This window comes from Streptomyces sp. NPDC031064, assembly GCF_055570965.1.
The window spans coordinates 1-57,671 of record NZ_JBVIGF010000004.1; the positions used below are offsets into that span (position 1 = coordinate 1).

Genomic DNA, 57,671 nt, shown 5'->3' on the forward strand with positions numbered 1-57,671 from the left:
TTTCCCTTTCCGGCGGTTCCGACTCTATCAGATCCTTTCGGGCCTGATTCCCGGTCAGAGCGGGTTGTCTTTCCGGCTGTTGGGCCGTTCCGACGTTTCAAACTCTAGCGGATTTCCCGGGCGGCTCATAATCGAGCCTTCGAAACGAATTTCGGCATGCCGAAATATGTCCCGGTCGGGAGTTTCGTGCTGAGTTTGGTTGCCGCGTTCGCGGCGGGATCGGCTGCCGCAGAACCGTTACGGCTCCGTGGCAACCCGAAGAACTTTACGCATCGGGGGAACCGGTGTCAACCCGGCCCCGAGTCCGGCTAGTCGAGGTCCTTGAGCCGGCCGCCCGCGTCCGGCTGGGCGTGCTCCACGCGGCGGAGCAGGCGGATCAGCATCTCGCCCAGGAGCCCTCGTTCCTCCGCCGACAGGTCCTGGAGCAGGTCCTCCTCGAAGGCGGTGGCCATGCGCATCGCCTCCAGCCACTTGGCGCGGCCCTCGTCCGTCAGCTCCACGATGACCCGCACCCGGTTGTTCTCGTCCCGGTCGCGGGTGACCAGGCCGTCGGCCGCCATGCGGTCGATGCGGTGGGTCATGGCCGCCGGAGTGAGGCCGAGGCGCTTGGCGAGGTCGCCGGGGCCGAGGCGGTAGGGCGCGCCGGAGAGGACGAGGTGCTTGAGGACCTCCCACTCGGCGTTACTGATGCCGAGCTCGGCGACCTGGCGGCCGTACGCGACGTTCATACGGCGGTTCAGCCGGCCCAGGGCCGAGACCACCTTCTCGACCTGGGGGTCGAGGTCGCGGAACTCGCGCTGATAGGCGGCGATCTGCTCGTCGAGGCTCGGTTCCTGCGTGTCGGACATGCGGGGAGTATCCCACGGCACTCGTTGGCGTTGAAGTCCTTCAATGTGTACAGTTAAGCATCGAACTTTAGTGTTGAAGTCTTCAGGACTGAGTCCTACAGAGTCGAAGTAGGTGAGTGTGACCAAGGCGATGGGCGCGGCGATGCGCCGGATCCAGGCAGGGAACGTGCTGAGCGCGTTCGGGCTCGGGTTCACCGTTCCGTATCTCTATGTGTATGTGGCTCAGGTGCGGGACCTGGGCGCCGGTACGGCGGGGGCCGTGCTGGCGGTCTTCGCCATGGCCGCTCTGGTCGTCCTCCCCTTCACCGGGCGGGCGATCGACCGCCGGGGGCCGCTGCCCGTGCTGGTGGGGGCCTCTCTGCTGGCCGCCGTCGGCGCCCTGGGCATGGGGCTCGCGGGCAGCGTCCCGGCCGTCGTGGGTGCGGCGGCGCTGCTCGGGGCCGGTACGGCCGTGATGCAGCCGGCGCTCGCCACGATGATCGTCTGGTGCTCGTCCACCTCGACGCGCACCCGCGCGTTCGCCGTGCAGTTCTTCCTCCAGAACCTCGGGCTCGGCATCGGCGGTCTGATCGGCGGGCAGCTCGTGGACGAGAGCCGGCCGGGCAGCTTCCTGCTGCTCTTCTCGATCGAGGCGGCGATGTTCCTGGTGCTGGCGGGGATCGCCGCGACCGTGAGGATGCCGCGTACGCCGTCGATCACCGACCCGCGGCCGGAGAGCCCGGAGAGCATGGGCGGGCTGCGGGCGCTGCTCGGGCACCGGGCGATGGTGCAGCTCTGTGTGCTGGGCTTCGTGCTGTTCTTCGCCTGCTACGGGCAGTTCGAGTCGGGTCTCGCGGCGTACGGCACGGAGGCCGCCGGGATCGAGCCGTCGGCGCTGGGGATGGCCCTGGCGGCGAATACGGCGGTCATCGTGGTCGCCCAGTTCCTGGTGCTGCGGTTCGTGGAGCGGCGCCGGCGGACGCGGGTGATCGCTTGGGTGGGCCTGATCTGGACCGCGGCGTGGCTGTTCGCGGGGTACGCGGGGCTCGGGCACGGCAGCCAGGCGATGGCGACGGCGGCGTTCGTCGCGACGTACGGGCTGTTCGGGCTGGGTGAGGCGATGCTGTCGCCGACCGTGGCACCGCTGGTGGCCGACCTGGCGCCGGAGTCGATGGTCGGGCAGTACAACTCGGCGTTCGCCCTGGTCAAGCAGCTCGCGCTGGCGGTCGGGCCGGCCGTGGGCGGGCCCATGGGGGCCGCGCTGCACGGGCCGTACATCGTCACCTTCGTGCTCTTCTCGCTCGGCATCACCGTGCTGGCACTGCGGCTGGGCAGGAGGCTGACGCCGGCGCAGGACCACCCGTACCTCGTGGCGAAGACGCGGGTGGTCGCCCAGCACAAGCCGGGGCAGCCGGTCGAGGCGGCCGCCTGACCCGGCACCGCCTAACCGGGCAGGGCGAACTCGCACCAGACGGCCTTGCCACCCCCGGGTGTGCGGCGGCTGCCCCAGGACGAGGCGATCGTGGCGATGATCGAGATGCCGCGACCCGCCTCGTCCTCCGTTTCGGCGCGGCGGCGGCGCGGCAGGTGGTCGTCGCCGTCCGTCACCTCGATGATCAGGCGCCGGTCGGTACGGCGGAGTCTGAGGCGCATGGGTGGTGTGCCGTGCTGGAGGGAGTTGGCCACCAGCTCGCTGGTCGCCAGGACGCCCAGGTCGCGCAGTTCGACCGGGAAGCGCCAGCTCGACAGGACACCGGAGGCGAAGGCACGCGCGCGTGGAGCCGCTTCGACGCCGCCGAGCAGGTCGAGGGCGGCGTTGTGGAACAGCTCCGCGTCGGCCCCGGTGCGGGAGGGGTGCTGGAGGACCAGGACGGCGACGTCGTCGTCGTGCTCCGCGGTGACGCCCAGGGAGCGCAGCAGCCGGTCGCAGACCACCTGGGGGCTGCCGGTGGCGCCGGCCAGGGCGCGCTCCAGGGCGGCGACGCCCTCGTCGATGTCCTCCCGGCGCCGCTCGACCAGGCCGTCCGTGTAGAGGACGGCGGTGGAGCCGGGCGGGAGGGCGATGGTCCCGGAGGTGTGCAGCCAGCCGCCGGTGCCGAGCGGGGGGCCGGTCGGCTCCTCGGCGCGGCGCACGCTGCCGTCCTCGTCCCTGACGAGGATCGGGAGGTGGCCGGCGGAGGCGTAGACGAGGCGGCCCTCGTTGGGGTCGTGGACGGCGTAGACGCAGGTGGCGATCTGGCTGGCGTCGATCTCGGCGGCGAGGCCGTCGAGGAGCTGGAGCACCTCGTGGGGCGGCAGGTCGAGCCGGGCGTAGGCCCGTACGGCGGTGCGCAGTTGTCCCATGACGGCCGCCGCCCGGACGCCCCGGCCCATGACGTCGCCGATGACGAGGGCGGTGCGTCCGGCGCCGAGGGTGATGACGTCGTACCAGTCGCCGCCGACCGCCGCGTCCGTACCGCCCGGCTGGTACGTGGCGGCGACGCGGAGGTCGTCGGGCTGCTCCAACTCCTGGGGCAGCAGCGAGCGTTGCAGGGTGACGGCGGTCTCGCGGTGGCGGCGCTCGCTGGCGCGCAGCCGCTCGGCGGCCTCGGCGTGGTCGGTGACGTCGGCGGCGTGGACGAGGACGCCGGACTCGGCGCCACCGCGCGTGTCCACGGGCAGGCAGGTGACCGTGTACGAGCCCCCCGCGTGCGTTCGGCGGGATTTGACCGTACGGGGCTTTCCGCTGCGCAGCACCTGGTCCATGAGCGGCAGCAGGCCCAGTTCGGCGAGCTCGGAGCAGGCGGTGGCGGCGGGGGCGCCGGGCGGGCGGGGCCCGAAGGCGGTGGCGTAGGCGTCGTTGACGTACGCGACGCGGTGGTCGGGGCCGTAGGTGAGGGCGACGAGGCCGGGGAGGCGGCCGAGGATCTCCCGTACGGAGAAGTCCTCCGGGGCGGGGACGTCGTCGGGCAGGGGCTCCAACTGCTGGTCGGACTCACCTCGCGCGGCGGGTACGGAGTCCCCCCGCTGCGCCGGCGAGACCCCATGGCCGGTGCCGCGCGCGGCGGCGCGGCGCTGCGTACCGGGGAGCCGGGCGCTCCAACGCGTGAAGTTCACGGATCTGTATGCCTCATGGTGTCGTTGCCGTGCGTTGCCGTGCTGAGTCACTCTGTGCAGGTGTGAGCCCACCTATGGTCACACGTCCAGTGTGACCGACCGCACTGACAAGAGGCGTCTGTCGGAACTCGGCCTCGTCAGCGGTGCCGTCAGTCGGACTTCGCTCCGCCGTCCGCGGTTCCACCTTTCGACGCCTCGTCGTCCGGTTCGGGCGGCGGGGGCCCCGCGGCGAGTTCGAATTCGGCGCGCGGGTGCTCCAGGGAGCCGAGGGAGACGATTTCCCGTTTGAACAGGCCCGCGAGGGTCCACTCGGCCAGGACGCGCGCCTTGCGGTTGAAGGTGGGCACGCGGCTGAGGTGGTACGCGCGGTGCATGAACCAGGCGGGGTAGCCCTTGAGTTTGCGGCCGTAGACGTGGGCGACGCCCTTGTGCAGGCCGAGGGAGGCGACGGACCCCGCGTACTTGTGGGCGTAGTCCTTGAGCGGCCGGCCCTGGAGGGAGGCGACGAGGTTCTCGGCGAGGACCTTGGTCTGGCGCACGGCGTGCTGGGCGTTGGGCGCGCATTCCCGGCCGGGTTCGTCGGCGGTGATGTCCGGGACGGCGGCGGCGTCCCCGGCGGACCAGGCGTGTTCGACGCCCTCGATGCCGAGGCGGGCGGTGCACTTGAGGCGGCCGCGCTCGGTGAGGGGCAGGTCGGTGCCGGCGAGGACGGGCGCGGGTTTCACGCCGGCGGTCCACACGACCGTACGGGTGGGGAAACGGCTGCCGTCGCTGAGGACGGCGACCCGGTCCTCGCACGATTCCAGGCGCGTTTCGAGGCGTACGTCGATGTTGCGGGCGCGCAGCTCGCGCACGGCGTACCTGCCCATCTCCTCGCCGACCTCGGGCAGGATGCGGTCGCTCGCCTCGACGAGCACCCATTTCAGGTCCTGCGGCTTGATGTTGTGGTAGTACCGCGCGGTGTAGCGGGCCATGTCCTCCAGCTCGCCGAGGGCCTCGACGCCGGCGAATCCGCCGCCGACGAAGACGAAGGTGAGGGCGGCGTCGCGGATGGCGGGGTCGCGGGTGGAGGAGGCGATGTCCATCTGCTCGATGACGTGGTTGCGCAGCCCGATGGCCTCCTCGACGGTCTTGAACCCGATGCCGTAGTCGGCCAGGCCCGGGACCGGGAGGGTGCGGGAGATGGAGCCGGGCGCGATGACCAGTTCGTCGTAGGAGAGCTGGACCGGTCCGGCGCCCTCCTCCTCGGTGGCGAGGGTGGTGATGGTCGCCGTGCGCTTGGCGTGGTCGACGGCCTTGGCCTCGCCGATGACGATCCTGCACTTGTCGAGGACCCGCCGCAGCGGCACCACGACGTGCCGGGGCGAGATGTTGCCGGCCGCCGCCTCGGGGAGGAAGGGCTGGTACGTCATGTACGGGTCGGGTGTGACCACGGTGATCTCGGCCGTGCCGCTTCTGAGCTCGGCCTTGAGGTGCCGTTGGAGGTGCAGGGCGGTGTACATCCCGACGTAGCCACCGCCGACAACGAGAATGCGCACAGGTTCGGTCACCATCCCATGACGCAACGGGCTCCGGGGTTTGTCCACAGGCCCGGCAAATTGTGTGACCGGAGGCCGTGCGGGGCCCGGGGTGGCGCGGGAGGTGCGTGTGGGGGAAGGTGCGCAGGTCAGGGGATGGGTGGGGGGTGGCGTGAGGGGGCAGAATCGGGAGTGTTCCGGTCCTTGCTCCGATCGGGGGGCGCACCGGTCGGAACTGCCCCTTCTGAATTGACCTCGACTCAACTATGTTCGTATGTCGTCGGGGAGTCGGGGCGCTGCGCATGACCTGAGCGCGCGGTCCGGGCCCCGGTTGTCAGGGTGGGGGAGTCTCCGGGGGGAGACACATCATTACCGGGGGAACATTCATGCATATTCAGGATTCCCGTTGGTCGACCGCTGTCGCGTCGGCGTCCACTTCGTCGTCTTCGTCCGCGGAGGGGCTCGGCGGTGGGATGAACGGCAGGATCGGGGCCGGCGGGCCGTCGAGCCGTACGGCGCCGCTGCGGGTGGACGCGCAGCGGAACCTCGAGCACGTGCTGCGCGCCGCTCGGGAGGTGTTCGGCGAGCTCGGGTACGGGGCGCCGATGGAGGACGTGGCGCGCCGGGCGCGGGTCGGGGTCGGCACGGTCTACCGCCGGTTCCCGAGCAAGGACGTGCTGGTGCGGCGCATAGCCGAGGAGGAGACCTCCCGGCTCACCGAGCAGGCGCGTACGGCTCTGGGCCAGGAGGACGAGCCGTGGTCGGCGCTCTCCCGGTTCCTGCGGACGTCGGTGGCCTCGGGCGCGGGACGTCTGCTCCCGCCGCACGTGCTGCGGGTGGGCGTGGACGAGCCGGGCGCGGCCGGTGCGGTGGGCGCGGGGCAGGCGGACGAGGCGCGGGTGCCGCAGCAGCGTGGCGCTTCGGCCGTGTCGGCCGTGCCCACGGTGGCGGGGCAGCCGGAGCTGCGGGTGGTTCCCACGCGCGCGGCGGTGGCGGCCGAGCTGGACGACGCGGGCGCCTCGGAGCTGCTGGAGGTCGTGGGGCAGCTCGTCGACCGGGCCCGGGAGGCGGGTGAGCTGCGCGCGGACGTGACGGTGGCGGACGTGCTGCTGGTCATCGCCACGGCGGCGCCCTCGCTGCCGGACGCGGCCCAGCAGAGCGCGGCGTCGGCACGGCTCCTGGACATCCTGCTGGAGGGGCTCCGGTCCCGCCCGGCGTGAGGTCCCACCCGGCGTGAGTGGCGGGGCGGGGGCGGTTCGGGCCGGCGTTCGGGAGGTTTCCCCGGATGAGTGGTTGACGCGCTCTCGCCCCGACAGGGGCCGTGCTCTGTGGCACTCTTGCCCGGTGTCCGGGTCTGAGCAGGGGTACGGGGGCTTCCGCGATGAGCGGTGAACGTCGCGGTGAGCCGCTCGGGAGCGGGGCACCGGCCGACGGTGCGGCCGCGCCGAAGGTGCCGAGCCAGGGCGGACGGGGCGAGGGGCGCGCGGGTGGCGGCGACGACTCCGTACTGCCGCCGCCCATCGAGCTGCCGCCGTCGGACGCCGAGCTCGTCCAGCGGCTGCGGGACGGTGACGACACCGCCTACGAGGAGCTGTTCGTCCGGCACTCGGGCGCGGTACGGCGCTACGCCCGCACGTGCTGCCGGGACGCGCACACGGCGGACGATCTGACGGCGGAGGTGTTCGCGCGGACGCTCCAGGCGGTGCGCGGCGGCGCGGGGCCCGAACAGGCCGTGCGCGCGTACCTGATGACGACGGTCCGGCGCGTGGCCGCCGCGTGGACGAAGACGTCCAAGCGCGAGCAGCTCGTCGAGGACTTCGCGGTGTTCGCCGCGCAGGCGGTGCGCGCCTCGGAGATGTCCGACGCCGACACGCTGGAACTGGGCGCCGACGTGCGGGCGATGCACGAGGCCGAGCAGTCGCTCGCCGTGCGGGCCTTCCGCTCGCTGCCCGAGCGGTGGCAGGCCGTGCTGTGGCACACCACGGTCGAGGAGGAGTCGCCGAGCGAGGTGGCGCCGCTGTTCGGGCTGACCGCCAACGCCACGGCGGTGCTGGCCAGCCGGGCCCGTGAGGGGCTGAAGCAGGCGTACTTGCAGGCGCATGTGAGCCGGTCGCTCACGGCCGGCGGCGATTGCGCGCGCTACGCGGACCGGCTGGGCGCGTACGCCCGGGGCGGGTTGCGGATGCGGGCCGAACGGGGCCTTCGCAAGCACCTGGAGGAGTGCGCCCGGTGCCGGCTGGCAGTGGGCGAGCTGGAGCAGGTCAACGCCGGGATCCCCGCGCTGCTGCCGGTCGCCGTCATCGGCTGGTTCGCGGCCGGGTACTCGCTCAAGGCCGCCGGGCTGGTGGCCGGTGGGGCGGCGGGAGCGGCGGGCGCCGGTGCGGGTGCGGCGGCCGCGGCGAGCGGCTCCGGGGGTGCGGCGTCCGGGGCGTCGGGCGGGGCCGCCGGTGGAGCCGCGGCCGAAGGGCTCGGCGCCCCGGCGAAGGCGGGCATCGCGGTGACCGTCGCCGTCACCGCCGTAGCGGGCGTGGTGTGGGCGCTGTCCGGAAGCCCGGCGCCCACCCCCGCACCGGAGGCGCGCCCGCCCGCCGCCGAGCCGGTCGTACCGCCGCCTGCCCCGGCCCCCAGCAGGCCGACGCCGCCGCCCACGCCGGAACCGGCCGTTCCCGGGCCCGCCCCGGAGAAACCGACACCGCCCGCCGGCCCCACGCCCGCCCCCGCGCCGCCGGCGCCCGCCGGCCCGAGGCCGAAGCCGACGCCCACACCCACGCCCACCCCGCCGCCGAGCCCGCCGGCACCGGCGCCGAAGCCGACGCCTCCCGCACCCGCCCCACCGCCGCCCCCGCCCACCGTCTACCAGGTCAACCGGCTCGACTACAGCCTCTACGGCGACCACACCGGGCCCGAGGTCCGGCTCGGGGCGTCGAGCTGGATGTGGCAGCGCTGGGGCATGTCGGTCGGCGGCAAGCGGTACGGGCACGGCGTGACCGTGCACGCCCGGTCGTCGCTCACCATCGACCTCAACCGCCGCTGCTCGGCCTACGAGGCGTTCGCCGGCGTGGACGACATGGCGCTGGGGATGGGCGCGGTGCGCTTCTCCGTGTACGGGGACGGGACCCGGCTCTGGCGGTCGCCGGTGCTGCGCGGCGGCGACGCGGCCGTGCCGTTGCGCGTGGGCATCGCGGGACGGAAGACCATCCGCCTGGTCGTCGAACCGGACCCGGCCACGCCGCTGAGCTCCGTGGCGCCCGCCGACTGGGCGGAGTCGCGGATCATCTGCGGCTAGTACCCGGCGGCCTGGAGGGCTACGAGCGCAGCGTGGGGCGCGGGGGCACCCCGGCCGCCACGGCGCGTCGGCGCGGTGCCGCCGTGCCGGTCCAGCAGGTGCCCCGGCGGGCCAGGAGGCGGCGCAGCCACAGCTCCGTGGAGACCAGGTCGGCCAGCCCGTCCAGGGGGACCGGTTCGCCCTCGGTGGCGGCGCGCAGCGCCTTGCGGACGACGCGGGCCTCGATCAGACCCGCGTCGGCGAGGAGCGGCGCGTCGAAGAGGGCCATGAGCTGTGGCAGCGCGGCGCGCAGGCCCGCGCGGTTGGCGGCGGCCGTCGGGGCGTGGGAGGTGGCGCCCCAGCCCGGCGGCAGGTCGTGGATGCCCGCGCCCGCGAGAACGGTGCGCAGTATGGCGGCGCGGGCACCGGGCTGGACGCGCAGCGATTCGGGCAGGTCGCGGCAGGCGCGTACGACCTGGTTGTCGAGGAAGGGCGAGTGCAGCCGCTGGCTGCGGACCTCGGCGGCCTGCTCCAGGATGCGGTGGTCGGCCGCGTAGCGGGCGAGGGCGGCACGCGCGCGTGCCTCGCCGGGGCGCTGGACCGAAGTGGGCCTGGTGGCCGCCTGGTTGAGGCGAACCGATACTTCAGCGAGGGCCTCGCCGGTCAGCCAGCGCGCGGCGGGGCCGGGCCGGGCCCACGCGAGGGCGGCGAGGGAGGCGCCCAGCGGGCCGCCGGGGGCACCCGGGCTGCGGTTGGCCTCCAGCAGCCGGTCGGCGGCCGATTCCAGCCCGGCGCGGTAGGGCGTGCGGGCCAGCTTGCGGGCCGCCCGGTAGACGGTGAGCGGGACGAGCAGCGAACCGGCGGTCGGGCCCGTGGCCTTGGCGAGGGCGGTGACGGGCCGCAGCAGGTGCCGGCGTCTGCGGTCCATCAGGAGGTCGGCCAGGCGCGCGGGGTGGGCGTCGAGCACCTGCCGTGCGCCGTGCCCGGTGAAATGGTCGGCGCTGCCCGCCGCGAGGCGCCGCCGGTGGCGTTCGGCGGTCACCAGGGAGGGCCCCGGTTCGTCGGTGAGGGGCCCCTCCAGTTCGGCGTACGGGAGGGCCTCCTCGGAGGCGGCCACGACGACGTGGTGCAGGCGCGGGTTCTCGGCGATCGCGCGGGCGCGGGCGCGTTCCGCCTCGGCGTCCCGGCCGCCGGTGGCCAGGTCGTTGAAGGTGACGGCGAGCAGCCGTTCGCCCGCGCCCGTGCCGTGGCCGAGGATCGTGCCGGGTACGCCGGGCAGGCCCGCCGCGAGCAGGGCCAGCGTGCCGGACGCGCTGCCGCCGGAGAGGTCGGCGCCGATGCCGGGGGCGGGCGCCCCGCGGGCGGCGCGCCGTTCGGCGGGGCCCATGCCGGGGACGGGCCCGGGGTCGGGCGGCAGTGTCTCGGGCGCGTGGCGGGGCGCGGTGAGGCGTGCCCGTACGGCTTCGACCAGGGCGTCCCGTACGCCGTCCACGGCGCGGTCGGGGTCGATCTGGGGCGCGGCGACGGCGAGCGAGGCGACCGGTTCGTACCCGGTGATCTCCCGCGAGCCCTCGCGCAGCACGAGCGCGTGGCCGGGCGGGACGCGTTTGACGCCGGCGTACGGGGTGGAGTCGCGCAGCGCCTCCGGGGTCTCGGGGCAGGCGAGTAGGGCGGCCAGGTGGCCGATGTCGAGCTGGGCCTCGATGAGGTCGGCGAGGGGCAGGGCGGCGGTGGCGTACGCCGTGCCGTTCGCCCACGGGGTGTGGAAGACGGGCCGCGCGCCCGCCAGGTCACCGGTGACGATGATGCGGCGGCCGACCTGGACGACGGCGGTGTAGCTGCCCGGCCAGGCGGTGAGGTGGCGCATGGCGCCGCCGCGCGCGGCGAACAGCCCGACCCTCAGTTGGTCGTCGCTCGCCGCGCAACAGCCCAGTACGGCGAGGCGGGTGATGGGGTCGACGGTGACGACGCGCACCTCGTCGGGGCGCCAGTCGCCGACCGCCCACAGCGGATCGGGGTCGCCCCACAGGAGTTGGGCGCCGACGGGGTGCACGGTGGCGTTCTCGTCATCGCTCCCGACGGCCCCGGCCGTACCGAAGCTCGCGGCGATACTGCTCCACCCCACCAGCCACCGCATCGCCGCCTCCACAGCCTGTGGACAACTCAGCACTCTTGATGGAGACATGCTGCCACGACAACGGCGCACAGGAGGGGCTACGGGCCGCGCCCCGTGAAATGGGAACGCGCCCCTGGCATTGGCCACTTGGTAACGGTATGAGGGAGGGTTCGCCCGGCCGGGCGACGGGCATCAGATGGGCATCATTCAGCCAATCTCCGGGCCCGCCCTAACCGTACATTTGTTTACACACCTACCCACAAAGCTCAGTCCGGGAGGCGCTGTCCGCCTCCCGGACCGGTCCGCCACCCGCGGGGATTGAGGCGGCGGTGTCCCCCAGCCCGCTGCTTCCAGTACAGCGGGCCGACCCACGCAGCACCCATGGAAGCGCTCCCCCACGGCAGCGGCCAGAGCGCACGGGCGGGCGCACGGCCACACACCCGGAGCACGACGAGGGCACGGCGAGAGCACGGCGGCCGGGCGCGTCCACGTACGGGGCCTCCCGGGCGGCCGGACGAACGCACAACATCTCGCCATACGGAACACCGCCCCTTAACGGTGGGGATGCGGCGAACTACGCTGGGTTTACGAATGCCGCGCGCCTATGCCTGGCGTCGCGGCGGCCGTCTGGGTCGAGGGGTGGCGCATGTCCAGGGAGCAACGCGGGCCGAACGAGAAGCTCGGCACCGTTCTCGCCCTCGCGGGAATCAGCAACGCCGGCCTGGCCCGGCGGGTCAACGACCTCGGAGCACAGCGCGGTCTGACCCTTCGGTACGACAAGACGTCGGTGGCCAGGTGGGTGTCGAAGGGCATGGTGCCGCAGGGCGCCGCACCGCACCTGATCGCGGCCGCGATCGGGCAGAAGCTGGGCCGTCCGGTCCCGCTGCACGAGATCGGCCTCGCCGACGCGGACCCCGCGCCCGAGGTGGGGCTGGCCTTCCCGCGCGACGTGGGCGAGGCGGTGAAGTCGGCGACCGACCTGTACCGGCTGGACCTGGCCGGGCGGCGGGCGGGCGGCGGCGGGATCTGGCAGTCGCTGGCCGGGTCCTTCGCGGTCAGCGCGTACGCGACGCCCGCGTCCCGGTGGCTGATAACCCCCGCGGACTCGTCGGTGGAACGGTCGGTGGCGGCCACGCCCGAGGGCGCCGCCGACGAGGGCGGCGCGGTCCGGGTGGGGCACAGCGACGTGGCGAAGCTGCGGGAGGCGGCGGAGGACGCGCGGCGCTGGGACTCCAAGTACGGCGGCGGGGACTGGCGTTCGTCGATGGTGCCCGAGTGCCTGCGGGTGGACGCGGCGCCGCTGCTGCTGGGCTCGTACTCGGACGAGGTCGGCCGGGCGCTGTTCGGGGCGACCGCCGAGCTGACCCGGCTGGCGGGCTGGATGGCCTTCGACACGGGCCAGCAGGAGGCCGCCCAGCGCTACTACATCCAGGCGCTGCGGCTCGCGCGGGCGGCCGCCGACGTGCCGCTGGGCGGGTACGTGCTGGCGTCGATGTCGCTCCAGGCCACCTACCGGGGCTTCGCCGACGAGGGCGTCGACCTGGCGCAGGCGGCGCTGGAGCGCAACCGGGGCCTGGCCACCGCGCGGACCATGTCCTTCTTCCGGCTGGTGGAGGCGCGGGCGCACGCCAAGGCCGGCGACGGCGCCTCCGCCGGGGCGGCGCTGCGGGCCGCCGAGGGCTGGCTGGAGCGGTCGCGGGAGGGCGACGCGGACCCGTCCTGGCTGGGCTTCTACTCGTACGACCGGTTCTGCGCGGACGCGGCGGAGTGCTACCGGGATCTCAAGGCGCCGCGCCAGGTCCGCCGCTTCACGGAGCAGGCCCTGTCGCGGCCGACGGAGGAGTACGTCCGGTCGCACGGTTTACGGCTGGTCGTGAGCGCCGTCGCCGAACTGGAGTCGGGCAACCTGGACGCGGCCTGCGCGGCCGGCACACGCGCGGTGGAGGTTGCCGGGCGGATCTCCTCGGCGCGCACCACCGAGTACGTACGGGACCTGCTGCACCGGCTGGAGCCGTACGGGGACGAGCCCCGGGTGGCGGAGCTGCGGGAGCGGGCGCGCCCGCTGCTGATGGCTCCGGCGTGACCTTCGCCTCCCCAGGTTTGCGCGCATTGTCAGTGGGCCAGTGCACTATCTGGGGTGGGAGGTGGCACAGGTGTCCGCGTACGGCAGTTCCGGCAGTGAGGGCTTCGGCCGCTTCGACTGCGACGTGCTCGTGATCGGCGGCGGGATCGTCGGGCTGTCGACGGCGTACGCGATCACGCGCGCCGCCCCGGGCACGCGGGTGGTCGTGCTGGAGAAGGAGCAGGGCCCGGCGCGGCACCAGACCGGGCGCAACAGCGGGGTGATCCACAGCGGGATCTACTACCGGCCGGGCTCGCTCAAGGCGCGGTACGCGGTGCGGGGCGCGGCGGAGATGGTGAAGTTCTGCGCGGAGTACGGCCTTCCGTACGAGGTCACGGGGAAGCTGATCGTGGCGACCGAGCGGACCGAGCTGCCCCGGCTGCACGCGCTGGTCCAGCGCGGCCGGGAGAACGGCATTCCGGTCCGTGAGCTGGGCCCGGCGCAGATCACCGAGTACGAGCCCGAGGTGCGGGGCCTGGCCGCGATCCACGTCGGCACGACCGGGGTGTGCGACTACGGGGCGGTGGCGGCGCAGCTCGCGGAGGCGTCCGGCGCTCGGATCCGGTACGGGGCGGAGGTCACCGCCGTGGACCGCCGCCCCTGGGGCGTCGCCGTGCGGACGGCGGCCGGGACGGTCCTCAGGGGCCGGGTGCTGGTGAACTGCGCGGGGCTGCACTGCGACCGCGTGGCGCGCCTCGCGGGCGACGACCCGGGCATGCGGATCGTGCCGTTCCGGGGCGAGTACTACGACCTGGGCCGGCCCGAGCTGGTGCGGGGCCTGGTGTATCCGGTGCCGGACCCGGCGTTCCCCTTCCTGGGCGTGCACCTGACGCGGGGCATCGACGGGGGCGTCCACGTCGGGCCGAACGCGGTGCCCGCGCTGAGCCGCGAGGGGTACGGCTGGTCGGTCGTCCGGCCCGGCGAGCTGGCCGGGACGCTGGCCTGGCCCGGCTCCTGGCGGATCGCCCGCCGCCACTGGCGGTACGGGGCCGGTGAGCTGCACCGGTCGGCCTCGAAGCGGGCGTTCACGGAGGCGGTGCGGCGCCTGCTCCCGGCGGTGACCCCCGAGGACCTGCGCCGCGCCCCGGCGGGCGTCCGGGCGCAGGCCGTGCTGCGGGACGGCACGCTGGTCGACGACTTCCTGATCCGCGAGGCCCGCCGGACGGTCCACGTGCTGAACGCCCCGTCCCCGGCGGCCACGGCGTCCCTCCCGATCGGCCGCGAGGTCGCCCGCCGGGCGCTGGCGCACCTGGGCTGAGCCCCGCCGCGCGGGCCCTGCCGTCCGGGGAGCGCACCTGGGCCGAGCCCGCCGTCCGTGCGGCGCCGTAGACTTTGGGCATTGTGTCTGAGTCCCGTGAAACCGCCTTGCACCGCCGTCCCAAGGGTGAGCCCCGATTCCCCGAGGGGCCCGCGCCCGACCCCGCCGGGTCGCACTTCGAGCGGCGGATCCGCAGCTTCCAGCCCCGGCGCAGCCGCGTCACGCCCGGCCAGGGCGACGCCCTGCGACGGCTGTGGGGCGTATGGGGGCTGGACATCGACGGGCAGCGCACGCTCGACCTGGACGAGATGTTCGGCGGGCTCCCGGTGGTCCTGGAGATCGGGTTCGGGATGGGGGAGGCCACCGCGCAGATGGCCGCCGACGACCCGTCGACCGGCATCCTCGCGGTCGACGTGCACACGCCGGGCCAGGGCAACCTGCTCGCGCTCGCCGAGAAGGCCGGCCTGACGAACGTACGCGTGGCCAACGGTGACGCGATCATCCTGCTGCGCGAAATGCTCACCCCCGACGCGCTCGACGGCGTACGCGTGTACTTCCCCGACCCGTGGCCCAAGAAGCGGCACCACAAGCGCCGGCTGATCCAGCCCGAGTTCCTCAGCCTGGTCGCCACCCGGATGAAGCCCGGTGCCGTACTGCACTGCGCCACGGACTGGGAGCCGTACGCCGAGCAGATGCTGGACGTGCTGACCGCGCACCCGGACTTCGCCAACACCGTGCCCGGCGGCGGCTACGCGCCCCGGCCCGCCTTCCGGCCGCTCACCCGCTTCGAGGGCCAGGGCCTGGACAAGGGGCACGTGGTGCACGACCTGCTGTTCAAGCGGGTGTGACCCCGGGCGTGGCCGTGCGTCCGTAGCAATGCCGTCGCGGAGTGTCAGTGACGGTCGTTAGGGTCGATCACGTGTCCTACTCGTCTGCGCAGCACCAGTCGCCGTATCCGGCCGTCCCGGCGTACGAACCACAGCCGTCGTTCGACGCCGTGCCGGAGCGTGCCCGCTGGCGCTACAAGCCCCGCCGCGCCTTCTGGCGCAGCAAGGCGGTGCGGGCCTCCGCGGTCGTCATCGTGCTCGCCCTGTGCGGGCTGGTGATCCTCGCGCTGGTGCGGGAGCAGACCGGCACGCAGGGCTTCCTGGTGGGGCTCGGCCTCGCCGTGCTGCCGGTCCCGCTGCTGATGGCCGCGTTCCGCTGGCTGGACCGGGTCGAGCCGGGCCCGTGGAAGAACCTGCTGTTCGCCTTCGCGTGGGGCGCGTGCGCCGCCGCGCTGGTCGCGATCGTCGCCAACACCTTCGCGACCCGCTGGATAGCCACCGCCACCGCCGACCCGTCGTCCGCGGACACCCTCGGTGCGACGGTCATAGCGCCGATCGTGGAGGAGAGCGCCAAGGCCGCCGCCGTGCTGCTCATCTTCGTCTTCCGCAGACGGGACTTCACCGGGATCGTGGACGGCGTCGTCATCGCCGGGTTCACCGCGACGGGCTTCGCCTTCACCGAGAACATCCTGTATCTGGGCAACGCCTTCGGGGAGGACCAGCAGATCGGGACGTCGGGGCTCGCGTCCGTCACGGCCGCGACCTTCTTCGTACGGATCGTGATGTCGCCGTTCGCGCACCCGCTGTTCACCGTGCTCACCGGCATCGGTTTCGGCATCGCCGCGATCACCGCGCGCCGCAAGAAGGTCCGCCGGATCGCGCTGCCGGTGCTCGGGCTGGCCCTGGCGATGGGCATGCACGCGCTGTGGAACGGCTCGGCGGCGCTCGGGCCGTGGGGGTTCTACGCCGTGTACGGGGCGTTCATGGTGCCCGCGTTCGGGCTGCTGACGTGGCTGGCGATCTGGTCGCGCCAGCGCGAGCTGCGCACGATATCGGGCGAGCTCCCGGCGTACGCCGCGGCGGGCTGGCTCACCCCGGCCGAGCCGCTGGCGCTGTCCTCGATGCGGGCGCGGGGTCTGGCCCGTGGGTACGCGGCGCGCTGCTTCGGCCCGGCGGCGGCGCGCGCGGTCGGCGAGTACGAGGCGTTCGCGACGTCGCTGGCGTTCCTTCGCCACCGGGCCCGCCGGGGCGTGGTGGGCCACGACTTCATGGCGCGCGAGCAGGAGCTGCTGCACCACCTGTGGCAGCGCAAGGAGATAGCCGGGCCCGCGCTGACGTACGCGGCACAGGCCACCGGCCGGGTGTGGACGCCGCCCCCGCATCTGAACTACGGCGGCTACAACCCGTACCGGTACTAGGCCGGCAGCCCTGGCGTCGGGGGGTGTGCCGCCAGGGCTGCCGGAGTGCGAGGTTCAGGGAACCGGGGCTCAGACGGTGAGGCCCTTGCCGCGCAGCCACGCCAGCGGGTCGATCCCGTCGCCGCCCGGCGTGTGCACCTCCAGGTGCAGGTGCGGCCCGGTCACGTTGCCGGTGGCGCCGACGCGGCCGATGGTCTCGCCGGTGGCGACCGTCTGCCCGGCGCCGACCGTCATGGACGACAGGTGGCAGTACCAGACCTCGGTGCCGTCCTCCAGCTCCAGGACGATGCGGTAGCCGTACGACCCGGACCATCCGGCCGACTTGATGGTGCCGCCGTGGACGGCCTTGGCGGGCGTGCCCGTGGGCGCGGCCAGGTCGAGGCCGGTGTGGTAGCCGGAGGACCACATGTTGCCGGCCTGGCCGTAGGTGGAGGTGATGGTGTACGAGGAGGTCGGCAGGGACCAGCTCCCGGCGAGCTTGGCCAGCCGCTCCTCCTCGGCGGCCTTCGCCTTGGCGGCGGCCTCGGCCTCGGCCTTCGCCTTCTCCTCGGCGGCCTGCTGGGCGGCCTGCTCCTGGGCGGCGGTCTGCTGGGCCTTCGCCTCGGCGGCGGCCTGTTCGGCGGCGGCCGCCTCGGCCGCGGCCTTCGCCTCCGCGTCGGCGGACGCCTGCTGCTGCTCGGCCTGCTGGAGGATGCGGGCGCGCAGGGCCTCGCCCGCGTCGGCGCCGCCGCTCTGCTGCGCGGTGGCGTCGGCCGAGCCGGTGAGGGAGGCGGCGGTGAGCGGCCCGCTGTCCGGGGTGCCGGCCTCGCCGGAGTCCGCGGAGTCCGTCTCGTCGGACATCAGGGAGCCGATGCCGGGCAGGGAGTCGGCGTCGGGCAGGTTGTCCGTGACGACGTCGGGCAGGGATATGGAGACCGCGGGCTTGTCCTGCGCGGTGGCCATGCCACCCGCGCCGACCGCCGCGATCACGCCGACGCCGAGGACGGTGGAGCTACGGGCGAGGCCGCCGCGCTGCTTGGCGATGCGGTGCCGGCCGCGCACGGGGCGGACGGTTTCCTCGGTGGGGTTCCATTCCTCCCACTGCCCGTTTACGGGGGCGGCGTCCGGGACACCCGAAGTGTTGAACGAGGCGATCGAGCCGTACGGAGCTTCGGGGGCAGGCCTGTTGGACGCCACGGAGGCGCACTCCTTTCCTTCCTTCTCGCCTACCGGGTTAGCTGACGGGTTCGGAGCAGGAAGGTCTCCTACGGGCCTGGTTCAGCCCGATTCACCCCAAAAGGTGGTTCCCCGGTTCCCTCACGGGATTCGGCGCACGCGCACGGTGCCGTCTCTTGCGACGGCTGGGACGACCGCGCTGCGTTATCGAACGTTAATAGACGCGGGCTCCGGATTCCAAGCCGTTCCTACTGATCATTAACTGGACGGCCCCGGGATTTACCGGCCCACAATCGGGCACAACGGGGCGACTTGACCGCACATCAGAAAGATTCACCGGCCATAGTGATGCTGACGGTGCGTCAAATGTTATGCGGAGTGACACGCTTCGGCTACGCACCGTACCGACGGCCGGTGACGCGGTGGACGCCGCTACGGCACGACCGGCATCGTCCTGCGCCGCTCCGGCTGCCCCTCCGCCGGCCGGGTGACCGCCAGCAGCGCCAGGTCGTCCGTCGCCCCGCCGCCCGTATGCCGCCGTACGTCGCTCACGAGCGCGTCCAGCATCGCGTCGGGCCCCGGGAAGAGCCGCCCCGACAGCCGCGCGACCGGGTCGTAGAAGACCCCGTCCGCGTCCCGGGCCTCGGACAGCCCGTCCGTGTAGAACAGCAGCGTCGCCCCCGCCGGATACGGCACCTCGTACGCCCGGTCCGGCCACGTCCCCAGGTCCGACATGCCCAGCGGCAGCGCGGGCTCGGCCGGCTCCAGCAGCTCGGTGCGCCCGTCCGCGTACAGCATCAGCGGCTCCGGGTGCCCCCGGTCCACCACCCGCACCACGGCCTCCCCGCGCGGCACCTCCGCCAGCACCGCCGTGGTGAACCCCTCGAAGGCGTCCAGCCCGTCGCGCCGCGTCCCCTCCCGCGCCAGCGCCCGCTCCAACCGCTGCGCCACGCCCTCCAGCGAGCTCTCCTGCTCGGCCGCCTCCCGGAACGCCCCGATGACCACCGCCACCGCCTCGACCGCCCCCATGCCCTTGCCCCGCACGTCCCCGACCACCAGCCGCACCCCGTACGGCGTGTCCTGCACGGCGAAGAGGTCACCCCCGATGAACGCGTCCGCCTGCGCCGCCTCGTACCGCGCCGCCACCTGCAACCCACCGATCCGCTCGGCCGGCGTCGGCAGCACGGCCCGCTGCGCGGTCTCGGCGATCACCCGCGCCGAGGCGAGCTGCTCCCCACTGCGCCGCACCACCCGGTTGATCAGCAGCGCGAGCGCCGCGACCACCGCCACGGTGAGGATCTCGGTCGGCGCCTGCACCTCGTCCAGGGTGCCGTTGCCCAGGTGCAGGAACAGCACGGCCAGCACCGCGCACAGCCCCGACAGCAGCGTCGTCCGGGCGGCGAACAGCGGCGCCGCGACCAGCGGGGCGGCGGCGAACAGCGGCACGGCGGTGAAGCGCGGCGGAGTCGACAGGTCGTACACCACGCCCCCCACGATCAGCAGCGCCGGCAACGCACGGACGAACCGCCGGGCACCCCCGCGCCCGTCGCCACCGTCCCCGCCTCGCTGCCCCACCACTGGCCTCCTGCCCGCTCCGCCCACGGCTGCGGACGGTACCGCGCCCCACCCGGGCTCCCCGGAGCCGCGCCGCACGGCGACCCGCCGTCCACCGACCGAGCGACACGTCCGGAACGCGGACACGACGAAGGCCCGGTGCGCAATGCACCGGGCCTTCGTCATCAGTAGCGGGGACAGGATTTGAACCTGCGACCTCTGGGTTATGAGCCCAGCGAGCTACCGAGCTGCTCCACCCCGCGTCGGTGAACACCACCTTACGCCATCCGGCGCACGATCCCTAACCAATATCCCTGGTAGGCCGTGTGGGACTGTCCAGCCCGCCCCATGTGCCTGACGCGCTGTGCCCCGGCCGGCGAAGGTGACCGGGGCACGAACTCACCGGTCGGAGCCCTGTGGGGCTCGAGACGTGCTGCTCGCCTGCCGGAAGAGGCACACGCCTAAGATCCCTCGATGGAATCGAGGTGGCTGCGCAGTTCTGCTCCGATCTCTTCTTCGCCTCCCTCGGCCGGCAGGGGCCAAGGAAGCTGCTCTCCATTCGCCATGGCGAGACTGCTGGCAAAGCGGATGAGGTGCGGGGCCGGGACGAATGAGTCACGGAGCCATCGGGCAAAGGCCGCGGCTTCGGCGACCGTCACATCGGTGAGGGTGATGTAAGCGTAATCGGCTTCCGGCAACGAGGCGGTTCCGTCGATCCAGACGTCGGGGGCAAGCTCGACCTCGAAATCGAGAACAGTCATGTGGTGAATCCCCGAGACCCTGTATTCCACGGTGGGTTCCGGGAACGCCTGCCTAAGTGCCCGCTCCAGGGATTCGAGGCCGGCCTGCCAAGCGCCCCCCGCATCCTGGGGAGGGTAGAAGGCGAAGTTGGTACGGATATTCCGTTCAGCTGACACAGTCATCCTCTGTCTCACGGCACGTATCGCGTCGAGCCTGGTGTACCCGTCATGGCCATCATGGACTGCCAGTAGGCCGCGTTGTCCTTGCCGTTCGTGACGATCTCCAGCCCCCGGATCTCACTGTTCGCCGGGTTGGCCATGGCCTGCTTGTACCGGACGAGTTCCTTTTCGTCGCCCGCGTACATGGCATCGACGACAGGGTCCCAACTGATCTTTCCCTTGTCGTTCACCTTGACCGGCTTGGCCAAGGTGTCTTCGACGCGGTCGAGGGACCGGAAACTCTTCTTCTTGCAGTCGGGATCCCTGACGTGCTTTGCCTCGACCAGATGGCCGTCCGCAGGTCGGATGCCGTCCACCATCAGCCCACGCTTCTTCCCCACCAGCGGCACCTCACGCTCCGGGTAGCCGGCGATGCGCAACTGATACGCGTTGTCGGGATCGCTGGGGCCACCACCACCTGCCAGTCCGCCGGGCCTCAGAGAGTTCATCCAACTGCGGAACTGCTGTTGCTCGCCGACGTTGAGGAGACGTGTCGTGCCGGGGACCGGGGGAATGGGGTCGGCGAAGGCAATTCCGGGGTCGACGGGATTGACTGTGGGCAGGAGGGCCGGCGCCCGGCCCGTATACGCGGCGAGCCTGATCGGCACGGGGATCGGCACGCGGATCGGCGGGGGAAGAATCGGCACCCAGGGCGCCCCGGGGCTCGCGGGGCCTTCAGGACTGGGCAGCTTCACCCTGGCGGCAGCCGAGTCGAGCGCGTGAGCGATCTCGCCCAAATCGCGTATCCAAGGGTCGCCCAGCACCGCGTCATGCAGTCCACCGTCGTAGCCGTTGGCGCCGAACATGGGCTGATCCCATGGCATGTCGACTTCGAAGGGATCCGTCTGGTGGTAAAGGATCTTCTCCTTGGCCGCCTCCACGTGGTCCGCATACCGGTCGCACGCCTTGCCGAGCTGGATACAGGCGGCGACCAGATTGGTCACCAGGGGTTCATCCGCTTGCGCCTTCGCAGGTGGACAAGTGAGGCCGACACAATGCTTGAAGTACGTCCGGAAAGCGTCGGCGGCCTCTCCGGCGTGCGCCTTGCCGGCGGTCCCCGCGTACGCCTGAGCGTCCTCAAGGAAGCGCTGCATGAGCGAACCGGCATGTCGCCAGGACGTGGCGACAGCTCGGATCTTCTCCGGTGAACCACGGAACCGGTCGCTCTTCCCCATCGGCGCGTACTGGTCGTACCAGGCCGTCTCACCCACCACTTCGGGGAGCTCCTGCCCGAGGCCGAGATAGTTCTCCGTGCAGTCGGTACCCGGGTCTCCCATGCCAACCGTCAGATCGACCTGCTTCCCCAGGAAAGCTGCGACCTGTCGGCTCTCCACGGCCATGAACTCCCGAGCCGTACGCATCAAGCCACGGCTGCTCTCTCCCAGGACGTACGAGCTGAAGCCGATCTTGTCCAAGGTGGCGGCCGCCGCCGACACGTACACCTTGGCAAAGGCACGGCCAGCATCGTCATCTCCAGCCATGCCGTGCTGTTGTGCCAGCTCGTGGCCCAGGGCGATGGCCGTGTCACGGGCGCCGCGCATCGACTCGACCAGACCCATGGAACTGCGGATCATTCCGTCCGCGATGACCTTCACGTCAGGCGCGAGTCCACTCACCGTGCCGCCTCCCCGTGCAGACATGAAGATCAACCTAGAGCAATGCCTGCTGCTCGATCTGCGCGGGATCGCGCCCACATGCCACGCACGCAAGACGGGTCCGGACACGCTTGTGCCCCGGCCAGGGAAAGCGACCGGGGCACAACCTGCTGGTCAGAGCCCTGGAAGGGCTCACGACCCGGTAGGCCGTGTGGGACTCGAACCCACAACCAACGGATTAAAAGTCCGCTGCTCTGCCAATTGAGCTAACGGCCCTCGGCGAGTCACCCCTGAGCATAGCCCCACGGCGCCCGGCATCCGATCGGGTATCGGGTGAACGGGCGCGCCGTGGTGGCATGGCTCGGGCCGTCGGCGGGGGGCGGGGGTCAGAAGAGCGCGCGGTAGTGCTGCCAGCCGGTGGCGATGGTCACCGTGGCGCCGAACGACCCCTTGCCGTCGCCCTTGTTGCGGAGCAGTTTGCCGTTGGCGTCGCGGGAGAGGAGGTCGGGCAGGCCGTCGCCGGTGATGTCGCCGACGCCGAGGATGTCGGTGCGGCCGGCGCCCCAGTCGCGGAAGACCAGCGCCCGGGGCTTCAGCGTGCCGGTGCCCGTGCCGCCGTAGCGCCACAGCTCGCCCGACGGGTCGCGGGCCAGCAGGTCGCCGTGGCCGTCGCGGTCGGTGTCGCCCGCGCCGATCAGGCGGTGGCCCTTCCAGCCGGAGCCGATGACGACGCCCGGGTCGAACCCCGCGCGGGCGTTCGAGCGGTAGAGGTGGAGGTTGCCGGTCGTGGCGTGGCGGGCCAGCAGGTCGGGGCGGCCGTCGCCGCTGAGGTCGCCCGGGGCGGCGAAGGCGTCCATGCTGTTCCAGCCCGTACCGATCTGGACGTGCTCGGAGCCCCCTTGGCCGGGCGGGAAGTGGACGCCCGTGCAGCGGCCGCCCGTGCGCCACAGCTTGCCGTCCACCGTGCGCAGCAGCATGTCCTCGCAGCCATCGCCGTCGATGTCACCGAACGGGATGAACCGGGTCGCCGGGTTCCACGGGCCGCTCGCCCAGTAGCCGCTCGCGCCGATGCGGTGGCCGGACAGTTGCCCGCCCGTCGTCATCGCGTAGTACTCGCCGAGCCCGTCCGCGTTGGCGTCCCGGAAGGCGGACCGCCCGCCCGTCACCCGCAGCGAGCCGGAGCCGAGGGCCCGCGCCCCCGTGCCGTCGCCGGGGTCGGCGGTCAGGCTCCAGGTGTACGGCCCGCTAACCGCCGGGCGCCCGTCGGCCGTGCGCCCGTCCCACCTGATCCGGAGCGCCGCCCCGTCCCGCTCGGGGCTCCGGTCCGTACCCGACAGGACGCGCGCCACCCGCCCGTACGCGTCCTTCAGGATGAACGTCCAGGAGGCGGCGGGACGGCTGAGGCGCCAGTGCCCCCGCCACCGGGCCTCGTCCGTCCCCAGCCGCAGTGCGGGGTCCGTCCGCGTGTCGAGCAGGGTCAGCGGGGAACGCGGCACGGTCACGCGCTTGAGGTGGATGCGGCGCTGTTCGTCGGTGTACGCGAGGTGGCCGCCGTACTTGTCGACCGTCCACTCCCCCACGTGCTCCCGCTCCACGATCACCTGCTCGGTGGCGGGCCGGCCGGCGCCCCGGTGGAAGTCGACCAGGCGCAGTCGCGTCTCGTCGGCGGTGCGGTGGACGAGGAAGCCGTCCGCGAGCTGGGCGCGCTGGAGAACCGGCACCGGGATGCTGCGGCGTGCGGTGTGGTCCCACACGCCCGCCTTCGCCTCGGCGGTGCAGCGCCAGTACAGCCAGCGCCCCACGGCCTGGAGCTCGTCGGGCCGGCAGTCGGAACCGAGCGTGAGCTCCGGCGAGTTGGCCTTGGTGCGGAGGTCGTAGGAGTTGACCGTGCCGCGCCGGGTACCCGGCTTCCACAGCTTGTCGCCCCACACGGCGGACGCCGTGATCGAACGGGTGTGGACCAGGCCCTGGGCGTCCCCCAGCGGGTCGCGGTCGGAGGCGTCGAAGGACCCGATGAGCTGCTTGCCCTGCCGGGTGTTGTTGACGACGAGGTACGAGCCCGCCGCCCCCACCACCAGGTCGGGCGCCTCCCACCAGCCGAGCACGGCATGGCTCTTCGGCACCTGCCCGCCCGACGCCTCCTGGTCGCCGAGCGGGGTGCTGTAGCCGACCCGGCCGTCACCGAGCGCCCACAGCCGGGACTCGAACCCGTCGCACTGCTCCCCGGCCTGCGGCCCGCACGGCCACCGCACCCAGAAGCCGGAGTCGGCCAGCCGGCGGGGCCCGGGCTCGACGGACCCGACGGCCGGCAGGTCGTACTCGTACAGCCCCCGCCACTCCTCCGGGTCCGCCCAGCCGGTCACGGTGAGCCTGCCGCCGCCCAGCGCGATCCCCTCGACCCTGGCCGGGCCGCCCTGCCAGGTGCCGAGCGTGATGACGGCCTCGTCGGCCCCGGCCTCCGCCGGAGCGGCGGAGGCCGGGGGCGCGAGGGCTGCGGCCGTGGCCGCGAGCGCCGTCGCGATGGGGAGTGCGGTACGCCGTGCCGTGCGGGTGATCATGATCAGCCCCCTGGTGGCCGCTTCGACCTCGTGGAGGTTATGACCACCCGCATGGCACGACGGTTGTACCCGGGCTCAGAAAAGGCCCTTGTACCCCTGCCAGCCGGTCCCGATCTTCGCCGTCGAGCCGAACGACCCGGTGCCGTTGCCGCTGTTGCGCAGCAGGTCACCGGCGGCGTTGCGGGAGACGAGGTCCGCCTTGCCGTCCTTGTTCAGGTCGCCGACGCCGACGAAGGCGTTGCGGCCGGTCGCCCAGTTGTTGCCGAACACCAGGGCGCGCGCCTTCAGCGTGCCCGTCGCCGTGCCGTTCATCCGCCACAGCGAGTTGGCGCCGTCCACGGCGAGCAGGTCTCCGGCGCCGTCACCGTTGAGGTCCCCGGCACCGACGACGGCGCGGTACGCCTTCCAGTTGGTGGCGATCCGGCCGCGCGCCTTGAGCTTGCCGGCGCCGTCGTCCGCGTACAGGTAGAGGTCACCCGTGGTCGTCTGACGCGCCACCAGGTCCACCCGGCCGTCACCGGTCAGGTCGCCCGGCGAGGTCAGGACGTTGAACTGCGCCCACGCCGTGCCGAGCGAGGTGTACGGGGTGGACGTCGTCAGCGCCTTGCCGCAACCCGGCCGGTACGCGCGCAGCTCGCCGCCCAGCCGCACCAGCACGTCGTTGCACCGGTCGCCGTTCAGGTCCCCGAAGGGCACCGCGACCGCGGAGGTGGACCAGCCGCTGCCGCTCACCGCGCCGGACAGCGTCCCCGTGCCCGTCCCGTACCGGACCGCGAGGGTGCCGGTCGAGCTCAGCGACACGAGGTCACCGACACGGTCGCCGTTGTGGTCGCGCCGCGCCGGCGGGGTGACCGGGGCGACGGTGGCGCCGGACAGCGTGACCGTGCCGGTCTGCGTCAGGGCGGCGCCCTGCCCGTCCGCCGGGGCCGCCGTCAGCGTCCAGGTGTACGCGCCGTCGGCGACCGCCGCGCCATTCGCGTCCTTGCCGTCCCAGGCGGCGCCCAGCACGCCCCGGGCCTCACCGCCCGTCAGGGTGCGCCGCACGGTGCCGGAGCTGTCCTTGACGGTGAGCTGCCAGGAGGCGGCGGGCTTGGACAGCCACCAGCGGGGCTTCCAGGGCGCGGTGCCGCCCTTGACGTCCTGCGCGGCCGGGACCTCGGCGTCGATGCGGGCGATCGGGGAGGCGGGCACGCCCGCGTCCACGACCCGGACGTCGCCGTCGGTGGTGGCGGTGAGGGCGATCCGCCCGGTCGCGGGGTCAACGGCGTACTTGTACTCCCGCTCGCCGTCGTCGGCGACCTTGTGGGTGGCGACGCCCACGGGCTGGGTGCCCCGGATGTCGGTCACCTTGACGTCGGAGCCGTTGCCCCACACGACGTAGCCGTCGCCCAGCTCGGAGACCGGCTCCGTGTAGGTGTGGTTGACGTTCTTGTCGAGGTCGAAGACACCGCCCCGGGCGATGGCTCCCGCGCAGTCCCATCTCAGCCAGTGCGAGGTCACCTTGATGGACTCGGCCTTGCAGCCACTGCCCAGGTTCACGGTCCGCTTCACCGCACCGGACCTGGCGTCGTAGCCCTTCACCGTGCCGGCCACCTCACCGGCGGCCCAGACGGTGTCCCCGTACAGCGCGGAGTCCCACGCGTTGACGCCGGGGAAGGAGGCGAGCTGCTTGCCGGTGTCGAGGTCGACCGTGATCAGTCCGGTGTACGAGCCGTCGGAGCGCTCGCCGGTGGCGGCCAGGTAGCGGCCGGACGCGTTCACCGCCTCGAGCCGGGTCAGGCCGGCGGTCACCGGGGTGCCCTGGGTGGCACCGGGCTGCCACAGCAGCGGGAACCGGCCGTGGTTGGAGTCCGGCCGCAGCAGCAGGCGGCCGTCGCCCGTGGCCGTGATCTCCGGGCACCCCGTGCTGTCCGTGCAGTCGGTGAGGTCCATGCCGAGCGGGCCGAGGTCCTGCATGGCACCGGCTGCCAGCGCGCCGGTGACCGACACGGTCCGGGTGCGGAACGCGTTGCTCAGGTCCGTCATCCGCTCCAGCGAGTACAGCGTGCCGTTGGCGAAGCTGAAGGAGCGCGGCATGGACGTCATGGGCCTGATGCCGGTCAGCTCGGTGACCGTGGGCGCCGAGTCCGTGAGGCCGACGAGCTGGACGCCCAGCGCGTCGGCGCTGTCCCCGCCGACCAGCAGCAGTTTCGTGCCGTCGGGGGTGGGCTGCGCGTGGGCGCGTCCGTACGCCAGGACGGTGGTCTCCGCCCCGCCGGTCAGCGGCACGGCCACGACGCGGTACGGGGCGGTCCCGCCGAGCCCCGACTGGCGGGCCACGAACGCCTGGTCGCCGATGACGCCGAGGAGCCTGTCGCCCTCCCGGTACGGCAGGTCCGCGGTCCGGGCCTGCGCGAGAGCGCCCTCGGGCGTCACCTCACCCTTGGCGTAGAACGCGACCTTGCCGTCCTTGGTCCACTCCACGACGTGGTCGGGGGTGAGGACGGTGCCGGCGGTCTCGGCGGCCGGGGTGCGGGCGAGCTGCCTCACCTGGCCCCCGCTGATCCAGACCGGTCGGGTCACGCCGTCCTCGCGGTACGCCGTGACCACTCCGCCGGCGTCCGCCGACTGGATCTTGTACGGCCGTTCGGCGCCTTCCGGCCAGCCGGTGACCTTCGCGGTCTCGACCGCTCCGCCGGCCGGCCGGTGCGTGTGCCACTCGGGCTCGGCGGTGCTGCTCGCCTGGCTGTACGTCACGACCGTGGAGCCGTACGTACCGACGTACCGGTGACCGGAGGGCAGGTCGACGTACTGGTTGGTCCCCGCGACGGGGTCGAACAGCCGGACGCGCCCCGCGCTGGTGGGGCCGGTCCCCAGCGCGGCGATGACATCGGAGCCGGCGCCGTACGTGGCGCCCTCCTCCGGGCCCTCGGCCTCGTTGTACACGGGATGCGTCGTCCCGGAGTACGTGGACCAGAAGTGGCCGCGGCCCTCCTCGTACCGCAGGTAGCCGGTCGGGCCGGCGGAGAGCGGGATCACGCTCCTCGGGTGGGCGGCCGGGGTGGCCTCGAAGACGGCGCCGGGCGCGTCGTCGGCGACGGCGGCCGGGGCGAGCGGCCCGACCCCGGAAATGAGCGTCACCGCCGCGACGGCGGCGATGGAATGGCGTATGAGAGCGCGACGGGGCACTCAGGTCCTCCCCAGGAAAAGTGCAGAGTGCGCGGGGAGTCGTGCAAAGGCACCGTGCGCCGGCTCGAAGATCCCCCCGGACGCGCCCCCCGCTGCGAGTGAGCCGGATCGTAACAGGACAGGGCCCGTATCCCTGTACGGGATACGGGCCCTGATCAGTGCGTTACGCGTCAGCCGTTGCGCTTCCAGCGCGGCTTGTCGTCGCGGCGCCCGAAGGAGGAGCCGGAGTTGGAGCCACCGCGGTGGTCGTCACGGCGGCCGTAGGGGCGCTCGTGGCCACCGGTGCGGAAGCCGCCGCCCGAGGGGCGGTCGTCACGACGGTCGCGGTTGAACGGGCGGTCGCTGCCACGATGACCGCCGGTGGGGCGGTCGTCCCGGCGGAAGCCGCCACGGTCGTTGTCCCGGCGCTCGTCGCGGCGGAAGCCACCGGAGGGCCGGTCGTCGCGGCGGAAGCCGCCGGACGGGCGGTCGTTGTCGCGGCGGAAGCCGCCCGAGGGACGGTCGTCGCGGCGGAAGCCGCCACGGTCGTTGTCCCGGCGGTCGTCGCGGCGGAAGCCACCGCGGTCGTTGTCCCGGCGGTCGTCCCGGCGGAAGCCACCCGACGGGCGGTCGTCACGGCGGAAGCCACCGCGGTCGTTGTCCCGGCGGTCGTCCCGGCGGTCGTCACGGCGCTCGAACGAACGGCCACCACGGTCGTCGCGGTCGCGGCGCTCGTAGTTGCCCCGCTCGTCGCGGCGGTCGCGGCGCTCGTAGTTGCCCCGCTCGTCACGGGAGTCACGGAAGTCGCGGGAGTCACGGGACTCGCGCGCCGGCTGCGCCGGTACGGACGCGATCGCGGCCTGGACCTCGGCCTCCGCGGCCTCCGTCACCTCGGCGACGGCCGCCTCCGGGTCCTCGCCCCGCTCGCGGGCGGCACGGGCGACCAGGCGGTCGGCCTCCTCGCGCAGCTCCACGGCACGGCGCTGGAGCCGCTCGAGCTGCTTGGTGAGGTCGGCGACCTCGCGCTCGGCCTGCTTGGCGGCGTTGTTCGCGGAGTCGGCCTGCACCTCGGTCAGCGACCGGGCACCGGTGATCTCGGCGACCTCCGGGTCGAACGCCCCGGCACCGCCCACGATGTGGCGCGTGGCGTCGACGCCCGCGTCCTCCATGAGGCGGAAGATCTGGCGGCGCTGGTGCGGCAGGGCCAGCGAGACGACCACGCCGGACTTGCCCGCACGGGCCGTACGGCCCGAACGGTGCAGGTAGTCCTTGTGGTCACCGGCCGGGTCCACGTTCAGGACCAGGTCGATGCCGTCGACGTGGATGCCGCGCGCGGCGACGTCGGTGGCGACGAGCGCGTTGACGTACCCGTCCTTGAAGTCGGCCAGGGTGCGCGTACGGGCGCCCTGGGTCATGCCGCCGTGCAGCGCGTCGGCCTTCACGCCCGCCTCGCGGAGCTGCTCGGCGATGCGGTCGGCACCGAGCTGGGTGCGGACGAAGATGATGGTGCGGCCCTTGCGGGCGGCGATCGCGGCGGTGACCGGCGCCTTGTCCTTGGGCTTCACGACCAGGACGTGGTGGGTCATGGTCGTGACGGCACCGGCGGACGGGTCGACCTCGTGCGTGACGGGGTTGACGAGGTAGCGCTTGACCAGGCTGTCGATCTCGTTCTCCAGCGTGGCGGAGAACAGGAGGCGCTGGCCGCCCTCGGGGACCTGGTCGAGCAGCTCGGTGACCTCGGGCATGAAGCCCAGGTCGGCCATCTGGTCGGCCTCGTCGAGGACCGCGATCTGCACGGCCTCCAGGGAGCAGGCGCCGCGGTTGATGATGTCGCGCAGCCGGCCCGGGGTGGCGACGAGGATGTCGACGCCGCGCTCCAGGGCGTAGATCTGGTTGCCCATCGACGTACCGCCGCAGACGACCTTCATCTTGAGGCCGAGGACGTCGCCGTACGGCTGGAGGGCGTCCGCGACCTGCATCGCGAGCTCACGGGTCGGGGTGAGGATGACGCCGCGGGGCTTCTTCTTGTCGGTGTGGCCGCCGGCCAGGGTGGCGAGCAGCGGCAGACCGAAGGAGAGGGTCTTGCCGGAGCCGGTGCGGCCGCGGCCGAGGATGTCCTTGCCGGCCAGGGCGTCCGGGATGGTCGCGGCCTGGATCGGGAAGGGGGTGGTCACGCCGTTCTGGGCGAGCTTGCGGACGATGCCCTCGGGCAGGCCGAGGTCGGCGAAGGTGACCTGCGCCTCGTCCGCCGCCTGCTGCTCGGGAGCCTCGGGAGCGTCGACGGCCTCCACGGCCTCTACGGCGTCTGCTGCGTCGACGAGCTCGTCGTTCTCGGGCATGACGGCGTGGTCAGGACTGAAAATGGACATGCGAAATGCGAAACCTTCCGGAGTCTCGGCACGCGCCCGTCAACTCCGTGTTTCGCAATTCGACCGCCTCTATGCGGTCAGCCACGGCAAGGGAGAGTACGCGCCACACGCGGCGCTCTCGGTAGTGGCGCCGGGCAAAGGGGAACATGGGATCAAACGATCTACCACCATACGCACTCTCCCCCACTCAGCGCAAACCGGCTCACGTCACCCCGCCTGTGACGTCCACCTCACGGCGCCCCGCGCCACGCCGACGAAGCCCCGCCACGCCACGCTCCACCCCCGCGAAGCCCCGCCACGTGCCACGCCACGCGCCACACCCCCGCGAAGCCCCGCCCCGCCACGCGCCGCACCTGCGACGCCGCTCACGCGGGTGCCGGCGACGCCACTCACGCCGGTGCCACCTGCGGCGACGCCTCGGGTTCCGCCCCCGGCCCGTCCCAGCGGTCCTCCGGCGCGCCCATCGCCTGCGTCCGCGTGTCGGCGGCCGGTGAGGCGGACGGCGGGTCCGACGGGTCGGGGCTCGGCTCGGTGGGCGGCGTCGACGGGGGCGTCGGCTCCGGGGGCGTCGTGGGCTCCGGCGGCGTCGGCTGCTGGCTCGGCGAGGCACCGCCGCCGCCCGTGCCACCGCCGGCGCCGCCGTCGCCGGTCGGCGAGGGAGCGGGCGGCCGCGCGGGCCGCGCCCCGGGCGTGCCGTCCGCCGACGGCTTCCCGGACGGCGCCGCCGACGGCTCCGCCGAACCGGTTCCGTCGCTCGGCCCCGGCGAGGCCCCGTCCTCCTCGCCCGGCGCGCCCGCCTCGCCCTCCAGCCCCGGCCCGGTGCGTACGTCGTGCCGGCCGCCCGGCGCGTCGGCACCGCCGTCCGGCTCGGCCGCCGCGGCGCCCGACGGGCCGGCGGACCGGGCGGGGCCCGGCTTCGCGCCCGCGTCGGACACGCTCATGCAGCCGCTGACGGAGCCTGCGGAGGCCGCTACCGCCAGCGCGGTGACGGCCCATCGGACGGGGACGGGCAAATGGCGCACGAGGGCACCTCCATGGGTGCTGGACGGGGTTTCCCTGCCCAACTCCCCAGGCCCCACAAGGACACGCCCGCCCCGGCGCCCGTGTCGGCCCGACCGTCAGCCGTACCCGAGCTCGTGCAGCCGCTCGTCGTCGATCCCGAAGTGGTGGGCGATCTCGTGCACGACCGTCACCTCGGTCTCGGCCACCACGTCCTCCCGCGAGTCGCACATCCGCAGCGTCGGCCCCCGGTAGATGGTGATCCGGTCGGGCAGCACGCCCGCGTACCACTCGCCCCGGTCGGTCAGCGGAGTCCCCTCGTACAGACCCAGCAGATCCGGATCGTCGGCCGACGGCTCGTCCTCCACGAACACCGCGACGTTGTCCATCAGCCGCGTCAGCTCGGGCGGGATCCGGTCCAGCGCCTCGGCGACCAGTTCCTCGAACTCCTCGCGTGTCATCTCCAGCACCCGGCCATTGTCAGGGATGGCCGGGCATAGTGAACGGTCCTCATGGGCATACGGCGCCCATGGCCGCCCGAGCTGCCCTCCGCACCACGTACGCCCGCCTGCTGCGCCACTACCGCTCCCACCACACCGACCCCACCTCCACCCTGGTCCACACCCCTCACCCATATGCCCGCGCCTTCGGGCTGGTCGCCGTCGTACTGATGGGGGCGTGGCTCGGCCTGCTGATCGTCGGTAGCGTCCGTACGCCCGTGGGGCCGATGGACACGAGCATGACCCTGCGCCCGTCCCTCTCCGGCGGCACGAAGATCAACGTCTCGCCGCTGGGCGCGCTGGAGCTCGACTCGCACACCGCGCCCATCCGCCTCGACGTGGACGTGGACCAGCTCGACCCGGTGCGTTCCCAGGCCCTGGTGGAGCACCCCGAGCGGATCACCGGCCTCCAGGACGAGATCACCCAGGACGTCGCCGACGGCACCCGGGAACTGGCGTGGCGTTCCTGCGTCGCCGTCGTGTCGGGCGCCACCGCCCTCGGGCTCGCCGTCTACCGCCGCCCGCGCCGCGCCCTGGCGGCCGGGGGTCTGGCGCTCGCGCTGCTGGCCGCCTCCGGGGCGTCCGCGTACGCCACGTGGAACCCGAAGTCCGTGCTGGAGCCCAAGTTCTCCGGGCTCCTGTCGTCGGCGCCGTCCGTGGTGGGCAACGCCCGCTCGATCGTGACGGAGTTCGACGTCTACCAGAAGGAACTCGCCCGTCTCGTCACCAATGTGACGAAGCTGTACGACGCCGCCTCCACGCTCCCGACGTACCAGCCCGACCCGGGCACCATGCGCGTGCTGCACGTCTCCGACATCCACCTGAACCCGGCCGCGTGGGAGATCATCCGCTCGCTCGTCGAGCAGTACCGGATCGACGTGATCATCGACTCGGGCGACACCATGGACCACGGCACCGCCGCCGAGAACGGCTTCCTCGACCCGATCAGCGACCTCGGCGCGCCGTACGTCTGGGTGCGCGGCAACCACGACTCGCAGGTCACCCAGCGGTACCTGGGCGGGCTGCGGAACGTCCACGTCCTCGACCATGGCCGCGCCGTCACCGTCGCCGGTCTCCGGGTGGCCGGCACCGGCGACCCGCAGTTCACGCCGGACCGCTCGGTGGTGGCGGCCGGCGACGACGCCGAGCGGGCGGTGGGCGCCCGGCTCGCCGCGGCCCTGCGCGAGCAGGCCCGGCGGGGCACGCCCGTCGACATCGCGGTGGCCCACAACCCGGTGGCCGCCCAGGAGACCGACGGCCACGTCCCCCTGGTCCTGGCGGGCCACGTCCACCGCCGCGTGAACAAGCTCCTGCCGGACGGCACCCGCCTCAAGATCGAGGGCTCCACGGGCGGCGGCGGCCTGCGCGCCCTGGAGGGCGACGAGCCCGAGAAGGTCCACGCCTCCGTGCTCTACCTGGACCGGGACACCCGCCGCCTCCAGGCCTGGGACGAGATCACCCTGGGCGGCCTTGGCCTGACGACCGCCGAGGTCAGCCGCCACGTCCCGGACGAAAACCCCCCGACGGCCCCCTCCGGAACCCCGTCGCCACCCGGCCGCCCGACCCCGTCCCCGTAACCGTTTTGGCGAACCGTCCTCACATCCCATATGCTTCTCACGTCCCCGACGCGCTGACGAAGCGCCCAGGCGGGCCATCAGCCCTCATCGTCTAGTGGCCCAGGACGCCGCCCTTTCAAGGCGGTAGCACGGGTTCGAATCCCGTTGGGGGCACGCATCACCGTGTGCGAGACTGGTTCTCGCGCATTGCTTGGTCCTGTGGAGCAGTTTGGAGTGCTCGCCACCCTGTCAAGGTGGAGGCCGCGGGTTCAAATCCCGTCAGGACCGCTGCGGCTCGAAAGAGTCGCGTGGCTGGGTAGCTCAGTTGGTACGAGCGTCCGCCTGAAAAGCGGAAGGTCGCCGGTTCGACCCCGGCCCCAGCCACCGCCACGAAGGCCCCGTCCGATGGACGGGGCCTTCGTCGTACCACCGTGGAGCGCCCCACCGGGCGGCAGCGGGCGAAGCCCCCACCGCCGCCCCGTCGGGGAAGATCAGACGCGCTCGCGGCCGCGCCAGCCCCGCACGCCCAGGGTGATCGCGACGACCGCGACCACTCCCACCAGCAGCGCCCAGTCCGGCACCGCGCGGCCGAGACCGGACGCCCATTCCTCCACCGCGTACGAGTCGTCGACCGACAGCAGGCCCGGGAGGGCGGTCGTGCCGTCGAAGGCGAGGAACAGCGCGCCCAGGGCGATGAAGAACAGGCCGGACAGCAGCGACGTGCTGTGCAGCTCGACGCGCCCCACGCGCAGGGCGCGTCCCCGCAGCCAGCCGCGCCGGCCCAGGTCGTAGCGCTCCCAGAGCAGGGCCAGCAGGAACAGCGGTACGGCCATGCCGAGCGCGTACACGGCCAGCAGCAGGCCCCCGTACGCCGGGCTGCCGCTGAGCGCCGCCACCGTCAGGACGCTGCCCAGGATCGGGCCCGCGCAGAAGCCGGCCAGGCCGTAGACCAGACCCAGGGCGAACACGGAGAGCGCCGACACCGGGCGGATGCGGCCGCTCACCTCGGCGATCCGGCGCGAGGCGAAACCCAGGCCCAGGATCTGCGCCACGCCCAGCGCGACGATCGTCCAGCCGCCCACGGCGACCAGCAGGTCACGGTGGCGGTAGAAGAGCCGTCCCGCGAAGGAGCCGGCCGCGCCCAGCGGGACGAGCGTGGTGGCGAGACCGGCGTAGAAGATCCCGGTCCGGGCGAGCAGCCGGGCCGGGGTGTCGATGGAGTACGCGAAGAACGCGGGCAGGAGCAGCGCGCTGCACGGGCTCAGGAGCGCGAGCAGGCCGCCCAGGAACGCCGCCAGGTAGCCGATGTCCGTCACTTCGCCGCCTCGCGCCGAGCGGATTCGATTGCGGTCGTGAACGTCTCCATGGGCTGGGCGCCCGCGATGGGCCGGCCGTTCACCAGGAACGACGGGGTGGACGTGGCGCCCAGCGTGTACGCCTGCTCCTGGTCCTTCGCCACGGCCTGCCGCGCCGCCTCGCTGTCGAGGTCGCGGCCGAAGCGGTCGACGTCCGGCACGCCCGCGTCCCGCGCGAGCGCCAGCACCCGGTCCTCGCCGAAGCCCTTCTCCTTCGCGCCCTCGGCGTACGCGGCCTTGTGGAACTGCCAGAACCGCCCCTGCTGTCCGGCCGCCCACGCGGCGCGTGCCGCACGCTCGGACTCCTCGCCGAAGATGGGGAAGTTGCGCCATTCGATGCGCAGGATGCCCTCGTCGACGTACTTCTCGATCAGCTCCGGCTCGGTCTCGCGGGCGAACTTCCCGCAGTAGCCGCACTTGAAGTCGGCGTATTCGATCAGTACGACGGGGGCGTCGGCGCGCCCGACGGCGAGCGGGTCCTTGGCGTCGCGCCGGGCGTACTTCTCCAGCTCGGGGTAGACGCCGGCCTGCGGCTCCGCGGACGACCGGGGCTCCACGGACTGCTCGACCACGAGGGAAGGGGACGCGGACGGCCCGGACGGCTTGGTGGCGGTGTACGAGACGACGCCGAGCAGCGCGGCCGCGGCGACGACACCGGCGCCGATGAGGTAGGGCTTGGACTTGGACATGGTGGAGCTCCTGTACGCGTGGGGAAGTGACCGGCCGGGGATACCGCGCCGGCTATACGCGCAGGATCGACAGGTCCAGCGGAGAGAGCGGCACGAGCGGCGGCGGCCCCCGCCGCGGCCGGACGTCCGGCTCCGTCTCGTCCACGGCCCACGCGCCGGTCGCCACGCGCGCGTGGTGCAGGGCGGGCAGCAGCTCGCAGAGGGTGCCCGGGCGGGGCGGCACGGCCGGCGCCAGCCCGCCCTCGTCGTCGAGCGGGTCGCACCCGGGCGCCTGGCCGACCCCCTGCCCGGCGGCATCGGCGGCGGCGGCCACCACGTCGTGCCCCGCGCCCTCGCCCGCGTAGCCGGACCCCTGCCCGGCGTACCGAGCGCCCTCGCCCGCGTGTCCGGCGCCCTGACCGGTGCCCGGGCCGCAGACCAGCAGCGTGCCCAGCAGCACGAGCGCGGCGGCGGCGAGGCGGCACCACCGGCTGCCGGCACGAGGCATGGGCACCGCCTTCCAAGGTCATCCGGGGGTCGTCGACTCGCCGGAAATGGTACGGGGAAATCGGTTCGCCACTCCGTCGCCGCGAGTGAGATCCTGGATCAGGTATGTCTACTTCCTTCGCCGACCTCCAGACCCTGCTGGCCGAGGTCTCGCTGCGCGACGCGCACCGGCTCGGCCGCCGTCTCGAAGGCGCCCGCCGCATCCGCAAGCCCGAAGCCCGGCAGGCCGTGCTGGACGAGATCGCCGCAGAGGCCGGGAAGGCCGCTGCCCGCACCGCCGAGCGCGCGGCGCGGGTGCCGGAGATCACGTACCCCGAGCAGTTGCCGGTCAGCCAGAAGAAGGACGACATCCTGGAGGCGATACGCGACCACCAGGTCGTGATCGTCGCCGGTGAGACGGGGTCCGGCAAGACGACCCAGATCCCCAAGATCTGCCTGGAGCTGGGGCGCGGCGTCCGGGGCATGATCGGCCACACGCAGCCCCGCCGCATCGCCGCCCGCACGGTCGCCGAGCGCGTGGCGGACGAGCTGAGGACGCCGCTGAGCGAGGCGGTCGGCTGGAAGGTCCGGTTCACCGACCAGGTGAACCAGGACGCGACCTTCATCAAGCTGATGACGGACGGCATCCTGCTCGCCGAGATCCAGACGGACCGCGAGCTGCGCGCCTACGACACGATCATCATCGACGAGGCCCACGAGCGCAGCCTCAACATCGACTTCCTGCTCGGCTACCTCGCCCAGCTCCTCCCCAAGCGCCCCGACCTCAAGGTCGTGATCACCTCCGCGACCATCGACCCCGAGCGCTTCTCCCGCCACTTCGGCGACGCGCCGATCGTCGAGGTCTCCGGGCGCACGTACCCGGTCGAGGTCCGCTACCGCCCGCTGCTCGAGGAGGACTCCGACGAGTCCGACCGCGACCAGATCACCGCCATCTGCGACGCGGTCGACGAGCTCCAGGCCGAGGGCCCGGGCGACATCCTGGTCTTCCTCTCCGGTGAGCGGGAGATCCGCGACACGGCGGACGCGCTGCTCAAGAAGCAACTGCGCAACACCGAGGTCCTGCCCCTCTACGCCCGCCTCTCGCACGCCGAGCAGCACCGCGTCTTCCAGGCCCACTCCGGCCGCCGCATCGTCCTGGCGACGAACGTCGCCGAGACGTCCCTGACGGTCCCCGGCATCAAGTACGTGATCGATCCGGGCACCGCCCGCATCTCCCGCTACAGCCACCGCACCAAGGTGCAGCGCCTGCCGATCGAGCCGATCAGCCAGGCCAGCGCCAACCAGCGCAAGGGCCGCTGCGGCCGTACGTCGGACGGCATCTGCATCCGGCTGTACGACGAGGACGACTTCCTCGCCCGCCCGGAGTTCACGGACGCCGAGATCCTGCGGACGAACCTGGCGTCGGTCATCCTCCAGATGACGGCGGCCGGTCTCGGCGACATCGAGAAGTTCCCCTTCATCGACCCGCCGGACCACCGCAACATCCGCGACGGCGTGCAGCTCCTCCAGGAGCTGGGGGCGCTGGACCCCGCCCAGAAGGACCCGAAGAAGCGGCTCACGCAGCAGGGCCGCAAGCTCGCCCAGCTCCCGGTGGACCCGCGCCTGGCGCGCATGGTCCTGGAGGCCGACAAGAACGGCTGCGTCCGCGAGGTCATGGTCATCGCGGCGGCCCTGTCCATCCAGGACCCGCGCGAGCGGCCGGCCGAGAAGCAGGCGCAGGCCGACCAGCAGCACGCCCGCTTCAAGGACGAGACGTCCGACTTCCTGGCCTTCCTCAACCTCTGGCGTTACATCAGGGAGCAGCAGAAGGCGCTGTCGTCCTCGGCCTTCCGCCGGATGTGCAAGTCGGAGTACCTCAACTACCTGCGCATCCGCGAATGGCAGGACATCTATACGCAGTTGCGTACGGTCGCGAAGCAGATGGGCATCCACCTCAACGACGAGGACGCCCCCGAGGACCGCGTCCATCTCTCGCTCCTCGCCGGCCTGCTCTCCCACATCGGGATGAAGGACGTGAAGGACGGCGCCAAGAACGAGTACCTGGGTGCCCGCAGCGCCAAGTTCGCGATCTTCCCCGGCTCGGCGCTCTTCAAGAAGCCGCCGCGTTTCGTGATGTCCGCCGAGCTGGTGGAGACCTCCCGCCTGTGGGCGCGGGTCAACGCGAAGATCGAGCCCGAGTGGATCGAACCGCTGGCCGGGCACCTGCTGAAGCGCACGTACTCCGAGCCGCACTGGGAGAAGGACCAGGCGGCCGTCATGGCGTACGAGAAGGTCACGCTGTACGGCGTGCCGATCGTCGCCCAGCGCAAGGTCAACTACGGCCGTGTCGACCCCGAGGTCAGCCGGGAGCTGTTCATCCGGCACGCGCTGGTGGAGGGCGACTGGCGCACGCACCACAAGTTCTTCGCGGACAACCGCAAGCTCCTGACGGAGGTCGAGGAGCTGGAGCACCGGGCCCGCCGCCGCGACATCCTGGTGGACGACGAGACGCTGTTCGACTTCTACGACCAGCGGGTGCCCGAGCACGTGGTGTCGGGCGCGCACTTCGACTCGTGGTGGAAGCACAAGCGCCGCGAGGAGCCGGACCTGCTCGACTTCGAGCGCGAGATGCTGATCAACGAGAAGGCGGGCGCGGTCACCAAGGCCGACTACCCGGACTCGTGGCGGCAGGGCGCGCTCAAGTTCCGTGTCACGTACCAGTTCGAGCCGGGCGCGGACGCGGACGGCGTCACCGTGCACATCCCGCTCCAGGTGCTGAACCAGGTCACCGACGAGGGCTTCGACTGGCAGATCCCGGGCCTCCGCGAGGAGGTCGTCACGGAGCTGATCCGCTCGCTGCCCAAGCCGATCCGCCGCCACTACGTCCCGGCGCCGAACTTCGCGAAGAGGTTCCTGGACCAGGCCGTGCCCTCGCCGGAGCCGGTCACCGTCACGCTCGCCCGCGAGCTCCAGCGGATGGTGGGCGTCCCGGTGAACGCCGACGACTTCGACCTCTCCCGCGTCCCCGACCACCTGAAGATCACCTTCCGGATCGTCGACGAGCGGCGCCGGCAACTGGCCGAGGACAAGGACCTGGAGGCGCTGAAGCTGCGACTGCGCCCCAAGGCCCGCCAGGCGCTCTCCAAGGCCGCCAAGGCCGCCACCGCCGGCCCCTCGGGCTCGGGGCAGTCCCTGGAGCGCACGGGGCTGACGGACTGGACGATCGGCACGCTCACCAAGGTCTTCGAGACCCGGCGCGCCGGCCAGCCCGTCAAGGCCTACCCGGCCCTGGTCGACGCCGGCGAGACCGTCTCCGTACGGCTCTTCGACACGGAGGCCGAGCAGGCGCAGGCGATGTGGCGCGGCACCCGCAAGCTGATCATGCTCAACATCCCGGTGAACCCCGCCAGGTTCGCCTCCGACAGGCTGACGAACCAGCAGAAGCTGGCCCTCTCCCGCAATCCGCACGGCTCGGTCCAGGCGCTGTTCGAGGACTGCGCGACCGCCGCCGCCGACCGGCTGATCGCCGACCACGGCGGCCCGGTGTGGGACGAGGAGTCGTTCCGGAAGCTGTACGACAAGGTCCGCGCCGACCTCGTGGAGCTGACGATCCGTACGGTGGACCAGGTGCAGCAGATCCTGGCCGCCTGGCAGGCCTGTGAGCGCCGCCTGAAGGCCACGCAGAGCCTCGCACTTGTGAACAACGTCCAGGACGTCCGCGAGCAGCTCGCGGCCCTCATGCCGGCCGGCTTCGTGACGAAGACCGGCCTCAGGCGCCTGCCGGACCTGATGCGCTATCTGGTGGCGGTGGACCGGCGGCTCCAGCAGATGCCGACGTCCGTCCAGCGCGACACCACGCGGATGGAGAAGGTCCACGAGATGCAGGACGAGTACGCCTGGCTGCTGGAGCAGCTCCCCAAGGGCCGTCCCGTCCCGCAGGAGGTGCTGGACATCCGCTGGATGATCGAGGAGCTGCGCGTCAGCTACTTCGCCCACGCCCTGGGCACGGCCCACCCGGTCTCCGACAAGCGGATCATCAAGGCCATCGACGCGGCGGCGCCATAGTGACGATCACGTCGCCATGAGTGAGGTCGACCGGACCCTCTGACCTGCTGTACAGTGTGATTCGCAGCCGCGCGGTCGGCCGCGAATCGAGGTCCTGTGGAGCAGTTGGTTAGCTCGCCACCCTGTCAAGGTGGAGGTCGCGGGTTCAAGTCCCGTCAGGATCGCAACCGGAAGTAACAGAAGGGCCCGTATCCCCCAGGGATGCGGGCCCTTCTGCTGTACGCCTTGACGCGGTCATCTGCCACCGGTACCCAAGCAACAGGGAAGCGGGGGCCCTTCACCGGAGGTGACGCGCATGGCGGCGGCATCCACAGCCAGGCATGAGACTCGCGCGCTGCTCCGCGCCCATCTGGCGGCCGCGTCGGGCTACCGCCACATCACGCGCCACTGCCCCGTCTGTCACCGCCTCCTGAGACTCGCCATGGAGTACCCGGACCCGGTCCAGGAGGAGCCGGAGAGCGACGGGAAGGGGGCCGAGGAGCGGTCGGGGGACCCGGCGAACGGCACCGAATGAGTGTGACGCGAGTCACGAAACCTCTTTTGAAAACCGCTCAACTTACACCCTCCCTACAACCACCCCATTTAATATGTGCAATTGCACCCTTCCCGGGGGCCTCCGGCCGGGAGCCCGAAGGTGCGTCACAGCCCCCGCACCGGCCGGCGGTCGGCGCACAAAAAGATCGCGCTGGACCCGGCGGAGTCCAGCGCGATCGATGACGAAGGCCCGTTGGGGCGGGCTCACGTCGGTGGAGCTATGGGCGGGCGGACCGGGTTGGGGGACCCGGAAATGCCCGGTTCATCAGGGTGTTCAGGCCTCGCTGCGCTGCTGCGGGATACCCGCGAGCAGTGCGCGGACCTCTGCCTCGCGGTACCGGCGGTGTCCACCAAGCGTGCGGATGGACGTGAGCTTGCCCGCCTTTGCCCAGCGGGTCACCGTCTTCGGGTCCACGCGGAACATCGTGGCAACCTCAGCGGGGGTCAGCAGCGGCTCGGCATCAGGGGTGCGAGCGGTCATGAGCGGCCTCCTCGGGAGAACCGAACCTTCTCGGTTCTTTCCTCTAAATTCTGCACCTTGACCCGCGTTGCCCGAAATGGCGGACGCGAGCCGAGTCGGTTATAGGACGAACGGCTTGTCCTCGGCACTACAACTACACCATCTGTCCAGCCACGTTCGGCCAAACCGATGGAATTGCCCTCTCAGGTGTTCATCAGCGGCGGAAGCCGATGGACCATGCCATAGCGGACAGTCACGTCACAGTGACGATCAGTCACAGAGCGATCAGGAGTCAACAGGACCCCCCATAGCGTGCAATGCTGAGCCTTCCGCCCATACTTGGACGGAAGGAGCCCTCCCCGGACTCCTTGTCCTATTTTGGCATGAGGTTGGGCGATGGGCGCAAGAGCCCTGTTAGTGCTATCCGTCACCCTTGACACAAAGGCCCGGATCGGGACCAAGGGCCCCACCGGAGCACCCGCATGCCCTCGGAGCGAGATCATCCGGTAGAACGCCCGCCAGATCCATAGCGGAATCCGTAGTCTTCACCAGCCCTCGGCGATCGCCGGCGGTCTGCGGCGGCGGACCGCCTCAGACCAAGATCATCATCTCAGTTGGCGCGCTGCCGGTCGCGCACCGCGCGCCACCGCTCCGTGAGCCGCTCGTACGCCTTCCCGGCCGCCTCGCCGTCCCCGGCCCGCAGCGCCGCGATGCCCGCCGCCACGTCCGCCGCCGACCGGTCCTCGGCCAGGGACTCCTCCGGCAGGGCGTGCACCAGCCCGCCGTAGTCCAGCTCGACCAGCGAGCGCGGGTGGAACTCCTCCAGCCAGCGCCCCACGTCCACCAGGCCCTCGGTCAGGGGACCCTCGTCGATCGACTCGCGCAGCGTCTTCAGCGCCCGCGCCACCCGCCGCCGGGCCTGCACCATCGGCGTCCGGTACCGCAAGCGCGGCGCCTTGCCCGGGCCGCCGGCCGCGACGTACTCCCGCTCCTCGTCCGAGAACAGGGCGAACCACCGCACCGGCACCTGCCACACCGCCGTACGGATCCACGGCCTCGCGTCCGGGTTCCGCTCCCGCCACCGCTCGTAGTCCGCCTCCACCTGCTCCCGCACCACCGGCGGCAGCGCCGCGTCCAGGACCGCCGGCGGCAGCGTGCCCGGCAGCTCCTGAAGGGCCAGCCAGCCGCGCAGCCGCGTCCGCCACGGGCACACGCACACCACGCCGTCCACCTCCACCACGAAGGCGTCGGCGCTCTCCTGCACGGGCACCGCGACCGGCGGCGTGGCCAGCAGGCCCACGAGCGAGCGGCGCAGCTCGTCCTGGGCGGACGGCGCGGTACCCCGGCGCGCGTACCTGGCCCAGTGACCCCGCTCCGGCTCGGGGAAGGCCGCCAGCGGCTCGTACACCCGCAGGTACGACGCGTACGGGACGAGGACCGAGGAGACGGCTGGCATGTCACGAATCCTTCCACGCCCGTACTCCGCGAGGGGGTGATCCGCGGCACTGGCTCTCATCTACGCGCAGGTAGGACTTACTCTCTTGCCGTCAAGGTCCTCCCCCACCCGCAGGAGGGCCTCATCCGCCGCTTCGTACTTGGGAGTCACCACCGTGACCGATGTGACCGACGGCGTCCTGCACACCCTGTTCCGATCGGAGCAGGGGGGCCACGAACAAGTCGTGCTGTGCCAGGACCGCGCCTCCGGCCTGAAGGCCGTCATCGCCATCCACTCGACCGCCCTGGGCCCCGCCCTCGGTGGTACCCGCTTCTACCCGTACGCCTCCGAGGAAGACGCCGTCGCGGACGCGCTGAACCTGTCCCGGGGCATGTCGTACAAGAACGCCATGGCCGGTCTGGAGCACGGCGGCGGCAAGGCCGTGATCATCGGTGACCCGGAACTGATCAAGACCGAGGAGCTGCTGCTGGCGTACGGCCGGTTCGTGGCCTCGCTCGGCGGCCGGTACGTCACGGCCTGCGACGTCGGCACCTATGTGGCTGACATGGACATCGTCGCCCGGGAGAACCGCTGGACCACCGGCCGCTCCCCCGAGAACGGCGGCGCCGGCGACTCCTCCGTCCTCACCGCCTACGGCGTCTTCCAGGGCATGCGCGCCTCCGCCCAGCACGCCTGGGGCGACCCGACGCTGCGCGGCCGCAAGGTGGGCGTCGCGGGCGTCGGCAAGGTGGGCCACTACCTGGTGGAGCACCTGCTGGAGGACGGCGCGGAGGTCGTCATCACGGACGTACGGGAGGAGTCGGTGCGCCGGATCACCGACAAGTTCCCGCAGGTCACCGTGGTCGCGGACACCGACGCGCTGATCCGCACCGAGGGCCTGGACGTCTACGCCCCGTGTGCGCTCGGCGGCGCGCTGAACGACGACACCGTGCCCGTACTGACGGCGAAGGTGGTGTGCGGCGCGGCCAACAACCAGCTCGCGCACCCCGGCGTCGAGAAGGACATCGCGGACCGCGGGATCCTCTACGCCCCCGACTACGTCGTCAACGCCGGCGGTGTGATCCAGGTGGCCGACGAGCTGCACGGGTTCGACTTCGACCGGTGCAAGGCGAAGGCCGCGAAGATCTTCGACACCACGCTGGCGATATTCGCACGTGCGAAGGAAGACGGGATTCCGCCGGCCGCCGCGGCCGACCGGATCGCCGAGCAGCGCATGGCGGAGGCACGCCGCGGGTAATTCCGCGGTGAGCCGTGGTTGACAGCGTCGACCCGCCGGCCGCCGTGAGCGTGTTTCCCCCGGAGGGAGACATGGCTCACGCCGGTCGGCGGGTCGACCGGCAAGAAGAGGTTAAAATCGCTGCTGACCAGCGAGGACAGGGCGCCTCGTCGGTCCTGCTCCGGGGCGCGTCATGCGGGCGGCGTACCGTATGGCCGCGGAAGCAGGTACCGTTGAAGCCCTACGGGCCGGTCTCTCCACGGAGAGTCCGTTCCGAATCATGAACGCGTGTCAAGACTCTGGGGCCGTCGAGCCCCGTCACCGAGGGGGTCGAGCCATGGGGCGCGGCCGGGCCAAGGCCAAGCAGACGAAGGTCGCCCGCCAGCTGAAGTACAACAGCGGCGGGACTGACCTGTCGCGTCTGGCCAGCGAGCTGGGCGCTTCTACTCCGCAACCGCTCTCGCAGCCGCCGAATGGCGAGCCTTTCGAGGACGATGACGAGGAAGACGACCCGTACGCCCGCTACGCGGAGTTGTACAACGACGACGATGACGAGGACGACGAGTCCGGTCCGTCGGCACAGCGTCGCGGTGCTTGACGCCTGATTTCACTCAACCCGGTCCGGGGCCCCGCCCCGGACCGGGTTCTGTGCTGCTCAGCTCGCGTACTCCCCGGTCAGGGTCGCGCCCGTGGTGTGCTCGCCGCGCTCGGTGATCTCACCGGCGACCCAGGCGTCCACGCCCCGGTCCGCCAGCGTGGTCAGCGCCACGTCGACCGACTCGGCGGGGACGACGGCCATCATGCCGACGCCCATGTTCAGGGTCTTCTCCAGCTCCAGCCGCTCCACCTGACCGGCCTTGCCGACCAGGTCGAACACCGCGCCGGGGGCCCAGGTCGACCGGTCGACCGTGGCGTGCAGCGCGTCCGGGATCACCCGGGCGAGGTTCGCGGCGAGGCCGCCGCCGGTGATGTGGCTGAACGCGTGCACATCGGTGGTCCGGGTGAGCGCCAGGCAGTCCAGCGAGTAGATCTTGGTGGGCTCCAGCAGCTCCTCGCCGAGGGTGCGGCCGAACTCCTCGACCTGCTGGTCCAGGCGCATCCCGGCCCGGTCGAACAGCACATGGCGGACGAGCGAGTACCCGTTGGAGTGAAGGCCCGAGGACGCCATGGCGATGACCGCGTCACCCGTACGGATGCGATCGGCGCCCAGCAGCCGGTCGGCCTCCACCACGCCCGTACCGGCGCCGGCGACGTCGAAGTCGTCCGGGCCCAGCAGGCCGGGGTGCTCGGCGGTCTCGCCGCCGACGAGGGCGCAGCCGGCCAGGACGCAGCCCTCGGCGATGCCCTTGACGATGGCGGCGACCCGCTCGGGGTGGACCTTGCCGACGCAGATGTAGTCCGTCATGAACAGCGGCTCGGCGCCGCACACGACGATGTCGTCCATGACCATCGCGACCAGGTCGTGGCCGATGGTGTCGTAGACGCCCATCTGGCGGGCGATGTCGACCTTCGTGCCGACGCCGTCGGTCGCGGAGGCCAGCAGCGGGCGCTCGTAGCGCTTGAGGGCGGAGGCGTCGAAGAGACCGGCGAAGCCGCCGAGGCCGCCGAGGACCTCGGGGCGCTGGGTCTTCTTCACCCACTCCTTCATCAGCTCGACGGCGCGGTCGCCCGCCTCGATGTCGACGCCCGCGGCTGCGTAGCTGGCACCGGTGGTCTCAGTCTCAGACATGACTGTGAGAACTTTCGTGTCGTACTGCAGGGATTGCGGGTGGTCCTACGGGCGACGGAGCGCGTCGGCCGCGGCCGTGGCGGCCGGTCCGGCGGCCAGCTCGGTCTCCAGGAGCTGCTTGCCGAGCAGCTCGGGGTCCGGCAGCTCCATCGGGTACTCACCGTCGAAGCAGGCGCGGCACAGCTTCTGCTTGTCGATGGTGGTGGCCTCGATCATGCCGTCGATGGAGATGTACGAGAGGGAGTCGGCGCCGAGCGACTTGCCGATCTCCTCGACCGTCATGCCGTTGGCGATCAGCTCGGCGCGGGTGGCGAAGTCGATGCCGAAGAAGCACGGCCACTTCACGGGCGGGGACGAGATCCGGATGTGGACCTCGGCGGCCCCGGCCTCGCGGAGCATCCGGACGAGAGCGCGCTGGGTGTTGCCGCGGACGATCGAGTCGTCCACGACCACCAGGCGCTTGCCCTTGATGACTTCCTTCAGCGGGTTCAGCTTCAGCCGGATGCCGAGCTGGCGGATGGTCTGGGACGGCTGGATGAAGGTCCGGCCGACGTACGCGTTCTTCACCAGGCCCGCGCCGAAGGGGATGCCGCTGGCCTCCGCGTAGCCGATCGCGGCGGGCGTGCCGGACTCGGGCGTCGCTATGACCAGGTCGGCCTCGACGGGGGCTTCCTTGGCCAGCTTGCGGCCCATCTCCACACGGGAGAGGTACACGTTCCGGCCGGCGATGTCGGTGTCGGGGCGCGCCAGGTACACGTACTCGAAGACACAGCCCTTGGGCTTCGCTTCCGCGAATCGCGAGGTGCGGATGCCGTTCTCGTCGATGGCGATCATCTCGCCCGGCTCGACCTCGCGGACGTAGGCGGCGCCGCAGATGTCGAGGGCGGCGGACTCGGAGGCGACGACCCAGCCGCGCTCCAGGCGGCCGAGGACCAGCGGGCGGATGCCCTGCGGGTCGCGGGCGGCGTAGAGGGTGTGCTCGTCCATGAAGACGAGGGAGAAGGCGCCCCGGACCTCGGGGAGGACCTTGGCGGCCGCCTCCTCGATGGTCAGCGGCTTGCCGTCGTCGTCGACCTGGCCCGCGAGGAGCGCGGTGACGAGGTCGGTGTCGTTGGTGGCGGCCACCTGCGTGGCGCGGCCGTCCTTCTTGGGCAGGTCGGCGACCATCTCGGCGAGCTGGGCGGTGTTGACCAGGTTGCCGTTGTGGCCGAGCGCGATGGAGCCGTGGGCGGTGGCCCGGAAGGTCGGCTGCGCGTTCTCCCACACGGAGGCGCCGGTCGTCGAGTAGCGGGCGTGTCCGACCGCGATGTGACCCTGCAGGGAGCCGAGGGAGGTCTCGTCGAAGACCTGGGAGACCAGGCCCATGTCCTTGAAGACGAGGATCTGGGAGCCGTTGCTGACCGCGATTCCCGCGGATTCCTGACCCCGATGCTGGAGGGCGTAGAGCCCGAAGTACGTGAGCTTTGCGACCTCTTCACCCGGAGCCCAGACACCGAAGACGCCGCAAGCGTCCTGGGGGCCCTTCTCGCCGGGAAGCAGATCGTGATTGAGTCGACCGTCACCACGTGGCACGCCACCGAGTGTAGGCGAGGTCGACCACTGGTCCGAATTGGGGACGGAGCTGCTCGGCGGGCCGGCGGGAGGCGCAGCGGATCGTTCCATTCCGGTTGCGCCCCGCCGATGGGCGCCTGACCAGCGGCTGAGCAGGCCCTGAGCGGGCCGGACGGCCCCCGGGCCGGGGCTGACCAGGGGCGCCGGACCCGCTGCGGGTCGCGCCGGGTGTGACGGACCTCGCAGCCGGTCCGGACCCTACTTGGCGCCCTCCGCGCCGGCCGCGAAGCCGGCTCCGTCCGGGGCGGTGACCGTCAGGCTGCGGTGGTCGATCTTGTACGTGACCTTGCCCTTCATCGTCTCCAGCAGGGCGCGCTCCAGCTCCATCTCGGGGCCCGGGCACAGCTTGCGGGTGCTGGTGACGCGGCCGAACGTCAGCGTCGAGCCGTCGGTGGTGACGGGGGCGTTGAACTGGTTGCAGCCCAGGTTGCCGCGTACGGAGCCGTCCTTGCCGAACACGAAGGACGCCTTGCCCTCGGTGCCGGCCGGCAGGGAGGTGGCGGCCTGGCCGGAGACCAGCGAGTTCACCGTCCACTTGGTGCCGACGAGCGGTGCCGGGGGCTGCTCGCTGAGCCGGATCGAGTCGCCGTCGGTGGTGGTCAGCGTCAGCTCGCCGTCGGCCAGTCGCGCCTTGAGCTTGCCGGTCAGGGCGGACTTCAGCGCGTCCTCGAAGCCCTGGAGCGGCTCGGGGCAGCCCATCTCGGTCATGCCCGTGTCGCTGAGGGTGATCGTGTCGCCCTCGACGACCGCCCTGGCGTTGAAGTGGTTGCAGCCGAAGTTGCCCTTGGCCTGGCCCTTGGGGTCGATCTCGACGTGGGCGCCGGCCGGGGCTGCGGTCTTCCTGCCGTCGACGGTGACGCTCTCGACGGTCCAGTGCACCCCGGTGACCGGCACGTCGGGGCGTACGGAACCGCTGCCGTCGCCCGCGCCCGATCCGTTCCCGCTCTGGGTGCCGCAGGCGGTGAGGCCCAGGGCGAGGAGCGGGACGAGCGCGGCGGCGGCCCGGGGGAGGTGCGGGGGATTCTTCAGCATGGTCGGCATGGTGATGGGACGGACGGGGTGGGGCGCCGGTTCCGTTTCGGGGCCGTCCGAGGGCGTTGGGCCGGGGACGGGCTCAGCCGAGGACCGGGAGGTGGGCCGACAGGTCCGCCCGTTCGCCGCTCGCGTGGACCCGCGCCGCGGCCAGGGCCTCCGCCCACGAGGTGCGTCCCGTGGCGAGCCGGATCCACGTCAGCGGGTCGGTCTCCACGACGTTCGGCGGCGTCCCACGGGTGTGCCGGGGACCCTCGACGCACTGCACCACCGCGTGCGGCGGCACCCGCACCTCCACCGACCCGCCCGGGGCCTTCACCGCGAGCGCGTCGGCGAGCAGCCGGGTGCAGGCGGCCAGCGCCCGGCGGTCGTACGGGAGGTCGAGCCCGGTGGCGTCGTTCAGGTCGTCGGTGTGGACGATCAGCTCGACCGTGCGGGTCACCAGGAAGTCGGCGAGGCGGACGCCGCCGAAGCGGGTGACGATGAGCCGCTCGTCCGGGGCCGCCGCCAGTACGTCGGCGAGCCGCTGCCCGGTCTCCTCGTACAGTTCGGCCAGCGCGCCCGGGGTCTCCGCGGCCGCCTCGGCGATCTCGCGGGTGTCGTGGTCGACGTCCCCGGCGTACTTCCGGGTGGCGAGCGGCCAGTCGAGCAGGGCCAGGTCCCGGGTGGCCGGCTCGGGCTCGGCCACGCCCCGGATCACCGAGCGCACGGCCATCGTGACGTGCGCGGCCAGTTCGCGGACCGTCCACTCGCCCAGCCGCGTCGGCAGGGCGAGTTGCCCGGGCGTGAGGGTCAGGACCCCTTGGCGTACGTGGTCGAACTGGGCGAGCACGGCGGCCCGCGTCTTGGCGGGGTCGTAGCTGCGGGTGCGCTTCTTGGCGGGAGGCATGGGCCGAGGCTAGCCGCGCCGCCGTGTGGCAGGGCCGTATCCCCCGGCGGAGACTGGAAGAGGGTTACGAGAGGGGTGTGAGGATCATGGCGCAACACCCTGACGCCGCACTGGTGCGCAAGGCCTACGAAGCGTTCACCACAGGAGACATGGACACGGTCGCCTCCCTGATGACGGGTGACTGTACGCACCACGCGCCCGGCGAAAGCCGGATGTCCGGGCACATCAAGGGCCGTGACAACGTGATGGCCCACTTCGGACAGCTCATGGAGCTGACCCACGGCACCTTCCGGGTGGAGCTGCAGGACGTCTTCGCGGACGGCCGAGGCCACGTCATGGCCGTCCACAAGTGGCACGGCGACCGCGGTGACCGGGGCATCGAGATGAAAGGCGGCATGTTCATCACCATCATCGACGGCAAGTTCTCCGACGTCGACGAGTGCGTGGAGGACATCGACGAGGCCGACGCCTTCTGGGGTCAGCCCGAGTAGGCGCGGGGGTCGGGCGAGTCGGCGCCCGCCCCCACGGTGAACCTCTCGCCGCCCGCCGGGACACCGACACCACGCCAGGTGAACGGGATGCCACGGGCGGTGCTCGGGTCGGGGCCGTCCATGAGCTGGAAGTGCAGGTGCGGTTCCGTGGAGTTGCCCGAGTTGCCGCAGTGAGCGATCGGCTGCCCGGCGGCGACCCGGTCGCCCGTGCGCACCCGCAGCGAGCCGCGCCGGAGGTGGGCGTACATCGCGTACGTACCGTCGCCGAGGTCCAGCACGATGTGGTTGCCGAGGATGCGGCGCGGCCCGCCCAGTGACCGGAACAGGCCCTCCACCAGCAGGAAGTACGGCAGCGCGGGCAGCGAGTTGCGGCTGAGGTGGTCGCGTTGGCGGTCCTCGGCGTGCACCACCGTCGCGTCCGCGACCGCGAGGAGCGGGGCGCCGAAGGCGGGGAAGTCGCCGTTGCGCAGCACGACGGGCCACAGCGGGGCGAAGGACGGCCTAGGGCGCGTCTCCGACTCGGCCACGATGTCGATGGCGTACGTCTGGGCCAGGAAGTGGGTGCCGTGGCTCGGCACCTTGTCCGCCGGGCTGTTCAGGGCGGACCAGGTGCCGGCGACCGGCGGGTCCACCTCGACCGCGTCGCGTGCGCCACCGCCGCCGCCGTCGGCGGTGGGGGCGGCGGCGATACGGCGCTCCTCCGTGCGGTTCAGCGCGATGCGGATGGCGACGGCGGCCAGGGCGGGAAGCCAGCCGACCCAGTAGTCGTACGGCAGGTCGACGAAGGGCGAGGCGAGCGCCTGGACGATGAAGAGCGACCACAGGACGCGGACGAGTATCGCCGCGGTCTTGCGCATGGACATGCTGTTCCCCCGTGTTCGGTTGCGGTTTTACGGCGTTACGGCCCTACGGCTTTACGAGCCCTCCGGCCGGGCGGCGGCCAGGGCCACCAGCAGCGGCACCACGCGCCCCGCCGGGACCTCGTAGCGGCCACGCCCGGCGGTGTGGAGCCAGCCCGCGCCGGTCAGTTGGCGCAGGTGGTGGTAGATCTGGCCGGTCGTGCCGATCTCCTCCAGCGCGGCCAGCTCCGCGGCGGTGCGCCGGCCGCCGACGATCTCGCGCAGGAGCCGGAGCCGGACGGGGTGGCCGAGCGCCGCGAAGGACTCGGCGGCCTCCGTCCAGTCGCCGTCCAACTGCTCGTCGGTGAGGACGCCGTACTGCCACTCGTACTGCTCCCCCGTCGGCAGCCGCACGGCTCCGGTGAACAGCACCCCGCCGTCGGGCACGCCCGCCTGGGCGAGCTGCGCCTTGAGCCCTTCCAGGGCCCAGAAGTCGCCCTCCCAGACGGGCGGTACGGCACGGTCGCCGCTCTCCAGCGCCGCCATGCGCCGCTCGAGCTCCGCGACGCGCTCCTCCAGCTCCATGACCTAGAGAATACGTAGTTACGTAATTACGTGCAAGCGAGGAAGCACAAAAGAGCCCCCGCCCGGACCACCGGGTCCGGACAGGGGCTCTCTCAGCGGGGTCGGGTCAGGCGAGCAGACCCGGGATGGTCGCCTCGTGCGCCGTACGCAGCTCGCTCAGCGCGACGCTGAACTCGCCCTGCACGTCGATCTCGTCGCCGTCCACCACACCGATCCGCGTCGCGGGCAGGCCCCGCGCGCCGCACATGTCGGTGAAGCGGAGCTCCTCGCTGCGCGGGACGGACACGACCGCACGGCCGGCCGACTCGCTGAACAGGAACGTGAAGGCGTCCAGACCGTCCGGGACGACCAGGCGCGCGCCCTTCCCGCCGCGCAGGCAGGACTCGACGACCGCCTGGACGAGACCGCCGTCCGACAGGTCGTGGGCGGCGTCGATCATGCCGTCACGGGAAGCGGCGATCAGGATCTCGCCGAGCAGTTTCTCCCGGTCCAGGTCCACCCGCGGCGGCAGGCCGCCGAGGTGGTTGTGGACGACCTCGGACCAGGCCGAGCCGCCGAACTCCTCGTGCGTGTCGCCCAGCAGGTAGAGGAGCTGGCCCTCCTCCGCGAAGGCGATGGCCGTACGGCGGTTCACGTCGTCGATCACGCCCAGCACGGCCACCACCGGCGTCGGGTGGATCGCCACCTCGCCCGTCTGGTTGTACAGCGAGACGTTGCCGCCGGTCACCGGCGTACCGAGCTGCCGGCAGCCGTCCGCCAGACCGCGCGTGGCCTCGGCGAACTGCCACATCACCGCCGGGTCCTCGGGCGAACCGAAGTTCAGGCAGTCGGAGATGGCGAGCGGCTTGGCACCGGAGGCGGCGACATTGCGGTACGACTCCGCCAGCGCGAGCTGCGCGCCCGTGTACGGGTCGAGCTTCGCGTACCGGCCGTTGCCGTCCGTCGCGATCGCCACGCCGAGGTTGGTCTCCTCGTCGATCCGGATCATGCCGGAGTCCTCGGGCTGGGCGAGGACGGTGTTGCCCTGCACGAACCGGTCGTACTGGTCGGTGATCCACGCCTTGGAGGCCTGGTTCGGGTGCGCGACCAGTTGGAGGACCTGCGCGCGCAGTTCCTCGCCGGAGGTGGGCCGGGGCAGTTTGTTCGCGTCGTCGGCCTGGAGGGCGTCCTGCCACGCGGGCCGCTCGTACGGCCGGTGGTAGGTCGGGCCCTCATGGGCGACCGTGCCCGGCGGCACGTCCACGATCTGCTCGCCGTGCCAGAAGATCTCCAGCCGGTCGCCGTCGGTCACCTCACCGATGACGGTGGCGATGACGTCCCACTTCTCGCAGATCTCCATGAAGCGGTCGACGTGCTGCGGCTCGACGATCGCGCACATGCGCTCCTGCGACTCGCTCATGAGGATCTCCTCCGGCGAGAGCGACGCGTCACGCAGCGGCACGGTGTCCAGCTCCACGCGCATACCGCCGGTACCGGCGGAGGCGAGCTCGCTGGTCGCACAGGACAGGCCCGCGCCACCGAGGTCCTGGATGCCCGCGACGAGCTTCTCCTTGAAGATCTCAAGGGTGCACTCGATCAGGAGCTTCTCCTGGAACGGGTCGCCGACCTGGACGGCGGGCCGCTTGGTCGGCTTTGTGTCGTCGAAGGTCTCCGAGGCGAGCACCGAGACGCCGCCGATGCCGTCGCCGCCCGTGCGGGCGCCGTACAGGATGACCTTGTTGCCGGGGCCGGAGGCCTTGGCCAGGTGGATGTCCTCGTGCTTCATCACGCCGATGCAGCCGGCGTTGACCAGCGGGTTGCCCTGGTAGCAGGAGTCGAAGACGACCTCGCCGCCGATGTTCGGCAGGCCCAGGCAGTTGCCGTAGCCGCCGATGCCCGCGACCACGCCCGGCAGGACGCGCTTGGTGTCGGGGTGGTCGGCCGCGCCGAACCGCAGCGGGTCGACGACCGCGACCGGGCGGGCGCCCATCGCGAGGATGTCGCGGACGATGCCGCCGACGCCGGTGGCCGCGCCCTGGTAGGGCTCGATGTACGAGGGGTGGTTGTGCGACTCGACCTTGAAGGTCACCGCGTACCCCTGGCCGACGTCGACGACGCCCGCGTTCTCGCCGATGCCGACGAGCATCGCGTCGTTCTCGGGGGCCTTCTCGCCGAACTGCTTCAGGTGGACCTTGCTGCTCTTGTACGAGCAGTGCTCCGACCACATCACGGAGTACATGGCCAGCTCGGCACCGGTCGGGCGCCGGCCGAGGATCTCCCGGATGCGCTCGTACTCGTCCTTCTTCAGGCCGAGCTCGGCCCACGGCTGCTCGACGTCGGGGGTCTCGGTGGCGTGCTTGACGGTGTCGAGGCTCATCAGACGTTGACCAGCTTCTTGAGGATCGAGGTGAAGAAACCGAGCCCGTCGGTACGGCCCGTACCGACCAGCGGCTCAACGGCGTGCTCCGGGTGCGGCATCAGGCCGACGACATTGCCGGCGGCGTTGGTGATGCCGGCGATGTCCCGCAGCGAGCCGTTCGGGTTGAAGTCGACGTACCGGAAGACGACCCGGCCCTCGGCCTCCAGCTCGTCGAGCGTGCGCTCGTCGGCGACGTACCGGCCGTCGATGTTCTTCAGCGGGATGTGGATCTCCTGGTCCTGCGCGTAATCGGCGGTCCAGGAGGTCCCCGCGTTCTCCACCCGCAGCTTCTGGTCGCGGCAGATGAAGTGCAGGTGGTTGTTGCGCAGCATCGCGCCGGGCAGCAGGTGCGACTCGGTCAGCACCTGGAAGCCGTTGCAGATGCCCAGGACCGGCATTCCGGCCCTGGCCTGCTCGATGATCGTTTCCATCACCGGCGAGAACCGGGAGATGGCCCCGGCGCGCAGGTAGTCGCCGTAGGAGAACCCGCCCGGCAGGACGACCGCGTCGACCTGCTTGAGGTCCTTGTCGCGGTGCCAGAGCGGGACGGGCTCCGCACCCGCCAGCCGGACCGCGCGCAGCGCGTCCCGGTCGTCGAGCGTCCCGGGGAAGGTGACGACCCCGATCCGAGCGGTCACGACTCCACCTTCACGACGAAGTCCTCGATGACGGTGTTGGCGAGGAACGTCTCGGCCATCTCATGGATGCGGGCGAGGGCGGCGTCATCGACCGGCCCCTCCACATCGAGCTCGAAACGCTTTCCCTGACGGACGTCGGCGATCCCCTCGAAACCGAGGCGGGGCAGTGCGCGCTGCACCGCCTGTCCCTGCGGGTCGAGGATCTCCGGCTTGAGCATGACGTCGACTACGACGCGTGCCACTGGCACTCCCGGTGGTGTGTTGCGTGGGCGGTTCCCTCAGCGTACCTGTCTCCAAAATCTACGCGAGTAGACATCTGGAGGACCCTACAAATGGACACAGGAACACGCCGACATCCAGCAGGAAAAATCCCGGAAAAGAATGCCACCGGCCATTGCCTCCGGACACGCTGATGCAATTGCCTGGGCTTCACAATGCCATGTGATCCGCTGTACAAAGGAATACAGCGGAAAGCAGCATTGCCCGTCAACAGCCGTAAATCCGGTATAGCCGCATGTCAGACATGTCACGTCAGGCATGTCAAGCAGGTCAGGGCGGCACACCGCGGGAAAGGACCGATATCCGTGGCGCAGCGCGTAGTGGTCACGCTCTTCGACGACATCGACGGAGGAGAAGCGACGGAAACGGTCACCTTCGGCCTCGACGGCAAGATGTACGAGATCGACCTCAACCCCGCCAATGCAAAGAAACTGCGCAAGGCCCTTGAGCCGTACGTGGAGGCCGGCCGCAAGCGGTCCGTCGGCGGCGGTACCGGAACCGGCCGCGGCAAGTCCCGCGCCTCGTACAAGCACACCTCGCTCGAACCCGACCCGGCGGCGGTCCGCGCCTGGGCGCAGTCGAACAAGATGGACGTCCCGGCCCGCGGCCGGATCCCGAAGCGGGTCTACGAGGCGTTCCGCGAGGCGAGCTGACGCCCCGCCGCCCCACCCCGGCGCCCCCTCGGAGCACCGAGTTGCGCGACACCCCTGGTGATCCGCTAGAGTCTGGATCACGCCGAGGGGCGAGGCCGAAAGGCCCCGGACCTCACGCAGCGTGCGGGTGTAGTTCAGTAGTAGAACATCCCCCTTCCAGGGGGAAGGCGCAGTGTGCGATTCCTGTCACCCGCTCTGCATCGCTTACCAACCACTCCGGTGGATCAGGTACAGTGGTGTTCGCACCGCCCGGTGAAAGTCGGTCGGGAGCAATGCGGACGTGGCTCAGTTGGTAGAGCATCACCTTGCCAAGGTGAGGGTCGCGAGTTCGAATCTCGTCGTCCGCTCAGAGTACGAAGGCCCCGGTCATCACGACCGGGGCCTTCGGCGTTCCGCCACCGGGTCGCCGCCCGATGACATTTGTCATCGACAACCGGTGACAGCGCGGCCTGCCCCCGCGCGGCGGGTGGCGGAAGCCTTGAGGCATGACCAACGTGATTGAGGCGGAGGACCTCCGGCGCCGCTACGCCGGGGGGTTCGAGGCCGTGACGGGCATCACCTTCTCCGTGGCGCGCGGCGAGATCTTCGCCCTGCTCGGCACCAACGGCGCCGGCAAGACCTCCACCGTGGAACTGCTGGAGGGCCTCGCCCGCCCGAGCGGCGGCACCGTACGGGTCCTCGGCCACGACCCGTACGCCGAACGCGCCGCGGTCCGGCCCCGGATCGGCGTGATGCTCCAGGAGGGCGGTTTCCCCTCCGACCTCACGGTCGCCGAGACCGTACGGATGTGGGCCGGCTGCACCACCGGTGCGCGGCCGGCCGGGGAGGCGCTGGAGATGGTCGGGCTGGGCGCCCGGTCCGGGGTGCGCGTCAAGCAACTGTCCGGCGGCGAGAAGCGGCGGCTCGACCTGGCACTGGCCCTGCTCGGCCGCCCCGAGGTGCTGTTCCTGGACGAGCCGTCGACCGGCCTGGACGCGGAAGGGCGGCGCGACACCTGGGAGTTGGTGCGGGCGCTGCGGGACGGCGGTACGACCGTGCTGCTCACCACGCACTACCTGGAGGAGGCCGAGTCGCTCGCCGACCGGCTGGCCATCATGCACCAGGGGCGGATCGTGACGGCCGGCACGCCCGCCGAGGTGACGGCCTCGCGGCCGGCCCGCATCCGCTTCGCCCTCCCCGAAGGGGTGCCGGCCGGGCGGCTGCCGCTGTCACTGCGGGCCGCGGCGACGGGCCGGCGGGTCGAGATCCGTACCCACGAGCTCCAGGACGCCCTCGGCGAACTGCTGCTGTGGGCCCGCGAGACGGACGTACGGCTCGAAGGGCTCGACGCCCGGTCCGCCTCCCTGGAGGAGGCCTTCCTCGACATCGCGCGGAACGACGCACGGAACGACGTCCGGAACGACGCACGGAACGAAACGGTGGGTATGTGACATGACCTCGGTGGCGGAACGCATGGGCGCGCTGGGGCGGGCCGAGCTGACCCTCCTCGTACGGAACCGGTACGCGCTGTTCACCGCGCTGCTGATGCCCGTGCTGATGGTGGGGGTGCTGCGGTCCTCGCTCGACCGGGTCGACCTCGAACGGGCCGGGATGAGCGCCCTTGAGGCGGCGCTGAGCGGCGGCGTGGTGATGATGCTGATCCTCGTCGTCTACCTCAACCTCGTCTCGGCGTACGTGGCGCGGCGCGAGGAGCTGGTGCTCAAGCGGCTGCGCACGGGCGAGGCGTCCGACCGGGAGATCCTCGCCGGGACCGCGCTGCCCGCGCTGGTGCTCGCGGTGGCGCAGAGCACGCTGATCGTGGCGGCCGGCGTGGTGTTCCTCGGCACCCGGGCACCGCAGCGGCCGGAACTCCTGGTGCTGGGGGTGCTGTTGGGTGTGGTGATGCTCATCGCGCTCGCCGGGGCGACGGCCGCGGTCACCCGGACCGTGGAGAGCGCACAGATCACCACCATGCCGCTGTTCCTGATCTCGGCGATCGGCTCCGGCCTGTTCGTCCCGCTGGAGATACTCCCGGAGAAGGTCGCCTCCGTGTGCGAACTGCTGCCTCTGTCGGGCGTGATGACGCTGGTACGGGCCGGCTGGCTGGGCGGCGCCGGGGACGCGAGGGAACTGGTGGGCGCGGCGCTGACGGCGCTGGCCTGGACGGTTGTCTCGGTGTTTGCTGTGCAGCGGTGGTTCCGCTGGGAACCACGGCGCTGACGTACGGGGTCGGGGGGGATACGGGGATGAAGCTGACCGGGTGGTGGAGCCGGCGGAGCAACCCGGAGAAGGTCGAGCTCTACACCCGTTGGTCGTTCCACACGTTCGTGCTGATCGAGGTCGGCGCGATCGGACTGCGGGCGTTCGCCGGTGCGCCGCAGCCGCTGGGCGGCTGGCTGCTGTTGCTGTCGTGTGCGCACGCCGTGCTGGGCGGGGTGGTGTCGTCGAGGGCGCTGGACTGGAACGTGGGCCGGCGGGAGCGCCCCTACCGGCTCATCGCCGCGCACGGCGCGCTGTCGGTGGGGGCGGCGGCCGGGGCGCTGGTGCTGTACAGGGTCGGTGCGCTGAACGAAGCGGGGACCGCCGGCGCCGTGGTGATCGGGGCGCTCGGCTTCGGCATCTGCTCGGTGGTGCTGTGCATGGCGAAGGTCCGGCACATGCTGTACCTGGTGCTGGCGACGGGGGCGGGGCTCGGGCTGCTCTGCCTGGCGCTGGGGATGCGCCGGGGCGAGGCGGCCGGGTTCGCGGTAGGGCTCCTGATCGCCGGGCTGATGCTGGCGTTCACCAGCGGGTTCTCGGGGTGGCTGCTGCGGGCGGTGTGGGAGCTGGACGCGGCGCGCGAGCTCCAGGCGCGGCTCGCGGTCGCGGAGGAGCGGCTGCGGTTCGGGCGGGACCTGCACGACGTGATGGGCCGCAACCTGTCCGTGATCGCCCTGAAGAGCGAGCTGGCCGTACAGCTCGCCCGGCGGGGCAAGGCGGAGGCGGCCGTGGAACAGATGGCCGAGGTGCAGCGGATCGCCCAGGAGTCCCAGCGGGAGGTGCGGGACGTGGTGCGGGGTTACCGGGAGGCCGATCTGCACACGGAGCTGGAGGGCGCGCGGAGCGTGCTGGCGGCGGCCGGGATCGCGTGCACGGTGGACGTGGCGGAGGCGTCGGCGGAGGCGGAGCTGCCGGCGCGGGTCCAGTCGGCGCTCGCCTGGGTGGTGCGGGAGGGGACGACGAACGTGCTGCGGCACGGGGACGCCCGGCGGTGCACGGTGTCGGTGTCGGTGCCGGGAGCGGGGCCGGGGTCGGGGTCGGGAGCGGGGCCGGGGTCGGGAGCGGTTGGCGCGGAGGAGAGGTGCGTGGTGCTGGTGGTGGAGAACGACGGGGTGGACGGTGGTTCTTCCGCCGGGGCCGGATCGGGTCCTGGGACCGGGTCGGGCCTGGCCGGGCTGCGGGAGCGGCTGGCGGCGCTGGACGGGACGCTG

At 72.1% G+C, this 57,671-nt stretch carries 44 protein-coding genes, 8 tRNA genes and 1 riboswitch (1 of these 53 running past the window's edge); of the genes, 23 read left to right on the top strand and 29 right to left on the bottom strand.

The genetic code is table 11. The annotated features are described in order from the left end of the window. Positions 1-308: 308 nt before the first annotated feature. Positions 309-848 carry a MarR family winged helix-turn-helix transcriptional regulator gene (locus ACZ46W_RS15235; protein ID WP_468337064.1) on the bottom strand — a complete coding sequence of 180 codons (540 nt, stop codon included), beginning with the start codon at positions 846-848 and terminating at the stop codon, positions 309-311. Positions 849-990: 142 nt separating this feature from the next. Here ACZ46W_RS15235 and ACZ46W_RS15240 point away from each other — a divergent pair, with 142 nt between their 5' ends. Beyond that, positions 991-2,259 carry an MFS transporter gene (locus ACZ46W_RS15240; protein ID WP_468338741.1) on the top strand — a complete coding sequence of 423 codons (1,269 nt, stop codon included), beginning with the start codon at positions 991-993 and terminating at the stop codon, positions 2,257-2,259. Between the two features lie 11 nt (positions 2,260-2,270). On the opposite strand, the gene ACZ46W_RS15245 is transcribed toward ACZ46W_RS15240, so the two are convergent. Together ACZ46W_RS15245 and ACZ46W_RS15250 are read right to left on the bottom strand one after the other, a co-directional pair. After that, entirely contained in the window at positions 2,271-3,923 is a 1,653-nt protein-coding gene (locus ACZ46W_RS15245) for an ATP-binding SpoIIE family protein phosphatase (RefSeq protein WP_468337067.1), read from the bottom strand. A gap of 149 nt (positions 3,924-4,072) precedes the next feature. Then, positions 4,073-5,476 (bottom strand): NAD(P)/FAD-dependent oxidoreductase, encoded by a 1,404-nt coding sequence (locus tag ACZ46W_RS15250; protein WP_468337070.1) that lies wholly within the window; start codon positions 5,474-5,476, stop codon positions 4,073-4,075. A gap of 350 nt (positions 5,477-5,826) precedes the next feature. Between ACZ46W_RS15250 and ACZ46W_RS15255 the strand changes: the two genes are divergently transcribed. Together ACZ46W_RS15255 and ACZ46W_RS15260 are read left to right on the top strand one after the other, a co-directional pair. Beyond that, entirely contained in the window at positions 5,827-6,660 is an 834-nt protein-coding gene (locus tag ACZ46W_RS15255) for a TetR/AcrR family transcriptional regulator (protein WP_468337073.1), read from the top strand. A 161-nt stretch (positions 6,661-6,821) separates the two neighbouring features. Further along, on the top strand, positions 6,822-8,726 hold the full coding sequence (locus ACZ46W_RS15260; RefSeq protein ID WP_468337076.1) for a sigma-70 family RNA polymerase sigma factor: 1,905 nt from the start codon (positions 6,822-6,824) through the stop codon (positions 8,724-8,726). 19 nt (positions 8,727-8,745) lie between these two features. Here ACZ46W_RS15260 and ACZ46W_RS15265 read toward each other — a convergent pair whose 3' ends face one another. Next, entirely contained in the window at positions 8,746-10,842 is a 2,097-nt protein-coding gene (locus ACZ46W_RS15265; protein ID WP_468337080.1) for an asparagine synthase-related protein, read from the bottom strand. A 625-nt stretch (positions 10,843-11,467) separates the two neighbouring features. Between ACZ46W_RS15265 and ACZ46W_RS15270 the strand changes: the two genes are divergently transcribed. The 4 genes from ACZ46W_RS15270 (at position 11,468) to ACZ46W_RS15285 (ending at position 16,446) form a co-directional block, all read left to right on the top strand. Then, on the top strand, positions 11,468-12,904 hold the full coding sequence (locus tag ACZ46W_RS15270; RefSeq protein ID WP_468337083.1) for an MFS transporter: 1,437 nt from the start codon (positions 11,468-11,470) through the stop codon (positions 12,902-12,904). A 61-nt stretch (positions 12,905-12,965) separates the two neighbouring features. Next, a complete protein-coding gene (lhgO, locus tag ACZ46W_RS15275; protein ID WP_468337086.1) occupies positions 12,966-14,201 on the top strand; it encodes an L-2-hydroxyglutarate oxidase in 1,236 nt (411 codons plus the stop codon). Between the two features lie 83 nt (positions 14,202-14,284). Beyond that, complete coding sequence (gene trmB / locus ACZ46W_RS15280; protein WP_468337089.1) at positions 14,285-15,049, top strand: tRNA (guanosine(46)-N7)-methyltransferase TrmB; 765 nt, start codon at positions 14,285-14,287, stop codon at positions 15,047-15,049. A 71-nt stretch (positions 15,050-15,120) separates the two neighbouring features. Continuing rightward, positions 15,121-16,446, top strand: coding sequence for a PrsW family intramembrane metalloprotease (locus ACZ46W_RS15285; RefSeq protein ID WP_468337092.1), 1,326 nt, complete (start codon positions 15,121-15,123; stop codon positions 16,444-16,446). A gap of 69 nt (positions 16,447-16,515) precedes the next feature. On the opposite strand, the gene ACZ46W_RS15290 is transcribed toward ACZ46W_RS15285, so the two are convergent. The 11 genes from ACZ46W_RS15290 to ACZ46W_RS15340 all read right to left on the bottom strand — a co-directional run bounded on the left by ACZ46W_RS15290 (position 16,516) and on the right by ACZ46W_RS15340 (position 31,252). Beyond that, entirely contained in the window at positions 16,516-17,622 is a 1,107-nt protein-coding gene (locus ACZ46W_RS15290) for a M23 family metallopeptidase (RefSeq protein WP_468337095.1), read from the bottom strand. Positions 17,623-17,633: 11 nt separating this feature from the next. Then, positions 17,634-17,767, bottom strand: a riboswitch (cyclic di-AMP (ydaO/yuaA leader). Positions 17,768-18,033: 266 nt separating this feature from the next. Then, the gene (locus tag ACZ46W_RS15295) at positions 18,034-19,176 is read right to left on the bottom strand and encodes a PP2C family protein-serine/threonine phosphatase (protein ID WP_468337099.1); all 1,143 of its coding nucleotides are present in this window, start codon (positions 19,174-19,176) and stop codon (positions 18,034-18,036) included. A gap of 168 nt (positions 19,177-19,344) precedes the next feature. Next, positions 19,345-19,418, bottom strand: a tRNA-Met gene (locus ACZ46W_RS15300). A 198-nt stretch (positions 19,419-19,616) separates the two neighbouring features. Further along, positions 19,617-19,916, bottom strand: a complete 300-nt coding sequence (locus ACZ46W_RS15305) for a hypothetical protein (RefSeq protein ID WP_468337102.1) — start codon at positions 19,914-19,916, stop codon at positions 19,617-19,619. A 170-nt stretch (positions 19,917-20,086) separates the two neighbouring features. After that, the gene (locus ACZ46W_RS15310) at positions 20,087-21,754 is read right to left on the bottom strand and encodes a restriction endonuclease fold toxin-2 domain-containing protein (RefSeq protein ID WP_468337105.1); all 1,668 of its coding nucleotides are present in this window, start codon (positions 21,752-21,754) and stop codon (positions 20,087-20,089) included. A gap of 158 nt (positions 21,755-21,912) precedes the next feature. After that, a tRNA-Lys gene (locus tag ACZ46W_RS15315) sits at positions 21,913-21,985 on the bottom strand. 110 nt (positions 21,986-22,095) lie between these two features. Next, positions 22,096-24,267: an FG-GAP-like repeat-containing protein gene (locus ACZ46W_RS15320; protein ID WP_468337108.1), complete on the bottom strand. Its 2,172-nt coding sequence runs from the start codon at positions 24,265-24,267 to the stop codon at positions 22,096-22,098. A 75-nt stretch (positions 24,268-24,342) separates the two neighbouring features. Then, complete coding sequence (locus tag ACZ46W_RS15325) at positions 24,343-27,435, bottom strand: FG-GAP repeat domain-containing protein (RefSeq protein WP_468337111.1); 3,093 nt, start codon at positions 27,433-27,435, stop codon at positions 24,343-24,345. Positions 27,436-27,605: 170 nt separating this feature from the next. Next, entirely contained in the window at positions 27,606-29,783 is a 2,178-nt protein-coding gene (locus ACZ46W_RS15330; RefSeq protein ID WP_468337114.1) for a DEAD/DEAH box helicase, read from the bottom strand. A 389-nt stretch (positions 29,784-30,172) separates the two neighbouring features. Continuing rightward, positions 30,173-30,805, bottom strand: a complete 633-nt coding sequence (locus ACZ46W_RS15335) for a hypothetical protein (RefSeq protein ID WP_468337117.1) — start codon at positions 30,803-30,805, stop codon at positions 30,173-30,175. A gap of 96 nt (positions 30,806-30,901) precedes the next feature. Continuing rightward, entirely contained in the window at positions 30,902-31,252 is a 351-nt protein-coding gene (locus ACZ46W_RS15340) for a metallopeptidase family protein (RefSeq protein WP_185923670.1), read from the bottom strand. 59 nt (positions 31,253-31,311) lie between these two features. On the opposite strand from ACZ46W_RS15340, the gene ACZ46W_RS15345 reads away from it, so the two are divergent. From ACZ46W_RS15345 to ACZ46W_RS15360, 4 genes are all read left to right on the top strand, one after another. Beyond that, entirely contained in the window at positions 31,312-32,859 is a 1,548-nt protein-coding gene (locus ACZ46W_RS15345) for a metallophosphoesterase family protein (RefSeq protein ID WP_468337120.1), read from the top strand. A gap of 80 nt (positions 32,860-32,939) precedes the next feature. Continuing rightward, positions 32,940-33,012 (top strand) — tRNA-Glu (locus tag ACZ46W_RS15350). 39 nt (positions 33,013-33,051) lie between these two features. Continuing rightward, positions 33,052-33,126: transfer RNA gene (locus ACZ46W_RS15355), tRNA-Asp, on the top strand. A gap of 22 nt (positions 33,127-33,148) precedes the next feature. Then, a tRNA-Phe gene (locus ACZ46W_RS15360) sits at positions 33,149-33,222 on the top strand. A gap of 107 nt (positions 33,223-33,329) precedes the next feature. Here ACZ46W_RS15360 and ACZ46W_RS15365 read toward each other — a convergent pair. From ACZ46W_RS15365 to ACZ46W_RS15375, 3 genes are read right to left on the bottom strand one after another with little or no spacing between them, the layout of a single operon-like run. Then, a complete protein-coding gene (locus tag ACZ46W_RS15365; RefSeq protein WP_468337123.1) occupies positions 33,330-34,154 on the bottom strand; it encodes a cytochrome c biogenesis CcdA family protein in 825 nt (274 codons plus the stop codon). Continuing rightward, on the bottom strand, positions 34,151-34,882 hold the full coding sequence (locus tag ACZ46W_RS15370; RefSeq protein ID WP_468337126.1) for a DsbA family protein: 732 nt from the start codon (positions 34,880-34,882) through the stop codon (positions 34,151-34,153). The genes ACZ46W_RS15365 and ACZ46W_RS15370 overlap by 4 nt, the downstream gene beginning before the upstream one ends. 52 nt (positions 34,883-34,934) lie before the next feature. Continuing rightward, on the bottom strand, positions 34,935-35,369 hold the full coding sequence (locus ACZ46W_RS15375) for a hypothetical protein (RefSeq protein WP_468337129.1): 435 nt from the start codon (positions 35,367-35,369) through the stop codon (positions 34,935-34,937). A 104-nt stretch (positions 35,370-35,473) separates the two neighbouring features. On the opposite strand from ACZ46W_RS15375, the gene hrpA reads away from it, so the two are divergent. The 3 genes from hrpA (at position 35,474) to ACZ46W_RS15390 (ending at position 39,926) form a co-directional block, all read left to right on the top strand. Then, on the top strand, positions 35,474-39,412 hold the full coding sequence (hrpA, locus tag ACZ46W_RS15380) for an ATP-dependent RNA helicase HrpA (RefSeq protein WP_468337132.1): 3,939 nt from the start codon (positions 35,474-35,476) through the stop codon (positions 39,410-39,412). A 90-nt stretch (positions 39,413-39,502) separates the two neighbouring features. Continuing rightward, positions 39,503-39,576 (top strand) — tRNA-Asp (locus ACZ46W_RS15385). A 131-nt stretch (positions 39,577-39,707) separates the two neighbouring features. After that, positions 39,708-39,926, top strand: coding sequence for a DUF6274 family protein (locus tag ACZ46W_RS15390; RefSeq protein WP_468337135.1), 219 nt, complete (start codon positions 39,708-39,710; stop codon positions 39,924-39,926). Between the two features lie 294 nt (positions 39,927-40,220). Here ACZ46W_RS15390 and bldC read toward each other — a convergent pair whose 3' ends face one another. Both bldC and ACZ46W_RS15400 read right to left on the bottom strand, forming a co-directional pair. Further along, complete coding sequence (gene bldC / locus ACZ46W_RS15395; protein WP_003949541.1) at positions 40,221-40,427, bottom strand: developmental transcriptional regulator BldC; 207 nt, start codon at positions 40,425-40,427, stop codon at positions 40,221-40,223. A 589-nt stretch (positions 40,428-41,016) separates the two neighbouring features. Beyond that, positions 41,017-41,862 (bottom strand): DUF8083 family protein, encoded by an 846-nt coding sequence (locus tag ACZ46W_RS15400; RefSeq protein WP_468337138.1) that lies wholly within the window; start codon positions 41,860-41,862, stop codon positions 41,017-41,019. A gap of 154 nt (positions 41,863-42,016) precedes the next feature. Here ACZ46W_RS15400 and ACZ46W_RS15405 point away from each other — a divergent pair, with 154 nt between their 5' ends. Both ACZ46W_RS15405 and ACZ46W_RS15410 read left to right on the top strand, forming a co-directional pair. After that, on the top strand, positions 42,017-43,099 hold the full coding sequence (locus tag ACZ46W_RS15405) for a Leu/Phe/Val dehydrogenase (RefSeq protein WP_468337141.1): 1,083 nt from the start codon (positions 42,017-42,019) through the stop codon (positions 43,097-43,099). Between the two features lie 316 nt (positions 43,100-43,415). Then, entirely contained in the window at positions 43,416-43,676 is a 261-nt protein-coding gene (locus ACZ46W_RS15410; RefSeq protein ID WP_366127865.1) for a DUF3073 domain-containing protein, read from the top strand. Between the two features lie 57 nt (positions 43,677-43,733). On the opposite strand, the gene purM is transcribed toward ACZ46W_RS15410, so the two are convergent. The 4 genes from purM to ACZ46W_RS15430 form a co-directional block, all read right to left on the bottom strand. Then, the gene (gene purM, locus ACZ46W_RS15415; protein ID WP_468337144.1) at positions 43,734-44,807 is read right to left on the bottom strand and encodes a phosphoribosylformylglycinamidine cyclo-ligase; all 1,074 of its coding nucleotides are present in this window, start codon (positions 44,805-44,807) and stop codon (positions 43,734-43,736) included. 45 nt (positions 44,808-44,852) lie between these two features. Next, positions 44,853-46,379: an amidophosphoribosyltransferase gene (gene purF / locus ACZ46W_RS15420; protein WP_126886813.1), complete on the bottom strand. Its 1,527-nt coding sequence runs from the start codon at positions 46,377-46,379 to the stop codon at positions 44,853-44,855. A 237-nt stretch (positions 46,380-46,616) separates the two neighbouring features. Continuing rightward, positions 46,617-47,450: an META domain-containing protein gene (locus tag ACZ46W_RS15425; RefSeq protein ID WP_468337147.1), complete on the bottom strand. Its 834-nt coding sequence runs from the start codon at positions 47,448-47,450 to the stop codon at positions 46,617-46,619. A gap of 82 nt (positions 47,451-47,532) precedes the next feature. Next, entirely contained in the window at positions 47,533-48,339 is an 807-nt protein-coding gene (locus tag ACZ46W_RS15430; protein ID WP_468337150.1) for a maleylpyruvate isomerase family mycothiol-dependent enzyme, read from the bottom strand. Between the two features lie 86 nt (positions 48,340-48,425). Here ACZ46W_RS15430 and ACZ46W_RS15435 point away from each other — a divergent pair, with 86 nt between their 5' ends. Continuing rightward, positions 48,426-48,830 (top strand): nuclear transport factor 2 family protein, encoded by a 405-nt coding sequence (locus ACZ46W_RS15435; protein ID WP_468337154.1) that lies wholly within the window; start codon positions 48,426-48,428, stop codon positions 48,828-48,830. On the opposite strand, the gene ACZ46W_RS15440 is transcribed toward ACZ46W_RS15435, so the two are convergent. The 5 genes from ACZ46W_RS15440 to purS form a co-directional block, all read right to left on the bottom strand. Further along, positions 48,818-49,693, bottom strand: coding sequence for a M23 family metallopeptidase (locus tag ACZ46W_RS15440; protein WP_468337157.1), 876 nt, complete (start codon positions 49,691-49,693; stop codon positions 48,818-48,820). The two genes, ACZ46W_RS15435 and ACZ46W_RS15440, sit on opposite strands and share 13 nt — an antisense overlap. A gap of 51 nt (positions 49,694-49,744) precedes the next feature. Next, positions 49,745-50,254 (bottom strand): ArsR/SmtB family transcription factor, encoded by a 510-nt coding sequence (locus tag ACZ46W_RS15445; RefSeq protein ID WP_468337160.1) that lies wholly within the window; start codon positions 50,252-50,254, stop codon positions 49,745-49,747. A gap of 106 nt (positions 50,255-50,360) precedes the next feature. Further along, positions 50,361-52,610: a phosphoribosylformylglycinamidine synthase subunit PurL gene (purL, locus tag ACZ46W_RS15450; RefSeq protein ID WP_468337163.1), complete on the bottom strand. Its 2,250-nt coding sequence runs from the start codon at positions 52,608-52,610 to the stop codon at positions 50,361-50,363. Then, positions 52,610-53,290 (bottom strand): phosphoribosylformylglycinamidine synthase subunit PurQ, encoded by a 681-nt coding sequence (gene purQ / locus ACZ46W_RS15455; protein ID WP_468337166.1) that lies wholly within the window; start codon positions 53,288-53,290, stop codon positions 52,610-52,612. Before purQ ends, purL begins: the two co-directional genes overlap by 1 nt. Then, on the bottom strand, positions 53,287-53,532 hold the full coding sequence (gene purS / locus ACZ46W_RS15460; protein WP_073756364.1) for a phosphoribosylformylglycinamidine synthase subunit PurS: 246 nt from the start codon (positions 53,530-53,532) through the stop codon (positions 53,287-53,289). Before purS ends, purQ begins: the two co-directional genes overlap by 4 nt. A gap of 342 nt (positions 53,533-53,874) precedes the next feature. Between purS and ACZ46W_RS15465 the strand changes: the two genes are divergently transcribed. The 6 genes from ACZ46W_RS15465 to ACZ46W_RS15490 form a co-directional block, all read left to right on the top strand. After that, positions 53,875-54,222, top strand: a complete 348-nt coding sequence (locus ACZ46W_RS15465) for a histone-like nucleoid-structuring protein Lsr2 (protein WP_468337170.1) — start codon at positions 53,875-53,877, stop codon at positions 54,220-54,222. 123 nt (positions 54,223-54,345) lie between these two features. After that, positions 54,346-54,417: transfer RNA gene (locus ACZ46W_RS15470), tRNA-Gly, on the top strand. 79 nt (positions 54,418-54,496) lie between these two features. Continuing rightward, a tRNA-Gly gene (locus tag ACZ46W_RS15475) sits at positions 54,497-54,569 on the top strand. Positions 54,570-54,707: 138 nt separating this feature from the next. Next, positions 54,708-55,652, top strand: a complete 945-nt coding sequence (locus ACZ46W_RS15480) for an ABC transporter ATP-binding protein (RefSeq protein WP_468337173.1) — start codon at positions 54,708-54,710, stop codon at positions 55,650-55,652. A gap of 1 nt (position 55,653) precedes the next feature. Next, positions 55,654-56,421 (top strand): ABC transporter permease, encoded by a 768-nt coding sequence (locus tag ACZ46W_RS15485; RefSeq protein WP_468337176.1) that lies wholly within the window; start codon positions 55,654-55,656, stop codon positions 56,419-56,421. A 26-nt stretch (positions 56,422-56,447) separates the two neighbouring features. After that, positions 56,448-57,671, top strand: partial view of a sensor histidine kinase gene (locus ACZ46W_RS15490; protein WP_468337179.1) — the 5' portion only. It continues 126 nt past the right edge of the window; only the first 1,224 of its 1,350 coding nucleotides appear in the window; it begins with the start codon at positions 56,448-56,450; the stop codon falls past the right edge of the window.

Coding starts and splice junctions, on each gene's coding strand:
- ACZ46W_RS15235 (WP_468337064.1), bottom strand. CDS start 848: ATGTCCGACACGCAGGAACCGAGCCTCGACGAGCAGATCGCCGCCTAT.
- ACZ46W_RS15240 (WP_468338741.1), top strand. CDS start 991: ATGCGCCGGATCCAGGCAGGGAACGTGCTGAGCGCGTTCGGGCTCGGG.
- ACZ46W_RS15250 (WP_468337070.1), bottom strand. CDS start 5,476: ATGGTGACCGAACCTGTGCGCATTCTCGTTGTCGGCGGTGGCTACGTC.
- ACZ46W_RS15255 (WP_468337073.1), top strand. CDS start 5,827: ATGCATATTCAGGATTCCCGTTGGTCGACCGCTGTCGCGTCGGCGTCC.
- ACZ46W_RS15260 (WP_468337076.1), top strand. CDS start 6,822: ATGAGCGGTGAACGTCGCGGTGAGCCGCTCGGGAGCGGGGCACCGGCC.
- ACZ46W_RS15265 (WP_468337080.1), bottom strand. CDS start 10,842: ATGCGGTGGCTGGTGGGGTGGAGCAGTATCGCCGCGAGCTTCGGTACG.
- ACZ46W_RS15270 (WP_468337083.1), top strand. CDS start 11,468: ATGTCCAGGGAGCAACGCGGGCCGAACGAGAAGCTCGGCACCGTTCTC.
- ACZ46W_RS15305 (WP_468337102.1), bottom strand. CDS start 19,916: ATGACTGTTCTCGATTTCGAGGTCGAGCTTGCCCCCGACGTCTGGATC.
- ACZ46W_RS15310 (WP_468337105.1), bottom strand. CDS start 21,754: ATGTCTGCACGGGGAGGCGGCACGGTGAGTGGACTCGCGCCTGACGTG.
- ACZ46W_RS15320 (WP_468337108.1), bottom strand. CDS start 24,267: ATGATCACCCGCACGGCACGGCGTACCGCACTCCCCATCGCGACGGCG.
- ACZ46W_RS15330 (WP_468337114.1), bottom strand. CDS start 29,783: ATGTCCATTTTCAGTCCTGACCACGCCGTCATGCCCGAGAACGACGAG.
- ACZ46W_RS15345 (WP_468337120.1), top strand. CDS start 31,312: ATGGCCGCCCGAGCTGCCCTCCGCACCACGTACGCCCGCCTGCTGCGC.
- ACZ46W_RS15370 (WP_468337126.1), bottom strand. CDS start 34,882: ATGTCCAAGTCCAAGCCCTACCTCATCGGCGCCGGTGTCGTCGCCGCG.
- ACZ46W_RS15375 (WP_468337129.1), bottom strand. CDS start 35,369: ATGCCTCGTGCCGGCAGCCGGTGGTGCCGCCTCGCCGCCGCCGCGCTC.
- hrpA (WP_468337132.1), top strand. CDS start 35,474: ATGTCTACTTCCTTCGCCGACCTCCAGACCCTGCTGGCCGAGGTCTCG.
- ACZ46W_RS15390 (WP_468337135.1), top strand. CDS start 39,708: ATGGCGGCGGCATCCACAGCCAGGCATGAGACTCGCGCGCTGCTCCGC.
- bldC (WP_003949541.1), bottom strand. CDS start 40,427: ATGACCGCTCGCACCCCTGATGCCGAGCCGCTGCTGACCCCCGCTGAG.
- ACZ46W_RS15400 (WP_468337138.1), bottom strand. CDS start 41,862: ATGCCAGCCGTCTCCTCGGTCCTCGTCCCGTACGCGTCGTACCTGCGG.
- ACZ46W_RS15410 (WP_366127865.1), top strand. CDS start 43,416: ATGGGGCGCGGCCGGGCCAAGGCCAAGCAGACGAAGGTCGCCCGCCAG.
- purM (WP_468337144.1), bottom strand. CDS start 44,807: ATGTCTGAGACTGAGACCACCGGTGCCAGCTACGCAGCCGCGGGCGTC.
- ACZ46W_RS15425 (WP_468337147.1), bottom strand. CDS start 47,450: ATGCTGAAGAATCCCCCGCACCTCCCCCGGGCCGCCGCCGCGCTCGTC.
- ACZ46W_RS15430 (WP_468337150.1), bottom strand. CDS start 48,339: ATGCCTCCCGCCAAGAAGCGCACCCGCAGCTACGACCCCGCCAAGACG.
- ACZ46W_RS15435 (WP_468337154.1), top strand. CDS start 48,426: ATGGCGCAACACCCTGACGCCGCACTGGTGCGCAAGGCCTACGAAGCG.
- ACZ46W_RS15440 (WP_468337157.1), bottom strand. CDS start 49,693: ATGTCCATGCGCAAGACCGCGGCGATACTCGTCCGCGTCCTGTGGTCG.
- ACZ46W_RS15445 (WP_468337160.1), bottom strand. CDS start 50,254: ATGGAGCTGGAGGAGCGCGTCGCGGAGCTCGAGCGGCGCATGGCGGCG.
- purL (WP_468337163.1), bottom strand. CDS start 52,610: ATGAGCCTCGACACCGTCAAGCACGCCACCGAGACCCCCGACGTCGAG.
- ACZ46W_RS15480 (WP_468337173.1), top strand. CDS start 54,708: ATGACCAACGTGATTGAGGCGGAGGACCTCCGGCGCCGCTACGCCGGG.
- ACZ46W_RS15485 (WP_468337176.1), top strand. CDS start 55,654: ATGACCTCGGTGGCGGAACGCATGGGCGCGCTGGGGCGGGCCGAGCTG.